The organism is Acuticoccus mangrovi, assembly GCF_016411865.1.
Classification (GTDB): domain Bacteria; phylum Pseudomonadota; class Alphaproteobacteria; order Rhizobiales; family Amorphaceae; genus Acuticoccus; species Acuticoccus mangrovi.
This window is the reverse complement of sequence record NZ_JAEKJA010000003.1, coordinates 511,141-568,811: the sequence shown is the minus strand read 5'-3', so window position 1 is coordinate 568,811 and position 57,671 is coordinate 511,141. Positions and strand designations below refer to the sequence as shown.

Genomic DNA, 57,671 nt, shown 5'->3' with positions numbered 1-57,671 from the left:
GCACTCGTGGTGGATCTCGCGGCCATCGAGCGGCGGGAGGACGATGGGGTCGGCGGGCCCGGAAAGGCTGGAGTTCGCCTTGACGAAGAAGCCCTGCGCACTGGCCGGAAAGGCCGAGATCAGCCCGACCTTCGAGGTCTTCTGCTCCTCGATGTGGGCCGTGTAGTTGGCCGGCATCGCGACGACCTTGTTGGGCCAGTCGATGGGGCAGTCGAGCCGGACGTCGCCGAGGCGAAGCCGCGGGGCACCCTCCGCCAGGCGGGCGATGTCGGCCGGCCGCGCGGCGTGACGGGCGATGAAGCGGACCATGCCGACGGGCGGCCAGCTCGCCGGGTCGATCCCCTCCGCCTCGGTGAGGTCGGCGATCTCGTCACCCTCGACGAGACCGATGCGGCCGCCGTTGAACCTTGCGATCTTCATCAGCGCCGCCTCAACCTTCCGCCTCGCGCCAGAAGCCCAAGGCGCGGACGGCGGGGATGTCGTTCACCTGGAACAGCAGCGCGTCGTCGGTCTGCGAGCGGTTGGCGTGGGCGTGGCGCGACCAGGACGGGATGGCGAAGAAGTCGCCCGGTCCCCAGTCGAACGTCTCGTCGTCGACGACAGTGCGGCCGGTGCCGCGAATGACGTAGTAGACCGAGCTGCCGGTGTGGCGGTGCGGCGCCAGCGAGATCCCGGGCCGCAGACGCTGGAGCACGGTGCCGATGGTGCGCATCGCGGGCGCGCCCGTCTCCGGGTTGAGATATTCGAGCGCCGTGTCGTCATAGGGGTCGGGGCTGAGGCCGGAGGCTTCCATCACCGCCGCCTCGGCGCGCTCGCGCGAATAGACCAGCAGAGGGTTGTCGAACTGGGCGAAGCGGGGCCGCAGGGGACGCATGATGCCGCTGCCGAACTCGCGGTAGGACGCGTCGGAGATCGTGTTGACCGGCCGGCGCGGCAGATCCGAGCCTTCGAAGAACACGGCGTCGATGTTGCGCACCAGCGTGATGTCGAGGACGTCGAGCCACACCATCGGCTCGTCGCCCTTGTGCTCGTGGTCGTGATAGGCCCAGCTCGGCGTGAGCACGAGGTCGCCCTCGTTCATCTCGTACTTCTCGCCGTCGACGGTGGTGTCGGCGCCCTTGCCGCGCATGATGAAGCGCAGCGCCGAGGCGGTGTGGCGGTGCGCCGTCGCGACCTCGCCCGGCAGGATGTACTGGATCGAGGCCCACAGCGAGGGCGTCGTGCCCCAGGGAATGCCCGGGTTGGCGAGGCGCAGCGTCCGCCGCACGCCGCCCGCTTCGAGCTTGATCTGCTCGCCGATCTGGTCGAGGCACGCCTTGATGTCGCCGGCCTTCCAATGCCACGGGCGCATCGTCGGGCGGGGCTCGGGCGTGAACAGCGGCGGATCGTCGGGCTGGTGCACGGCGAAGTTCAGGCTCTTGAGATGGGACGCGAGCGCCCTGCGCGCGTCGGCGTCGGTTGGCATGGTCTCCGCCACGACGTCCTCCTCGAGTTGCGGAATTACAGGTCACGGCGGCGGTGTATTCTTGATGTCGACCGCCACAACCAAGCTGATTGGACGAATATGACTGCGAAGATTGGGTGTCAACGCACGCAATCAGAGCGATACGATATGAGAAATGGGGGCGAAACGTATTGGACCCTTGCGGAATTCAGGCGGCATCCATCAGCGACTTTGGACGGCTCAAATAATGAATGGGTGGAGGAGGCCCGGGCTGGATGTTCACTGACGAACAGGTTGCGTTTCGGGACATGGTCCGGAAGGTGAGCGAGCAGGAGGTCGCGCCGATCGCGGCCAAGATCGACGACGAGGACGAATTCCCGCACGAGCTTGCGGAGCTGTTCGGCGAGCTGGGGCTTCTCCAGCTCTGGGTGCCGGAGGAGTATGGCGGCCCGGGCGGCGATCTCACCACCGTCTGCATCGCCAAGGAGGAGCTCGGCAAGGTCTCGCTGACGGCCTCCGCGCTCTGCGGCAACAACTCGATCGGGCTGATCCTGCCGCTCCTGCACATCGGCACCGAGGAGCAGAAGAGGAAATATCTGCCGCAGTCGGGCGCCGGCAAGGTGATCACCGCCGTGGCGATGACCGAGCCGCAGACCGGGTCGGACGTCCGCTCGATGCGCACCACCGCCAAGCGCCAGGGCAACGACAGCTACGTGATCAACGGACAGAAGACCTGGATCACTTGGGGCGGTCACGCCGACTATGTGCTGGTGTTCGCCAAGACGTCCGAGGACGATGCGTCCGATTCCATCAGCGCCTTCATCGTCGACACCAAGACACCGGGCTTCAAGGTTGGGCGCAAGGAGCGCAAGATGGGCCGTAACGGTGCGCCCAATCACGAGCTCTTCTTCGAGGACATGGTGGTGCCAGCCGACTGCATGCTCGGCGAGGAGGGCAGCGGCTTCAAGTCCTGCATGAAGATCCTGGACCTCAACCGGCCGACCATCGGCGGCTCCTCCCTCGGCCTCGCTCAGGGCGCGCTCGACTGCGCCGTCGCGTTCTGCAAGGAGCGCAAGCAGTTTGGCCGGCCCGTGGCGCATTTCCAGGGCATGCAGTTCAAGCTCGCCGACATGGCGATGAAGACCGAGGCGGCACGGGCGCTGCTCTATTCGATCTGCGCGGAGATCGATTCGGGCGACCACAGCCGGCTCGCGATGATCGCCGCGATGGCGAAGTGCTACGTCACCGACGTCGCGATGGAGGTGACGACCGAGGCCGTCCAGGCGATGGGCAGCGCCGGCTATTCCAAGGACTATCCGGTGGAGCGGATGATGCGCGACGCCAAGCTCAACCAGATCATCGAGGGCACGAACGAGATCCAGCGCATGATCATCGGCCGCCGTCTCGTGGCCTGAGGCCGAGGGGATGGGAACCGAGCTTGCCGGGCGCGTCGCCTTGGTGACGGGCGCCGGCCGTGGGATCGGCCGCGCCATCGCCGCGGCGATGGCGCGCGAAGGGGCGCATGCGATCGCGCTCGACCTCAAGGAGGCGGACCTCGCCGAGACCGTCGCGACCATCCGGGGCGCCGGCGGTCGCGCCGACAGCCGCGTCCTCGACATCACCGACAGCGCCGCCGTCCGGCGGACGGTGGACGCGCTCGCCGCAGCATACGGCGGCATCGACACGGTGGTGAACAATGCGGCGTGGCTGCGCTACCAGCCACTCGCCGACATCGACGAGGCGACGCTCGACAGGATGTTCGCCGTCGCGGTCAAGGGGCCGGTGTTCATGGCGCAGGCGGCGGTGCCGCACATGCTGCGCCGCGGCGGCGGCACCATCGTCAACCTGTCGTCCTCCGCGGCGATCCGGGCGACGCCGGCCTCGGCCTCCTACTGCGCCGTGAAGGCGGCGGTGGCGGGGCTGACGCGTCAGCTCGCGGTCGATCTCGGCCCGCACAACATTCGCGTCAACGCCATCGCTCCGGGCTTCATCGAGACGCCGGCCGCCGTCGCGAAGGTCGGCGCCGAGGGGATCGCGCGGCGCCTCGCGATCACGCCGCTCGGCCGCCTCGGCGCCGCCGAAGACATCGCCGAACTCGCGACATTTCTGGCGAGCGGGCGCAGCGCCTACGTGACCGGCGAAGTCATCCTGGCCGACGGGGGCCGTGCCAACGCCGCCCTGTGACGCGCGTCGCACCAACGAAGGACAACACCGATGGAAACGAACCAAGGCGCGCTGTCGTCGATCCGCGTCGTCGACTTCACGACGATGATGGCCGGGCCCTATTGCACGCGCTACCTCGCCGATATGGGTGCCGAGGTCATCAAGATCGAGGCCGAGGGCGGCGACTATCTGCGTACCCAGGCGCCGCTGCGTGAGGGCAAGAGCACCTATTTCGGCCACCTCAATGCCGGCAAGAAGAGCGTTGTGCTCGATCTCAAGAACCCCGACGACCTCGCCAAGGCGAAGGCGCTGGTCGACACCGCGGACGTCGTCGTCGAGAACTTTCGGCCCGGCGTGATGGCGCGCTTCGGGCTCGGCTACGAGGCGACGGCGGCGACCAACCCCGGCCTCGTCTACTGCGCGATCTCCGGCTTCGGCCAGACCGGCGTCGGGATCGACCGGCCGGCCTACGCGCAGATCATCCAGGCCTCCTCCGGCTACGACCTCGCCAACCTCCACTATCAGCAGGAGCTGACGCGGCCGGCGAACGCCGTCTTCTTCTTCGCCGACGTCCTCAGCGCTGCCTATGCGACGATCGCGATCAACGCCGCGCTCGTCCAGCGCGGGCAAACCGGCAAGGGGCAGATGATCGACCTGTCTCTCTTGGAAGGCATCCTGCACCTCATGCCCTACGAGGTGCAGGAGGCGCAGTTTCCTGCGACCCAATCCCGGCCGATCTACCGGCCGTTCCGCACCACGGACGGCTTCGTCATGATCATCGCCAACACCCAGCGCAATTTCGAGATGCTGGCGCGGGCGATGGATCGGGAGGATCTGATCGCCGACGCCGACTTTGCGACTCCCAAGGCCCGCTACGCCAACTTCAACCGGTTCTGCGAGGTGATCGAGGCGTGGACGTCGCAGCGCACCAGCGCGGCGTGCGAGGAGACGCTGATCGCCGGCCAGGTGCCGTGCGCGCGCTACCGCACGGTGCGCGAGGCGATGGCCGATCCGCAGCTCGCGGCGCGCCACGCGCTCGAGACGGTCGGCGATGCCGCCGGCTCCTTCCTCGTGCCGAACCTGCCGTTCAAGATGACGGGCGCGGCGGTGGAGGTCGGACACCGCGTGCCGGAATTGGGCGCGGACGACATCGACGCCCTCATCGCCACCCGCGGCGCCAAGGTCTCCGTCTGAGCGCGGAGCGCCGAGGTCTTTCGCCGTCAGGGCATGAAGGAGCCGCCGTTGGCGTCGATGACGGCGCCGGTGATGAAGGAGGCGTCGGGCGAGGCGAGGAAGGCGACGGCGGCGGCGATCTCCTCGGGCCTGCCGTAGCGACCGACCGGGATCGTCTTCGCCATGGCGTCCCGCACCGCGCCGAGGTTCGTCGACAGCGAGGTGAGCACCGGGCCCGGGGCGACGCAGTTCACCATCACCCCGTCCGCGGCGCCCTCGATCGCCATCACCCGCGTCAGCCCGATGAGGCCGGCCTTTGACGCCGAATAGTGCGCCGCGGCGATGGGCGACACGGTGCGCCCGCCTCGCGAGGCGACGTTGATCACCCGCGCGTCGCCGGCCCGCCGCAGGAGCGGCAGCAGCTCCCGGAACAGCACGAAGGGCGCGGTGAGGTTCACCGCGATGACGGCGTTCCACATCGCCGTGGTCGTCTCCTCGATGAGGATCTTCGCCCCGTCCTTCTTCGGGTGGACGCCGGCGTTGTTGACGAGAACGTCGAGCCGGCCGTAGCGGGCGCGGAAGGTCGACGCGAAGTCGACGATCGCCGCGTCGTCGGCGAGGTCGACCCGGAAGCTGTCCGCTTGGTCGGCCGCCTCGACGGCGCGGTCGACGACCACCACCGTCAGCCCCTCGTGGCGCAGCCGCTCGACGCAGGCCCTGCCGATGCCGCTCGCTCCGCCCGTCACGATCGCGGTGCGCATGTGGTCCTCCCTCGCTCGAACATCCGTCGCAAGCCTCGGCCGCGTCAGTTCATGAAGACGCCGCCGTTGAAGTCGAACACCACGCCGGTGACGAACGCCGCCTCGGGGCTCACGATGTAGGCGGCGAGGGCGGCTACGTCGGCCGGAGTGCCGGCGCGCCCGACGGGGATCTCCGCCTTCAGCGCGGCGAGCATCTCGGCGCTTCCCTGCTCGCTGAGCGGCGTGACGATGCGGCCGGGGGCGATGCAGTTGACGGTGATGCCGTCGGCGGCATGCTCGTTGGCGATGACGCGCGACATGCCGATCAGCCCCGCCTTCGATGCCGCGTAGTGGGCGCCGGCGGTCGGCACCAGCATGCGGCCCGCGCGCGAGGACATGTTGATGATGCGCCCCCACCACCGCTTGCGCATGAACGGCAGGGCGAGCCGGCAGAGGTAGAAGGGCGCCGTGAGGTTGACCCGCAGGACGTCTTCCCACTGGTCCATCGGCATCGTCTCGGAGACGGCTCTCTTGCCGTCGATCTTGGGTGAGATGCCCGCGTTGTTGACGAGCACGTCGAGGCGGCCGAGGCGATCGCCGATGTCGGCGACGAGCGTGTCGATCGCGGCGAGATCGGCGAGGTCGACGACCGCGCTCTCGGCGCTGCCGCCGTCGTGGGTCATCTCCTCGGCGGCTTCGGCGACGGCCGGGCTTCGGTCGACGGCGACGACGTGCATGCCGTCCCGCGCGAAGCGCTCGGCGATGCCGCGCCCGATCCCGCTCGCCGCACCCGTGACGAGGGCGACCTTGCGCTCCTGGCTCATGCTGTCCTCCCGGCACGGCGCGACGGGCGGCCGGCTCTCGACGTTTCGGTCATTTGATGGCGCCGGCGGCATGGAGGCGGGCGATCTCGCGCTCGCTGACGCCCCAGGCGGCGAGGCCGGAGCGGGTGTCGGCGCCTTCGGGCCGCGCGCCGCCGCGGATCCGCGCCGGCGTGCGCGAGAAGCGCGGCGCGGGGGCGGCGTGGGGCACGCCGTCGATGTCGACGATCGCGTGGCGCGCGGCGATCTGCGGATGGGCCATCGCCTCGTCGAGCGACAGCACCGGCGCATAGCAGGCGTCGCGGCCGGCCATCGCGGCGTCCCACTCCGCACGGGTCCGCGTCTTGAAGACGGCGGCGAACCGCTCGCACATCGCCGGCCACGCGGCGCGGTCGAATTGGTCCGGCAGTGCGGCGGGATCGAGCGCCATCACGTCGAGCAGCTCGGCGTAGAATTTCGCCTCGATGGCGCCGATGGCGACGTGGCGCCCGTCGCGGGTCTCGTAGACGTTGTAGAACGGCGCGCCGCCGTCGACGACGTTCTCCTCGAGTGCCGCCGTCCACCGGCCGTTCGCGTGATAGCCGTAGGTGTTGGCGAGGAGGGAGGTCACGCCGTCGAGGATCGCCGCGTCGACCACCTGGCCACGGCCGGAGCGCTGCGCCTCGATGAGCGCCGCGAGCAGGCCGAGCGCGAGATAGAGCGCGCCGCCGCCATAGTCGGCGACGAGGTTGAGGGGGATCGCCGGCGGGCGCCCCTTGCGGCCGATCAGCCCCAGCGCTCCGCTGATCGCGAGATAGTTGATGTCGTGGCCGACCTCGTGCGCGAGGGGTCCGTCCTGCCCCCAGCCCGTCATGCGGCCGTAGACGAGGCGCGGGTTGATGGCGGCGCAATCGTCGGGGCCGAGGCCGAGCCGTTCCATCACGCCGGGGCGGAAGCCCTCGATCAGGCCGTCCGCCTGGGCGATCAGCGACTTCGCGAGCGCGACGCCGTCGGGATGCTTGAGGTCGACGGCGGCGGACGGGCGGCCGCGCCGAGTGACGTCGAAGCGCGGCTCCTTGGGGACGCCGAGGCCACTCGCCGCGGTACGGTCGAGCCTGAGGACGTCGGCGCCCATGTCGGCAAGGAGCATCGCGCAGAAGGGGCCTGGGCCGATGGCGCCGATCTCGACGATCCGGATACCCTGAAGGGGGCCTGAGCCGCCTTCCATGTCGCGCTCCATGTCGCGCACTCCCCGCACCGGCGCCCTGCTTCGGCGAACGACGGGTTCGCGGTAGGGCGCCCAGTTTCTCTTTTGTTGCCGTGTTCGTACCGGTCGGGATCGGGGGCGGCTAAGACCGATTGCGTATGGTGTGACATCGGACGGCCGATGCGCCCGACGGCAAAGGGCGAGGAGATCCGAACCGGTAGCGGTCCAGACCTCCTCGCCCCGTGAGGCCGCGGGTGCGGCGGTCTCAGTCGAGATCGATCTTGCTGTAGATCTCGTCCCAGAGCGTGGCGTTGAAGCGCTCGGTGTCGTCGCCGATCTCGTCCCGCAGCGCCTGCCACTTCTCGACCGAGGCGATGTGCGAGTCGAGGATGGACTCGAAGTCGTGGAGGCCGCGGCGCTGGGCCTCCGCCATCACGATCTCGCGCTCGTTCTGCCGCACGGTGTCGACGGCCGTGGTGAACGTCGCGTCGGGCTCCACGAAGCTGATGCCGTGGTCCTTGGCGAAGGCGATGGCGGCGCGATCCTCCTCGGCGAAGCCGCGCGCGATGATGTCGGCGAGAAGGGCCGGCAGGTTCTTCACCACCGCCTGCTGCTCGGCGTCGGAGAGGCGGTCCCAGCTCTCCTTGCGCACGGCGAACGCCTCCATGCCGCGGGCCGTGCCGATCGGCTGGTCGACGATCGTCTTGACGCCGTCGCCGAGGCTGTAGGACTGGAGCCAGGAGAGTGGGGCGACGGCGCAGTCGATACGGTTGCGGGTGAGCGCCTCGGCGATCTCCGGCGCGGTGACGATGACGCGCGTCGCGCCGAGCTCCTCGAGGAGGCGTGTCTGGCCGCCGCCGACGACGCGGGCGCGCGTGCCCTTGAGGTCGTCGCTCGAGCCGATCGCCTTGTTGCACTGGAGGTAGTAGGGGGAGGTGGAATAGGGGGCGAGCGAGATCGCCCCGTTCTCCAGCATCTCCTCGCGGCAGGGCGGGCAGTGGAGCAGCACCGTCTCCGCGATCGCGGCGGTGACGACCATCGGATCGTCGCCGGTGAAGAGCACCTGCATCAGGCCGTTGATGTAGGGAAGCTCGCTCGGCGTCCACAACGGGATGAGGAGGGAGGCGTCGGCGGTGCCGTCGCGCAGCGAATCGAGGGCGCCCTTGGCGGAGGCGAGCTGGCCGCCGGGATAGGCCCGGATCGACAGGTCCGACTGCTCCTCGACGCGCTCGATGAAGGGGGTGACGGCGTTCTTGTAGACCGCGTTCACCGCCGGCTGCGAGCTGCCGTAGCGGAGCTCGGCCGCATGCAGGCTGCCGGCGGAGAGGAGCGCCATGGCGAGCCCAAGCTTCAGTGTCGCAACTCTTGCACGTTTCATCCTGTCCTCCTGGTTTTCATTTATGGCGGCGTCTAGTGGCCGCTCAGCGCGGGCAGCGTCAGCGAGATCGCGGGGAAGGCGAGCAGCAGGGTGATGATGATCGCCTCGCACACCAGGAACCACGCGACGCCGCGGAAGATGGTGGTGATGGGGATGGCGTCGTCGATCGAGGCCTTGACCGCGAAGACGTTGAGCCCGACCGGCGGAGTGAGCAGGCCGACCTCGAGGAACTTGACGACCACCACGCCCATCAGCACGCCGTCGAGCCCCATCTGGTGGAAGGTCGGCACGAAGAGCGGAATGGTGATCAGCATGATGCCGATCGGGTCGAGGAACATGCCGGCCGCGAGGTAGACCACCGCCATCAGCACGAAGAGCGGAACGACACCGCCGGGCAGGGCATCGATCAGATCCGAGATGGCGAACGGGATGCCGGCGAGCACGACGAACCGGGTGAGCAGCGCCGCGCCGATCGCGATGAAGAAGATGTTCGCCGTGTTGAGCGCGGCTTCGAGGAACGCCTCGCCGATCATGCGCCAGCGGAACCGGCCGGTCAGGACCGCGGCGATGAGCGCCAGGAACGCGCCGTAGGCGCCCGCCTCCGTGGCCGACACCACGCCCGAATAGATGCCGCCGATGACGCCGATGATGAGGAACGGCAGCGGCCAGATGCCGGCGAGCGCGCGCAGCCTCTCGCCGAGCGGCACCACCTCGTCGGAGCGCGGCGCGAGGCTGGGATTGCGCTTGCAGCGCAGGATGATCATCGCCGCGTAGACGAGCGCCGTCAGGATGCCCGGCACGGTGCCGGCGAGCATCAGGTCGGTGATCGATTCCTCGGCGAAGACGCCGTAGAGCACGAACATCACGCTCGGCGGGATCAGCGCGCCCAGGGTGCCCGCCGACGCCACGACACCCGCCGCGAGCCCCGGATCGTAGCGGTAGCGCAGCATTTCGGGCACCGCGATGCGCGCCATCGCCGTTGCGGTGGCAAGGCTCGACCCGGAGGCGGCGGCAAATCCCGCCGAGGCGAAGTTGGTGGCGACCGCGAGCCCGCCCGGCAGCCGGTTGAGCCAGAGGCGTGCGGCCCGGAAGAGCTGCTCGGTGATGCCGGAGCGATGGATGATCGCCCCCATGAGGAGGAACATCGGGATCGCCGTGAGCGACCAGCTGGCGGAGAATTCGTAGGGGATGCTCTTCACCGCACCGAACGCGGTGCGAAAGCTCGTCAGCGTCCAGATGCCGAAGAACGACACGCCGCCGAGGACGAGGCCGATCGGCAGGCGCAGGGCGAAGAGAACGACGAGGGCGGCAATTCCGACGAGGCCGATCGTGAGTGAGCTCACGCGTCTGCGCTCCGGTCGGCGGGGGCGGCGAAGATGGCGCAGAGGCAGGCGAGCGCCGTCGCCGAGAGGGCGACCGGCAGCGCCCAGCGGCTCGGCCAGATGGTCAGGAGGCCCGTGGTCGTCTCGATATATTCGGAGGTGTCGGTGGCTCGGAGGGCGGTGATCGTCGAGGCGACGCTCAGGAAGATGAACCAGGCGGCGAGCAGCAGGTCGCTGAGGCGCGACAGGGCGCGGTCGGCGGCGGGGGAGAGCCAGGCGTCGATGAGGTTCGCGGCGATCAGCCGTCCGCGCAGCCGCACGCTGAGGAGCGGCAGGAACACGACGCCGATCATGTAGTAGTGCGCCACGATCTCGGTGGTGCCTTCGAGGGAACGCCGCAGCACCAGTCGCGTCCCAGCTTCGGCGACGATGTGCAACATCATCAAAGCGATCGACGCGACGGCAACCGCATTCATCACGTATTCGAGACGACGGATGGCCGCCATCATCGCGATTTTCATGGAGTCCTCCCGGTCACCCGACGCCTGGCTACGTCAGGACACGCGTTCGGCAGGACAATCGGTTGTTGGGTGAACCTGGTCACATACAAATCACGTCTGACGACGACTATCATAGCGTATCTGACATACCGCAGACGGCTGTGCCCTCTTCTGGAAAGGGTGGCGGCGCGCACGGACGTCGCCGGACGACGAGAGGCGGCGCGTGCGCCGCGGCCTCATACGGCGGCGGCCGCTTCGGCGGCGTGGCGGCCGGCGAGGCGGCCGAACACGGCGGCTTTGCCCATCGCCGATCCGCTCATGTAGCCCTTGCCGTGGAAGCCGCCCATCACCTCGCCGGCGGCGAAGAGGCCGTCGATCGGCTTGCCCCACACGTCCGTCACCACGAGCCGCGTGTCGGTGCGCAGCCCGCCATAGGTGGTGAAGAGGCCGGAGGTGCAGGGGTAGCAGTAGAAGGGCGGCTCGGTGAGGGGCGGCGGCGTGCCGTAGCCCATGCCGAGCGTGGTGCGACCGAACGCGTCCGCCTCCCGTCCCTCGCATGCCGCGTTGTAGCGGGCGACGGTGTCGGTCACGGCGTCGACGTCGAGGCCGGCGGCGCTCGCGAGGGCGCCGATGCTGTTCGCTTCGATGAGGAGACCTTGCGCGCGGGCGCCGGCATAGTCGTGCGTGCGCGGCGCCTCGCGCGATTCGCCCATCACCCGGGCGTCGAAGATCTGGAAGGCGACCGCATCGGGCTGGGTGAGGCAGGCGTCGCCGAGCACCTTGTAGGAGGAGGCCTCGGAGATGAAGCGACGGCCGGTCCTGTTCACCGCGATGCCGCCGCGATACATCGCGTGGATCAGCGGGCGCGGCCCGTCATAGGTGCGGTTGGCGCCGGGATAGTCGGGCTTCGCGATGCCGAACGTGGCCTTGATGTAGCCGACGTCGGCAAGGTCGGCACCGAGCGCCCAGCCCATCACCAGGCCGTCGCCGTGCGAGCCGGAGCCGCCGAGGCGCATGGCCGCCGCCTGATCCGGCACGAACGTCTGCACCAGATGGTCGTTGCGTGCGAACCCGCCGGACGCGAGCACCGTGCCGCCGCGCACCGCGATGCGCCGCTCCGCGTCGCCTTGCGCGAGGACGACCGCGGCGACGCGGCCGGCCCCGTCCCGCTCCAGCGCACCCGCGCGCGTCGCGCAGAGATAGCCGGCGCCGACGGCGGCGAGCCGCTCGCGCAGGCACGCGAAGATCTGGCGCGGCACCGCCGGATGGCTGCGCGGCCGCGACATGTTGGAGGAGAGCTGCACCTCCTGGAAGGCGACGCCGATCGAGCGCAGCCAAGCGTAGGTTGCGAGCTGGTGCTCGATGTAGAGGTCGACGATGGCGGGGTCGTTGTGGTGGCCGCCGACGTCGAGAAGGTCGGCGCGCAGCTGCTCGCCGTCGTCCTCGATCCCTTGTTCGGCCTGCTGCGGCGTGCCGGCGAAGGCGAAGGTGGCACCGCTCAGCAGCGAGCTGCCGCCGTAGTCGGCCTCCTTTTCGAGGAGGAGGACGTCGGCCCCCGCCTCGCGGGCGGCGATCGCGGCGGCGTGGCCCGCCATCCCCGCGCCGACGACGAGGACGTCGATCTCGGCGGGGCAGTCGGAAAAGTCGATCGAAGGCATGGCGGCGCCGGCGTCTCAGTTCATGAAGTTGGGCAGGAAGAGGGTGATGCTCGGGAAGGCGATCAGCAGCGCCATGACGATGACCTCGGCGAGCAGGAACCAGGACACGCCCTTGAAGATGTCGATGAGCGAGACGCGGCCGCCCATGATGGATTTCATCACGAAGACGTTGAGGCCGACGGGCGGCGTGAGCATCCCGATCTCGATATATTTGACGAGGATGATGCCGACCCAGATGAGGTTCATGTCGGTGGCGTGGAAGATCGGCAGCAGGATCGGCAGGGTCAGCAGCAGCACGCCGAGCGGGTCGAGGAAGCAGCCGAGCACGAGATAGGCCACCGAGACGATGAGGATGATCGCGATCGGGCTCGTGCCGCCGGCCTCGACGGCGCCGGACAGGAAGGTGGGAATGCCGGTGAATGCCAGGAACCGGGTCAGCAGGGCGGCACCGATGGCGACGAGGAGAAGGGTCGCCGTGCTCTTCGTGGAATCGACGAGGCTGTCGACGAGCCCGCGCAGCGTCAGCCGGCGCTGCAGGAGCGACAGCACGAGCGCGATGACGACGCCCGCGGCGCCCGCCTCGGTCGCCGTGGTGATGCCGCTGTAGATGCCGCCGATGACACCGACGACGAGGATCGGCAGCGGCCAGATCGGCCCGAGGAGCTTGACCTTGTCGAGCAGCGAGCGGTGCTCGTCCGCGACCCGCGGTGCGAGGTCCGGGTTGAGCGTGCAGCGCGTGATGATGAGCCCGGCGTAGACGAAGGCGGTGAGAAGGCCCGGGATCACGCCGGCGATCAGCACCTGACCGACCGGGACCTGGGCGAAGATCGCGTAGAGCACGATGACGATCGACGGCGGGATGACGGCACCGAGGGTGCCGACGGCGGTGGCGACACCGGTCGCGAGGCCGGGGTTGTAGCCGAAGCGCAGCATCTCCGGCACCGCGATGCGCCCGAGCGTCGCCGTGGTGGCGAGGCTGGAGCCGCTCGCGGCGGCAAAGCCCGCGCCGGCGAAGTTGGTGGCGACCGCGAGACCGCCCGGCAGCCACCCGAGCCACACCCGCATCGCCTGGAAGAGACCCGCGGTCATGCCCGAGTGCGCCACGATCGCGCCCATCAGGAGAAACATCGGGATCGCCGAGAGCGTCCAGTGCGCGGCGAAGTCGTAGGGGATCGACTTCAGCGTGCCGAACGCCGCGCCGAAGCCGCGGATCGACCAGATTCCGAAGAAGGACACGGTGGACAGCACGATGCCCACCGGCATGCGAATCGCGAGCAGGACGAAGAGGATCCCGAGCCCGACGAAGCCCGTCGCGAGTGGGCTCACAGGGCCGCTCCGGTCGGGCCGTCGGTCGCGACGTCGGCGTGCGCCCCCGTCCGCCGCAAGGCGTCGCCGGGCGTCACCAACGCCACCGCCCCTTCGACGATCTGGGTGAGCATCACCAGGATGAACGCGACGAGACCGACGACGAGGAGCCAGCGCGACGGCCACAGAAGAAGGTCGAAATGCTGGGTCAGCGCGTAGTCGTTGCGCTGCGTGCGCTCCACCGCGGAGAGGTAGGAGGCGCGGGCGAACACCACCAGGAACACGGTGATGAGGACGTCGGACAGGAGGATCGCGAAGGCGGCGAGGCGGGGCGGCAGCGCCTCCACCACGAAGTCGACCGCGACGTGGTCGCGATGCAGCTGGGCGTAGGCGAGCGGCAGGAAGCTGACCGCCACCATGTAGTAGTAGGTGCCGATCTCGAGGGTGGCGGCGAGCGGGCTGTTGAGGACGTAGCGGGCGAAGACGTCCGCCGTCACGTGTGCGGCGAGGAGCAGCATCGTCACGCAGGACAGCGCCAGCAGAAAGCCGGCCGCCCATTCGCTCAGTCGCCTCATGGCCCGCAGCATCGTCGTCTCCTCCGTCGTTTCCGCGTCTCTTTTTGCCGGACGTCGGTATCGTTGCGCCGCCACGGCGGCGTGTGGTCTCAGCCCGTGGTCGTCTCCACCGAGGGCGCGAGATCGGGGGGCGTCTGCGCCTCCTGCGAGACCTTGACGCCGCGCAGGATGTCGAGCACGTCGCCGGGCGAGGTGGGCAGTCGATCGCCGCACCAGCCGACGTGGCCGTCGGGACGCACGATGGAGAGGTCCGCACCGTATAGCGCGCGCATCTCCGGTTCGTCGAACAGATCGACGACGGTCAGCGGAATATCGAACCGGCGGGCATGGCGCACGAACCCGTCGACGGCGGGCGCGTCCTCGGACAGGCGCAGGAGCACGAAGCCGCGGCCGAAGAGGTCGACCGAGGAGCGGCCGTCCTTCAGCCACACGTGGGGCGCCCGGTGACCGGGCCGGCCGGTCTGGCGATAGTCCGACACGAGGTCGGGCGGCTCAGGGCTGCCGTCGGGGCAGATCACCGGCGAGTGGTAGTAGTTGAAGCCGAGATGGATGCCGATGGAGTACCACTCCGCCTTCATCGTTTCGGTGTACCAGTCGCCGTAGGCCTTGCGCTCCTTTTCGCCTTCCGGGCCGGGCACGAAGGCGATCGGGGGCGGGGCCTTGGAGCGCGTCGACAGCATGCGCTTGAGGTTGCGCCCGGCCTCGGTCACGGCGCGGACGGCGACGGGCTTGCGCTCGATGGTGTAGGACGGCAGCAGGTGCTTGCCGCCCCATCCCTTGACCACCGCTTCGAGCTTCCAGGCGAGATCGACGGCGTCGGCGATCCCGGTGTTCATCCCGAACCCGCCGGTGGGGGAGGTGAGATGGCACGAATCGCCCGCGAGGAAGACGCGGCCCGAACCGTAGCTCTCGGCGACGAGCTCGCGCCGCACCCAGGGCATGATCGATTCGATCTCGAACTCGAACGGCTTACCCATCGCCCGCAGGATGATCTGGCGGATCTCCTCCTCCGGAATGGTCCGCTTCTCCTCGTTGCCGACGATCGACATGCGCCAGCGGTCGGCCCCGTCGATCGCGACGATGGTCAGCCAGGTGCCCTCCGGCCCGATGAAGATGAAGCGGTAGGCCTTCCCCTTGTCGTGCAGGGAGGGGAGGTCGCGGCAGCGGAAGATGACATTGGTGGTGTAGGTCAGCACCGGCCGCCCGTGCATCTCGATGCCGAGCTTGTGGCGGACCGTGCTCGCGGCCCCATCGGTCCCCACCAGATAGTCGGCGGCGATCTTCTTGAACGTGCCGTCCGGCAGGCCGATGTCGGCGATGACGCCGTCCTCGAGCTCCTCGAAGTCGAGGAGCTCGGTCCCATAGCGGATCTCGGCGTGGGGGAAGCGGCCGACGAAGCGCCGCAGGATCGGGTCGAACATGTCCTGCGGGCAGCGCTCGCGCTTCTGCGGGCTCTGTGGCGGGTAGGGTTCCTCTTCCTTGGACACCATCGGCTCGCGGCCGAATTCCACGCCGGCAAACGATTCGATCCACACATTGTCCTGCGGATAGTCGCGCGGATAGGGCGAGTACTCGACGTCCCGCGCGATGCCCCAGCGCCGGCAGAATTCCATGGTCCGCACGCCGACCATGTCCATCTTCGGCTGCTGGATCGCCCCATCCGTACGCTCGATCAGCAGCGAAGGAACGTCGCGCCAGGCAAGATCGCCGGCGAGCGACAGTCCCACGGGTCCGGCTCCGACGATGAGGATAGGGGTCTTCTCAAGGCTCATTTCCGGCCTGCATCCCAGACTATTGTTCCCGCTTGCTGCGCGGCCATGTGCCGCGCTCGCCGTGGGATATCGCACCGTGGCGATCGGGATGTCTAAGACCGAAACGGATGGGTCTGATACGCGTTATCTATGGCGACACGGCCCACTCCGACCACAAAATGGGGCACATCGCCTGCGGTCGGCCCCCCGCGGACGGGGCGCCGGCCGGGCCGTGTTCGCGGCTAGAGGATCGGCGGCGGGGCCGTGATGAATTCGCGCGCGATCTGGAGGAATTTCGGCAGCGTGCGCGACTCCGAATTCTTGTGCCAGGCGAGCTGAAGGAGCGTTGTCGGCGTGGTTTCCTTGAGGGGAAGGTAGCGCAGCTGGCCGGTGTGGATTGTGCTCAGCGAGCGCGGCACCATCGACATCCCCAGCCCCGCGGCGACGAGGCCGAGGAGGGTGTGGGTGTCGGCGACCTCGTGCACGATGTTGAGCGGGATGCCGAGATCGTAGAGCACGCTGAACATCTGTCGGCTGTAGTTGCGGTTCACCGAGGGGATGACGCGGATCAGCGGCTCGGTCACGACGTCGGCGACGCTCACCTCGGTCCGCTCGGCGAGTGGATGCGTCTTCGACACGACGACGACGAACGGCTCCTCCATCATGGTCAACACGTCGAGCTCGGGGTCGACCATGGGACCGCGCAGGATCCCGAGGTCGATGCGGTCCTCCCGCAGCCCCTCGATCTGCTGGCCGATCGTCATCTCCCGCAGATGAAGCCGCACCTGCGGGTGGCGCTTGGCGAAGATCTCGAACAGCGGCGGGATGAGCGTGTAGATCGAGGAGAAGATGGCGCCGATCGTCAGCGGGCCCTCCTCGCCGCGCTCGATCGCTTGGACGAGCTCGGCCGCGATCTGCGTGTTGTTGATGATGCGCCGCGCGTAGACGATGAAGGCCTCGCCTTCGGGCGTCAGCGAGATGCTGCGGCGGCTGCGTTTGAACAGCTGCACCTTGAGCTGCTGCTCCAGCGTCAGGATCTGCTGGCTGAGGGGCGGCTGCGCGATCCCCATCTTCTCGGCGGCCCGGGTGAAGTTCATCTCCTCCGCGACGGCGAGAAAATATCTCAGCTGGCGCAGCTCGATCCGGGGGAGTTTGCTGTAGACCTCGGTGCGTCTGTTGGACGAATCCATCAACGTTTCGTCGCGTGCACCGTCTTCTTTCGACATGCTTCGTCAACTCTTCTCAGCGCGATCCTCGCTCATCCGAAACCGTGCTTGTCCGCCCAAGTTCGCGGCGACAACTGTCCAACGGGAGGCCGGACGTGGGACTCTGGCTGATCGAGGTGGACCGCCTCTGTAGCATATTGTCCGCACTCTGTGTCGCGCTCCGCTGACGGTCGATCGCGGTTCCGCCTTTCGGCATCGCGACCCTCGCACCATTCGTTTGCGCTATCACGTGCATCGCAGACGGTCTTTTGCCGTTCCGTCGGGCATGCCTATCCAAGGCGCATGGCGGCGGGAGACGGGTCCATGCGGGCGATCCACATCGAGACCTATGGCGGCATCGAAGTCATGCGGTTGCGCGAGCGGCCGGTCCCGGAGCCGCGGCCCGGCGAGGTGCTGGTGCGCAACGCCGTCTCCGGCGTCAACTTCATGGACGTGCATACTCGGATCGGAAAATATGCCCGCTCGCGGACCTACCCCGTCCGGCTGCCCGTCACGCTCGGCATGGAGGGGGCGGGCGAGGTCGTGGCGATCGGAGAGGGGGTGGCGGACGTCGCGGTCGGCGACCGGGTCGCCTACTGCCTCGTCTGGGGCAGCTACGCCGACTATACCGCCGTGCCGGTCGATCGCCTCGCCCCGATCCCGGACGGTCTCGATGCCGAGGGTGCGGCGTCGGTCCTGTTTCACGGTCTGACGGCCCACTATCTCGCACGTGACGTCGGCGCGCTCGGCCCGGGCAAGGTCTGCCTCGTCCATGCCGCGGCGGGCGGCGTCGGCCAGCTGCTGGTGCAGATGGCGGTGGGCCTCGGGGCACGGGTGATCGCCACCGCGAGCACGCCGCAGAAGCGCGACATCGCCCTCGCGTGCGGTGCCGGGACCGCGCTGGCCTATCGCGACGGCGAGGACTGGGCGGGTGAGGTGCTGACGCTCACCGGCGGCGACGGTGTCGACGTCGTCTTCGACCCGCTCGGCGCGGCGACACTGCGCGAGGGCCTGCGCTGCCTGCGCCGTTTCGGCCGCATGGTGAATTTCGGCTCGGTCACCGGCCCGGTGGCGGACCTCGACCCCATCGAGCTCGGCGAGGCGGGCTCGCTCTGGCTGACGCGGCCGCGCCTCGCCGACCATCTGCGCAGCGGTGCGGAGTTCCGCTCCCGCGCGGCGGACGTCTTCGGAGCGGCCATGAGCGGCGCGCTTCGCCACACGCCGGGCACGAGCTATCGTCTCGACGACGTCCACCGTGCCCACGAGGCGCTCGAAGCGCGCACGTCCGTCGGCAAGCCGCTGCTGTTGCTCGTCTGACCGGCGACCCGCGTCGCAGCGGGATCCCGAGCCCTCTCCAACGGCGTTGCCGCGGGTCGCGGCGGTCGTGCTCTGCGACCCGTACCCGGCGGGTTGCAGCCATGGCTGCAACCCTGCCCGTCGGCGAGACCGGGGATCGGAGGGGAGAAGTGAAATCGCGCCGAGTGGTGCGGGCGCAGGGAGCGCAGCGACTGAGCCACGGTCGGTGCGATTTCGCTTCGGGGAGCAAGGGGCAGCGCCCCTTGGCCCTCCCCGCTCTGAAGTCAGACGACGGCCGCAGGCCGACCGAACCGTCCTTCGGCAGAACAACGCGAGGAGAGGGACTTGTTCCGGCACAGCGTTGTCGCGTGGGACAGGATAAACAATCGCAAGTAGAAGAATGTGCCAGGAATGCGACAGAAGCACTGTTGCAATTTGGAATAATCTTGCTTGCGACGTCGGCACGGCCCTACGGTGACGACGCAGCGGCAAGGACCTGCGGCGACAAAAATGGGCTCTCACCGGCAGGCGAGAGGAGAACAAGAGTGCGTGGGGATTCGTTCATGCGGGCGTGTGCGTGGTCGCTTGCGGCTGTCGTGCTCACGGGCTCGGCGGTGCCGGTGGCGGCGGACGACTTGTCGTCCTTCCCGGCAGTCATCCTGCCGCCGGACGTCGTCTCTCTCGGCTGCGTCGAGGGTGGGTCAGGGTACGGCTGCACCTTGGATCTGGGGCTCGGCGCGGCGCTCTATGCGACCGTCACCAACGGGCGCGAGGCCGACGACACCGCCCCGTCCGATCTCTCCGCGACGCTTGCGGGAAACGGCACCCTGCCGGGACAATATTACGGCTTCGTGTTCTCGACCTTCGGCGTCACGGGCGCCGACAATTTCGCCGTCGATCCCGAGGGGACGAGCCCGCCGGCCTATGCCGCCGGCGGCTCGGTGACGATCGTCAATGCTGGCGATCTCAGCCTGGAGAGCATGATCGCGAGCGACATCTATTTCGAACCGCCGGCCGGGCAATACGATTCCTCCCCCGGCTATCTCGCCTACGGCGCCGGCGCGATCGTCGGCCTCTCGATCGGCGCGGAAGGCTTTGCCGACCACTCCAAGAACGTCGCGGATCCGAATTTCGACGGCGGTGCCGGCGGAGCGGTGACGATCAGCAATTCCGGCGTCGTCTCGGTCGTCGGCTCGGGCGGCTCCATCGACTTCGGCTCCACCGAGATCCCGGTCGCCCTCAATGCCGTCGGGGCCTATTCGATCGGTGGCGACGGCTGGGGCGAGACGACCTCCGACACGCGCCACGGGGGCGACGGCGGCGCCGGGGGGGCGATCACGGTGACCAACACCGGGTCCATCTCGGCCAATGGCGGCAGCTGGACCGGGTCGACGAACGGGATCTTCGCGCTCTCCCAAGGCGGCGTCGGCAACGTCTCGGAGGCGGAGACCGACATCGCGTCCTTCGGTGGCGACGGGGGCGATGTCACGATCACGAATGCCGGCAGCATCACCGGGACCGGCGCGACCGTGACGGGCATCTACGCGGTCTCGACCGGCGGCAATTCGAACGACCATCTGCGCCCCCTCGGGGGAGACAACGACAAGACCTCCATCGCCGGCGACGGCGGCACGGTCGAGGTGATCCTCGAGGCCGGCAGCGACGTCACCATCACGGCCGACGACACCGCGATCGGCGTGATGGCGATCAGCGCCGGCGGCTACGCCAACACCTGGGACAACGGCAGCGGCGGCGACGTCACGGTCAGGGTGGAGCAGGGCGCGACCCTCACCACCTCGGGCGACACGCTGTCGGTCGGTATCCTGGCGGTGAGCTCCGGCTCGATCGGCGAGGTGGCTCCCGCCGACACCCAGGCCGTGAGCACGGCCTTTCCCGGCCCCCCCGGGGCGGTCACGGTCGAGAATGACGGCACCATCGAGACGACCGGCTCGATGGCGATCGGCATTGCCGCCTCCAGCATCGGCGGTGCGGCGATCGTCACCAACGGCGATGCATCGGCCGCCAGCGTGCTGGGCAACGCCGCCGACGGCGACTACGCCTTCGACGGCGGCGGCGTCGTCCTCGACAACGGCGGCACGGTGACGACGCTGGGCCTCGCGGCGCACGGCCTTCTCGCCCAGTCGGTGGGCGGCGGCGGCGGCCTGTTCAACATCATCGAAAGCGACGCGGCCGCCGTGGCGATCGGCAGTCAGACGAGCTCGAACGTCGATGGGGGCGACGGCGCCGCGGTGACCCTCACCAACTCCGGCTCGGTGACGACCGGCGACGGCGAGGGGACCGGCGACGCCGCCATCGGCATCGTGGCGCAGTCGATCGGCGGCGGTGGCGGCAGCTCGGCCGGTCGCGCGATGTTCCTCGGCGGTCTCGACGCCGACGGGAACGGCGGCGGCGACGGCGGCACGGTCGGCGTGACGACCACCGGAGCCAGCAAGGTCACGACGAAGGACTTCGCCGCCCTCGGCATCCTCGCCCAATCCGTCGGCGGCGGTGGCGGCAACGGCTCGAACGCGTGGGGCGCGGTCGCGGCCGTCGGCGGGGCCGGGGGCAACGGCGGCGACGGCGCGGCGGTCACCGTCATGCTCAAGGATACCGGCGGGGTGGTGACGCAAGGCATCTACGCCGCCGGGGTCCTCGCCCAGTCGCTCGGCGGGGGCGGCGGCAATGGCGGCTACGCCGACTCGTTCGGCTCGCTCGGGTCGACGGCGATCGGTGGTCGCGGCGGCAGCGGCGGCGACGGCGGCACGGTATCTATCGACAACGCCACCACCGTCTCCACCGGGGGCGACCAGGCTTGGGGCATCGTCGCCCAGTCGCTCGGCGGGGGCGGGGGGACCGGCGGGGCGGCGGCCGCCTATTCGGCCGGCGTGATCACCATCGGCCTGGCATTGGGCGGGGCGGGCGGCGACGGGGGCGACGCCGACGCGGTCTCGGTCACCAACACCGGCACGATCCTGACCGGCTATGCCGACGGCTCGACCTACGCCTATACCGGCGCCGGAGCGGCGACCGACGGTGCCGACGCCCACGGCATTCTCGCCCAGTCGATCGGCGGGGGCGGCGGATCGGGCGGATCGGCGTCGGCCCGATCCCTCGGCATCCCCACCACCGAGGTCCCGACCATCACGTTCGACTTCGCGAGCGGCGGAAGCGGCGGCTCCGGCGGCGACGGCGGCGAGATCACCATCGCCAACTCCGGAACCGTGAAGACGGCCGGCGACGGGGCGCACGGCGTGTCGGCCCAGTCGATCGGTGGCGGCGGCGGCAACGGGGGGGACTCCACCGCGGCGTCCTATTCGCTGCAGGGCGGGATCGGCGACATCAACCTCGCCGTCGCGCTCGGCGGGACCGGTGGCGGGGGTGGCTCCGGCGGCGACGTGACCGTGACCAACGGCACGGCCTCCGTGCAGAATGCGAGTGGCGTCTCGACGCCCTGCCTGAGCGATTGCGACGGCACGATCGAAACCTACGGAGACAACGCGATCGGCGTCCTCGCCCAGTCGATCGGCGGCGGTGGCGGCACCGGCGGCACGGGGAATGCATCGACCTCGAGCGCGAGCTTGGGCAATCTTCTGAGCGAGGGCGAGGGAATGTCGGCCTCGATCGCGACCGCGGTCGGCGGCAGCGGGGGCGATGGCAACGTCGGCGGCCGGGTGGTCGTGACCAATCTGGCAGGCAGCCGCATTCGGACCTATGGCGCGTCGTCCTACGGCATCTACGCCCAGTCCGTCGGCGGGGGCGGCGGCGCCGCGGGTAGCAGTGCGACCGGCACCGGGACCGGCACGATCAAGGTCGACGTGAGCGTCGGCGGCGACGGCGGAAGCGGCAACGACGGCGGCGAGGTCGCCGTCACCAACGCCGGCACGATCGTCACCGGCGGCTACACCACCCTGGAGGACGGGACGGTGGTCACGGCCGGTGGCGACGCCGTCGGCATCTTCGCGCAGTCGATCGGCGGGGGCGGCGGATCGGGCGGCGGCACGGATCCCGCGACCACGTTCGGCTTCGACGGCCAGCTGATCACCACCGTCAAGTCGCTCGTCGACAAGGGTCTCGCTCAGTCGAGCTCGCTGTCGATCTCCTATGCGGCGACCGTCGATGTCGGCGGCAAGGGCGGCGCCGGCGGGGCGGGCGGCGACGTCACCGTGGCCAACACCGGCACGATCACCACCTACGGCCAGCGTTCCTACGGCATCGAAGCACAATCGATCGGCGGCGGTGGCGGCAACGGCAGCTCGGCGACGGCGACGACCCCCTCGACCTGGGAAACGATCAACTCCGACTTCGAGGCGTACGGCAGCAAGCTGCTCGCCAAGACGACGGGCCAGTTCTCCATCTCGCTGGCGGCGAGCGTCAGCGTCGGCGGCGTCGCCGGCTCCGGAAGCACCGGCGGGACCGTCACCGTCGAAAACGCCGGCTCGATCACCACCGCGGGCTACGCAGCGCATGCAATCCTCGCCCAGTCGATCGGTGGGGGCGGTGGCGTCGGCGGGGACGGAACATCGAGCACGTCCGCGACCCTGAGCCTCGGTGTCGGCTATTCGGCGTCCGGCGGCGCCGGCAACTCCGGCGGCTCGGTCATCGTCGACGACGCCGGCGAGATCACCGCCGTCGGCGACGACGCCTACGGCATTCTCGCCCAATCGATCGGCGGCGGCGGTGGTGTCGCCGGTGCCGGCTGCACCAACTCCTCGCCCCAATATGCCTCGCTCGGCGTCGAGGCGAGCCAGTGCCTGAGCTCCAGCATTTCTGGGACGTCGGAGTCCGCGTCCGCCCTGACCGACACCCTGGTGATCGGGATCGACTTCAAAGGCAGCGCCGGAGCCAACGGCGACGGCAACACCGTCGAGATCGACAAGAGCGCCGGAGCGATCGTCGCCGGCGGCGCCCGGGCGATGGGCATCGTCGCCCAGTCGATCGGGGGCGGTGGCGGGCTCGCCGTCGGCGAGGCGACGAGCATCAGCTCCGTGACGTTCGAGAGCACGCTGATGTCCGGCGCGGGCGGCGACATCGCCGTCGATCTCGGCGCGGATGCGACGGTGACGACCTATGGCGACGGCGGCTGGGGCATCTTCGCCCAGTCGATCGGCGCCGGCGGCGGCTTCTTCGGCGATTCCTCCTTGGGGCTGAGCTTCCTCAACGTGAACACGCTGTCGCTGGCGACCGGGGTCGCGCCCGTCATGGGGGGCGACATCACGCTCGACCTCGCCGGCGACATCGCCACCTACGGTGCCAATGCGCATGGTGTGGTGGTGCAGACGAGCGGCGCCGGCAACAGCGGCGGAGTCGGCGCCGGCGACACCACGGTGCTCGGCGCCGATCTCGGGTCGACGCAGGGCGTGTCCTACGGCGTCGGCGGCGCGATCAGCCTGACGCAGACCGGCGGGACGATCTCGACGGCGGGTCTCAACGCGATCGGCATCGTCGCGCAGAGCATCGGCACCGTCGAGACGCAGAGCCGCATCGCGCTCACCATCGCCGGCACGGTGGAGGGCGGCACCGGTCCGGACGCGGCCGGGATCGTCGTGTCGGGCGGCCTGATACGGACCGAGGCCAACATCGATGCGCAGACCGGGGCGAACACGATCACCATCACCGAGAGCGGCACGGTGTCGACCGCGGCGGGGGTCGACGGCACCGCCATCCTGGCGCTCGACTCGTGGATCGCGGTGACCAACGAGGGCACCCTCGTCGGCAGCGTCCGCCTTCTCGAAGGCTCGGACATCGTGACCACGTTCGCCGACAATTCCCTCGGCAATACCGGCTTCTTCGCCAGCGGCGCGGTGGTCGACGTGGGTGCCGTGCTCAACGCCGGCACCCTGTCGGTCGGCGGTGACGCGAACGTCGCGACGACAGTCTTCGGTGGTGATTTTGAGCAGGAGAATGCCGGCGTCCTGGCGATCGACATTGACGCGCTCGGGACCCAGACGGCGGACCTCGTCGAAGTCGCGGGCGAGGCCGATCTCGGCGGAACGATCGAGACGCTGTCGCTGAACCTCCTGCCCGGCAGCTACACCGTGCTGACGGCGCGCGACATCGTCGACGAGGGGTTCGGCGTTGCCGACACGCTGCTGTTCGACTGGTCCGCGCAGCTCACGTCCACCGGCCTCGCGATCTCACCCGCGGCCGACTTCACCCCCTCCGGGGCGAGCCTCACGACCAACGAGAGCGCGCTCGCCGGCTATCTGCAGAGCACTTGGGACGCCGGCGGCTCCGACACACTCGCGCCGCTCTACGGCGTGCTGTCCGACATCGGTTCCAGTGCCGACTACGCCGCCGCGCTCGACGACATCGCCGGCGAAACGCTCTCGGTCCACGCGAGCGATCAGGCGCTCGCCACCCGCATCGGGCTCGACGGCGCCTTCTCCTGCCCGGTCTTCGTCGGCGAGGGTACCCTCCTCGGCGAGACCTCCTGCGTCTGGGGCAAGGTCGAGGGCGGCGTGACCCGTCGCGGCTCGTCCGCCGGCTCTCCCGGCTACAGCGAGGATCGGCTGACGTTCCGCGTCGGCGGGCAGGGGGAGGTCTCGTCCGATTGGTTCGTCGGCGGCAGCGCGTCCTATTCGATCGTCGGCGCCGACACCGGCAGCCTCGGTGCCGGAAGCGACGGCGAGCGTGTCGATGCCTCGGTCGCGGTGAAGCGGGTGGCGGGACCCTGGTATCTCGGGCTCGGCGCCAATTTCGGCTACGGCTGGTACGACAATCACCGCCGCGTCGACATCTACGGGTCGGGCCAGCGCGTCACCAGCGATACCGACGTGTTCACCGCCGGCGGGCGCCTCAGGATCCAGTACGAGCTGCCCTTCGCCGACTGGTATTTGCGGCCGCGCGCCGACATCGACCTGCTCTACGCCCACGTTCCCGCCTATCGGGAGAACGGGCCGGCCGGGGCGGCATTGGACGTCCGCGCTCAGGACGAGACGACGGTGGCGTTCGCTCCCTACCTGGAAGCGGGCGGTCGGTTCGGCCTCGGCGAGGCGTGGGTGCTGCGGCCCTACGCCGGCGCCGGACTGGTCGCGATGACCAACGACACGTGGGTGACCAAGGCGAGCCTCGTCGGCGCGCTGTCGAGCGCCGGCACGTTCGAGATCAAGAGCGACGTGCCCAACCTGATCGGCCAATTCGATCTCGGCCTACAGCTCACCCGCGGCAACGGCTTCGAGGCACGCCTCGAATACGGCCTCGAGCTCGGCGACGACTACCAGTCGAGCACCGGCTCCCTCCGCATCGGCTTCGAGTTCTGACAGCCGCAGCCGCCCATTGCGTCGGGAACCGATAGGGTGAGTTCGCGCGAAGCCATCTGCGCGCTCTGGACGAGCGAGCCCATTCGCCTCACCCACTCTGGCAGGGCGGTCCTGGAGCTGAGCGGCTAGGCCGTCCGGCGATCAGGGTCTCGGCTGCTTTGGAATTCTGTGCTGACGATGTCGAGGAGGGGCTGGAGGGCCGGATTCGTCGAGGCGCGGGGGACGCTGAAGTAGATGGTGGAGGGCGGGATCGGGTGGGTCGTGTGGAGCTCGAAGAGGCGCCCCTCGGCGATGTCGTCGCCGATGAGGATCCGCGGTAGGACGCCGAGGCAGACGCCCGCCTTGGCGAGGCTGTAAATCGTCGCCACGCTGTTGCAGCTGCAGAGATTGCGGGGCGACACCCCCTCGCGGCCGAACCATTCGACGATCATCGAGAACATGTTGGACGAGGCGCCGCTGGTGAAGATCCGGTGGGGCGCGAGATCGCGCGGGCCGTAGCAGCGGTCGGTCGCGACGAGACGGGGCGAGGCGACCCAGACCGGCTCGTCAACGCCGACCCGCTCCTGCCGGATCGCGCCGGCGCCTTGCTCCCCGACCACGACGGCGGCGTCGAGGGCGTTGCCGGAGAGCCGCCGCGCGAGCGCGGAGCTGCTGTCGACGCTCACCGCGATGCGCAGCTGCGGATGCTGCCGCTCGATGGCGAGCAGAATGTTTGGCAGGTGGACGAGGGCGAGCGCATCGGGAATGCCGAGCCGCACGGTGCCGACGAGGGTCTCGTGCCGCCTGATGCGGAACCGTAGATCCTGGGAGAGGGCGAGAATGCGCTCGCCATATTCGGCCACCATGTGGCCGTCGTCGGTGAGAACGGCGGTCCGCCCGGAGCGCTCGAAGAGCCGCACGGCAAGTTCTTTCTCCAGCTCCCGCATGCGCAGCGAGACGGCCGGTTGGCTGATCCCGAGCATGTCCGCCGTCGCCCGAAACGAGCCGAGCCGACTGATCCACACCAACGTTTCGAAATGGGTGAGGGAAGGGGCCACTGATTAGCAATCGCTATCGGTTTGTCGACGCTTTCTAATTTGTCCCATGCCCCATCCGTTTGCACAATCCGTCACCAAGTCCAAGGCGTGGATAAAAAGTGGTCAATTGACGTGGGGGGTGCACAAAAGTTGGAGCCGATGAAGATGTTTGACACTTTCGACAGACGGACATTCTTGACGCTGGTCGGCGGGGTGGTCGCCGTGGCCGGCGTCCTCGGGGCGGGGTCCGCCGCTCACGCGCAGGCGCTCGATGCGATCCGTGACGCGGGCCGCATCCGGGTTGGATACTTCCAGGCCGCCCCGGTCAGCTTCTCGGATGCTTCGGGCGAGCTGATGGGCACGAGCTTCGATCTCTTGAAGCGGATCGTGGCGGAGAACGATCTCGGCGAGATCGAGCCGGTGCTTCTGGAATTCGACGGCCTCATCCCCGGTCTCGTCGCCGGCCGGTTCGACGTCGTCGTCGGTTCGCTCGCCATCAAGCCGACGCGTTGCACCGTGATCGATTATTCGAAGCCCGACATGGTCGTGTCGTCGGCCATTGCGGTGAAGAAGGGCAACCCGCTCGGCCTCCACAGCTTCGCCGACATCGCCGCAGACCCGAAGATCCGCCTCGGCGGCGTGGCGCAGACCTACGAGGTGTCGACGGCGAAGAAGGCGGGCGTCGCCGATGCCCAGATCACCGTGTTTCCGAGCGACGATGCGATGATCGCGGGCCTCGCGGCCGGCCGCGTCGACGCCGTCGTGAGCGTCGGGACGCTGCTCGTCTCGACCGTGCAGCGCAACGCGGACGCCGGCGTCGAGGTCGTGCAGGACTTCGAGGTTCCCGTGATCGACGGCAAGCCGGACATCTCGCCAGGCGGCTACGGCTTCCGCAAGGGCGTCTCCGACGAGCTCATCGCCCTCTTCGACAAGACGATCGACGAGGCGCTCACCTCGGGCTGGCAGCTCGAGAATTTCGAGAAATACGGGCTCGGCGCCTCCAGCCTGCCGTCGGTGGAGATGCAGGCGGCCGACTACTGCAAGGGCTGACGGGTCGGGCCCGCCGCGAGCGCGGGCCCCATACGGCGGGCGATCGTCATGAACCAAACCATGTCCGTGCTGGACATCGTCGTCTTCGTCCTTCCCGGACTGGCGGCAACGTTCAGCATCCTCGGATCCGCCGTGATCGTCGGCCTCGCGCTGGCGATCCTCGCGGGGCTGGGGTCTCTGTCGTCGCAGCGCTTGGTGCGCGTCCTGTGCCTCACCTACATCGAGGTCTTCCGGGGCACGTCCTTCCTGGTGCAGCTCTTCTACTTCTACTATGTGCTGCCGCTGCTCGGGGTATCGCTCGCCCCCTTCTGGGTCGGCACGCTGGCGTTGGGGCTCAATGCCGGCTCCTACGGTGCGGAGCTGACGCGCGGCGCCCTGCTCGCCGTCGCATCGAACCAGCGGGACGCGATCATCGCGCTGAACATCCCGCGGGTACGCGCCTTCTATCGCATCATCCTGCCGCAGGCGGCCGCCCGCATGATCCTGCCGATGGGCAATCTCCTCCTCGAGATGATGAAGAGCACGCCGCTGCTGGCGTTGGTGTCGATCGCGGACCTTCTCTATCGCGGCCAGATGTTGATCGCCCTCAATGGTCAGGCGCCGATCGTCTACGGCGTCTTGATGGTGATCTACATCGCCTTCGGCTGGCCGCTGGCGCGCGGCGTGGCGCTGCTCGACGCCTGCGTGACGCGGCGCTGGGGTGGCGCCCATGTTTGACCTCGAGTTCCTGATCGCCCACCTGCCGGTGCTGTTGTCGGCGACGGGGGTCACCATCCTCATCACCGTGCTCGGCATGGCGCTGTCGCTCTGTCTGGGGCTGGTCCTGGCCGTGGTGCAGCTCTACGCGGCGTGGCCGATCGCGCGCCTCGCCTACGTCCTCGCCCAGTGCGTGCGCGTCAGCCCGCTTCTGATCCAGATCTATTTCGTCTTCTACGTCCTGCCCTTCTACGGTCTGACGCTGCCGCCTTTCCTCACGGCGGTGCTCATCATCGGCACGCACTACGGCACCTACGCGAGCGAGATCTACAAGGCCGGCATCCGGTCGATCCCGCGCAGCCAGCACGATGCCGTCGTCGCGCTCAACATCCCGCGCTGGCGTGCCTGGTGGCGCATCCTGCTGCCGCAGGCGGTGATCCCGATGATTCCGGCCTTCGGCAACTGCGCGATCGCGATGCTCAAGGAGAGTCCGCTGCTTTCGGTCATCACCATTCCGGAGCTCGTCGGCGTCGGCCGTCAACTCGCGTTCGAAACCTTCAAGTACACGGAAGTCTTCACCGCGCTCGGCCTGATCTTCCTGGTCCTGAGCTCGCTCTATTCCGTGCTCACCCGGTGGATCGAGCGCGTCACGCGGGTGCCGGCATGACCCCGATCGCCACGATGCGCGACATCAGCAAGACCTACACCGACGTGCCGGTGCTCGACCGCTTCAACCTCGACATCGCGCCGGCCGAGAAGGTGGTGCTGATCGGGCCGAGCGGGTCGGGCAAGACCACGGTCCTGCGCACGCTGATGACGGTGGAGATGCCCGACTGGGGCGACCTCGCCGTCGACGGCGTGACGCTGCACTTCGGCGACCGGCTCGGCAAGGCGCCGAAAACGTCGAACGCCGTGCTGCGCGCCTATCGCAGCAAGCTCGGCATGGTGTTCCAGCAGTTCAACCTGTTTCCGCACATGACGATCGAGCAGAACCTCGTCGAGGCGCCGATCCACGTCGCCGGAATGCGGCGCGGCGAGGCCGTCGACCTCGCGCATCGCCTCCTCGCCCAGGTCGGTCTCTCCGACAAGGTGAAGGCGTTTCCGAACCAGCTCTCCGGCGGCCAGCAGCAGCGAGTGGCGATCGCCCGGGCGCTGGCGATGAACCCCAAGGTGCTGCTCTTCGACGAGGTGACGTCGGCGCTCGACCCGGAGCGGGTCGGCGAAGTGCTCGAGGTGATCCGCGACCTGTCGGCGGAGCGCTCCGTCGCCATGCTGATCGTGACCCACGAGATGGGCTTCGCCCGGCAGATCGCCGACCGCACGATCTTCATGGAGGCCGGGCGGATCGTCGAGGAGGGCCCGCCCGAGCAGATCTTCGGCGAGGCGCAGAACCCGCGCACCCGCGCCTTCCTCGGCAAGATGCTCCATCCCTAGATCCAGAGACGAGAGGACGTTGTGTATATTCGCGAACCCATGCCCGGCATTCCCGGCGATCCGGCCTGGCCGACGGCCGCAGAGTGGCTGCGCGGCGACTACGGCGAGCAGCCGGCCTCCGCGCCCCACATCGGCGTGATCGGCGTGCCGCTCTCCCAGTCCTCCGCCCCACCCGCCGCGCAGCACATGACGCCGGCCCTGTTCCGGCAGCATCTGGAGCGCTTCGCCTGCTTCGGCGCAGGGGTCGGCATCACCGATCCGCGCTCCGTCTATCTCAGCGAGGAGGTGCGGGCGAGCGACCTCGGAACCCTCGAGATCGGCCATCTCCACAACGTGCCGGCGCAAGAGAAGATCAAGACGGAGTTCACCGAGCTTGCGGCGCGCGGGGTGCCGGATCTCCTCTTCTGCATCGGCGGGGATGACGCGGTGATGCGCCCGGTGCTGACGGGGCTGCACGAGGATCCGGGGCGGATCGGGCTGATGATGCTCGATTCCCACCACGACGTGCGGCTCGGCTATCGCAACCAGGGTCCACACAACGGGGCGGCCGTCCGCTTCATGATCGAGGAGGATGGCCTTCTCGGCTCCAACGTGGTGCAGATCGGCATCGCCCCGTTCGGCAACTCGCCCGTCTACCGGCGCTATTGCGACGAGCACGGCTTCACCATCGTGGAAGCGGGGCCGGCGCGGCGGGAGGGCTTTGCGGCGTGCGTCGCCCGCCATCTCGACCAGCTCGCCGAGCGCGTCGACACGATCATCGTCGACATCGACGTCGACGTCCTCGACGCGGGCTACGGGCCGGCCTCGCCCGGCGCGCGCCCCGGTCAGATCGCGCCATGGGAGCTGCACGAGGCGTGCAACGTGATCGGCGCCCATCCGGCCGTGTCGACGCTGATCGTCGTGGAGGTCGACAAGACGATGGACCTCTTCGGCACCGGGCTCGACAACGCCTGCGTGTGCTTCCTGCAGGCGGCCTGCGGCCTCGCGGTCCGTCCACGCTAGCGCGCATCGCGGCGAAGAGAGAGCGGGTCCGCCGCGCGGAAGACGCTCACACACAGGGCTCTAGGGGTGGCTCGATGAACGGACGTCCATCGAGCCGGCGCTAGACGGCATCACCCACGATCAAGGCGGGCCCAGACGCCGGAGCGATGCGCTCCGGCGAACGGTGCGGCTCGTCCGAGCGAGCAAAGTCAGGAGAGTTCGGCGTGTCGGCTACAACTCGGGGCGTGGTCATGGCGCTGGCGTCGTACGCGCTCCTCACGTGCGTCGACGCGCTCGTGAAACTGCTCGGAGCGCATTACCACGTCTTCCAGATCACGCTGTTCAACTGCGGCTTCGCGCTGGTGGCGATCCTCACCATCGCGTGGCTTCGTGGTGACGTCCGGCGGATGAAGCCGCGCCGCTGGCGCCTCCACCTCGTGCGCGGCGGCGTGACGGTGGCGACGACGGTGGTCAACTTCTGGAGCTACGTGCATTTCCCGCTCGTGGACGTCTACGCGATCCTGTTCTCCTCGCCGCTGATTGCGACGCTGCTCGCGGCGGCGGTGCTGAAGGAGCACGTCTCGCCGCGGCGCTGGGCGGCGGTCGCGATCGGCTTCTGCGGCGTTCTCATCGTCCTGGAGCCGTCCGGCGTGGCATTCCGGTGGGCGAGCCTCATCCCGTTGATCGGGGCGTCGGGGATGGCGGTCAACATGATCCTCCTGCGCCGGCTCGGCCTCAACGGCGAGACGGTGGAATCGACGGGGACCGTAGGGAATGTCTGCGCGTTGCTGATCGCGCCCTTCGTCGTGCCGGCCGTCTGGGTCGAGCCGCGCGGGCTCGACTTGATGCTCGTCATGGCGAGCGGTCTTCTCACCGGCTGCTCGTTCCTGCTCCTCGCCTCGGCGTTCCGCGCGGCCCCCGCCGCCAGCATCGCGCCGCTGCAATACGCCCAGCTCTTCTTCGCCACCGTGGCCGGCGTGGTGCTCTTTTCGAGCGTCCCGGCCTGGCACACGGTCCTCGGCGCCGCCGTCATTCTCGGCTCCTGCCTCTGGTCCTTCCGCGAGGGCGCCGCGCCGACGCTCTGACCCGGCATCGATGGGGATGGGCGGTCAGTCGATCTGAGAGTGCGGACCGGAGTCGTGCGGCGTGCCGCTCGGCGACGTGCTCGCATGATGGGTCGAAGACGAGCTAGCGGAACAACAACGGGTAGAGCGAGGCGACGAGCAGGAGCGCCATGGCGATATTGAAAGCCCTGAACCTTTGTCCCACGGCCAGCCAGTGGCGCAGCGTGGTGCCCATGCTGGTCCAGATCGCGTTCGACGCCAGACCGGCGGCGGCGAAAGACGAGGCGACCAGGAGCGTGGAGGCCAGGGAACGCTCGGGCGCATAGAGGGTGATGGCGGAGAGGCCGATTGCCCAGATCTTCGGGTTCACCACCTGAAAGGTCGCGGCTTGGACGAACGTCAGCGGGTGAGCCGCCGTGCTCTTCGCCTTGGTTGGCATGGTGTTCGCGATCTTCCATGCGAGCCACAGGAGGTAGACGGCGGACACGCCGAGCAACACCTGCTCCAGCACCGGAAACATGTCGAAGACGGCCATCAGCCCCAGGCCAACCGACAGGGTGATGCCGAGAACGCCGGTGGCGACGCCGCTGAGGTGAGGCAGCGAACGGCGAAAACCGAAGTTCGCACCGGACGCCATCACCATAATGTTGTTCGGTCCCGGCGTGATGGTGGCGGAGACGACGAACAGCGCGAGGGTGGGCAGGGTATCCATTTTCATCCGATCTCGCCACTTGACAGTCATCCTACTAGAAGGTAGATTAATCTTATGAGCAACCTGACAAGCACCTCTGACGACATTCTTCGTTGCGCGCGCTCGCTCATCATCGAAGGGGGGTATAACGGCTTCAGCTATGCCGACATCTCCAAAGTGGTCGGCATTCGCAAGGCGAGCATTCACCACCACTTTCCCAGCAAGGTCGATCTGGTTCGCACGCTCGTGGTGCGCTACCGCGAAGATGCCGAGACGGCGATCGCCGAGCTCGGGCGTGCCTATCCGCAACCCGCGGATCAGCTCCGCGCCTATACGGGATACTGGGCGGGCTGCATCGCCGACGCGACGCGGACGTTTTGCGTCTGCGCGCTGCTCGCAACCGAACTTCCGGTTCTTCCATCGGAGGTCGTCGCGGAGGTCCGGGCCTATTTTCGGATGTTCTCGGATTGGCTGACCTCTCTCATGGAGCAAGGTGCGGATGAGGGGACGCTCACTCTGGCCGGGACCGCACGATCCGAGGCGGAGGGGTTCATTGCAACGGTGCACGGCGCAATGCTCTCGGCGCGGGCGTACGGAGACCCCTCGGTCTTCACCGTCGTGACCCAACCCTTGATCGAGAGGCTCGTCGCTCGTCGACAATGAGAGGGGTGACAATTTGCCAACCTAGCCTACCATCTAGTCGGTAGCTACGTGGTGAATTTCCTTTCAAGTCGTTGCGGAGATTCGGCGCACCGCATCGGCTCTCACACAAATTTGCGCCAGCAATATACCTACTAGTAGGTATAAAGGAGATGACATGATCACCAAATTCGGACCGGCCTTGCTTGCGGCCATCGTCAGCCTGCCGCTCGCCACAGGCATCGGATCCCCTGCTGCGGCCCAGGATGCCGCGGCGCAACCGGTCAACGTGCGCGGCTCCGTCGTGAACTTCGCGGACGGGACGTTGGACGTCAGGACGCGCGAAGGCGAAACCGTCGACATCACCCTCGCGAACGGGTGGATGGTGTCGGGCGTCGCGGGCGCAGACATCTCGGACATCAAGCCGGGCGACTATGTCGGCATCGCCTCGCTGCCCACGGCGGACGGCGGCGACGGGGCGCTCGAGGTGCTGATCTTCCCCTCGGCGCTGAAGGGCACCGGCGAAGGCAGCTTCGGATGGGATCTGAAGCCGAACAGCACCATGACCAACGCCACCGTCGCCGACGCCGTCACGAGTGTGGACGGCCAAACCGTCACCGTCTCCTACCACGGGAAGGAGAAGACGATCGCCGTTCCGCAAGGAACGCCCGTCGTCACCTTCGCGCCGGCTACCAAGTCCGATCTGAAGCCGGGCGCCGTCGTGTTCATCCCGGCCAGGAAGGCCGCGGACGGGACGATGACGGCGCAGCGCATCGTCGTCGGCACCAACGGCGTTGTCCCGCCGATGTGAGGCGACGCCACCACCGGGCGGGCGTCTCAGCCCGTCCGGCCGGTGGGAGCCTCGACCTCGCTCGTCGCTCCCATCACCACCTGTTCAGCCAACCACAGGACCTTGCCATGTCTCACGAGACGCCACGGCGGCGATCGACCTCGCGCCGGAAAAGCGTGCTGATCCGACGCCACTCCGTCCTGACCCGTCTGACGCATTGGGTGAATGTGCTGTGCCTCTGTGTCCTGCTCTTGAGCGGCCTTCAGATCTTCAACGCCTATCCGCGGCTTCACTGGGGCGAGTACGGCGCAGATGCCGACCCCGCCGTCGTCGAGATCGGAGCCGATGAGGCCAATGGGAAGCCGCGAGGCTACCTGAAGGTCGGCGGCGTTTCCCTCGCCACCACGGGTGCGCTGGGTCTATCGACGGTGGACGGTGTGCGGATGCGCCGGGCGTTCCCCGCCTGGCTCACGCTTCCCTCCTACCAGGATCTCGCCGCCGGTCGTCGCTGGCACTTCTTCTTTGCGTGGGTCTTCGTTTTCAACGGCCTCGTCTATCTCGTCCACGGCCTGTGGAGCGGGCACCTGCGCCGCGATCTGTTGCCGGATCGCCGTCAACTCGGCCCGCGTCACATATGGCGGGAGATCGTCGACCATGCCCGCCTGCGCTTCCCGTCGGGTGAGGAGGCCCGGAACTACAACACGCTCCAGAAGCTCAGCTATATCGTCGTCATCGCGGGGCTGCTGCCGTTGATGGTGCTCACGGGCCTGACCATGTCGCCCGGGATGGATGCGGCGTTTCCGCAGCTTCTCGACATCTTCGGGGGGCGTCAGTCGGCCCGCACCATTCACTTCATCTCCGCATCGCTGATCGTCCTCTTCGTCGTCATCCACGTCGCCATGGTCGTGCTCTCGGGCCCTTGGAACAACATGCGCTCGATGATCACCGGCCGGTACGCCATCCGCCCGAAGGAGCTGTCGCATGAGTAACCCCCTGACCCGCCGGCGCTTCCTGATCGGCGGCGCGCTCGGCGCCGGTGCGCTCGCGGCCGGCGGCTATGCTGCGCTGGGGCGGGGCGCGGACGTCGACGCCGTCTTGCAGTCGGCCGAGTGGGTTACGATGGACGCACAGCGTGCCTTGCTCTGGCGTGGGTCGCTGGCCCGCGAATTCTCGGAGGCCGACATCTCTCCGACGTTCCGCGTCAACGGCACGCAGGCGCCCGATTCCGCAGCCTATGCCGCGCTCCATCGGAGTGGGTTCGCCGACTGGAAACTGAAAATCGGCGGGCTGGTCGACCGGTCGCTCGAGCTCTCGCTGGCCGACCTCAGGGCACTTCCGTCGCGCACCCAGATCACCCGCCACGACTGCGTCGAAGGTTGGAGTGCGATCGGCAAATGGACCGGCGTTCCGCTCGGCCACGTCCTGCAGATGGCGGGACTGAAGCCCAACGCTCGCTTTGCCGTCTTTCACTGTGCCGACGAGCTGGAGAGGACGTTCGACGGCAGTGGCCGCTACTACGAGAGCATCGACCTGATCGACGCGTTCCATCCGCAGACGATCCTCGCCTACGCGATGAACGACGCGGCCTTGACGGTGGGGCACGGCGCCCCGCTTCGGCTGCGGGTGGAGCGGCAGCTCGGCTACAAGCACGCCAAGTACGTCATGCAAATCGATGTGGTCGACGGTTTCGAGAACCTCTGGGGTGGCCGAGGCGGCTTCTGGGAAGACCGCGGATATCAATGGTACGCGGGGATCTGAGCGGGTGTCGCGTGCGCCGTCGCCGGGCCGGGACGACGGTCACCCGCGCGTGGCGGCGGCTCTTCCCTGGGGCGCAAAGCTGTCCCAGAGGCGCATAGTCACGGCCACCACCTCCTCGAGCTGCGCGCGGGGCAGCCTGTCGCGCGCCTCGATCGAGAGGCCGAGGAGAACCGTGTCGAACATCAGACCGAGGGCCGCGGTGTTGCTCTCGGGGTCGAGGTCACCGACGGCGACGGCGCGGTCGACGCAGGCGGAGAAGCTGGCGCGATTGCGGGCGCGGGTTTCCGCGACGCAGGCCGCAAGCGCGGCGTTGTGTTCCGACCAGCCGGACGCTCCGAGGGCTACGAGGCATCCGGTCGGCAGGTCCGGCGCGGTCTGCATGCGAACCGAGGCCCGCAGCGCCCGTTCCACGGCTTCGCGTGGCGGCAGGGTGGTGTCGCTGAGCGGCGCCAGAGCTTGACCGTGGATCGCCTCATAGCGCTCCAGAATCTCACGAAACAGGATCTCTTTGGAGCCGAAGGCGGCATAGAAGCTCGCCGACGACAGCTTGCCCATGGCGGCGGCGAGCTGGCTGACCGTGGTCGCCTCGTACCCCTGCAGCCAAAATAGCCGCATCGCGGCGTCCAACGCGCTCTCTCGGTCGAAACTGCGGGGACGACCCGTTCGTGCCATGCCGGCCTCGTCGATTTGTCGACTTATGGAGTAGGCACTCTGGAAATCGTTGACAAGCGTCGGAGATTTATGGAATGATCACTTCATAAGTCTGGGAGGGACGATGTCCAGCCGGGCGGGACGTTGCCCGAACGGCGGAGCGATCATCGGACGTCCCCAAGCACTGACGCCCCGGCAGCCCGAAGGAAAGCGGACATGGATATCGGCGTAGTCGGCCTGGGAAGTATGGGGCGGCATCTGGCCGCCAATCTCGCGGCGGCGGGCCACGCGGTGCGTGGCTGGAACCGTTCGTGTCTGGAGCCAGGGGCCGTCCCGGGCGTCGCGCTCGTCTCCGATCCAACGGAGGCGATGCAGGCGGATACGATCATCACTATGCTGTCCGACGATGCGGCGGTGCGCGAGATCCTGCAGGCCCACGGGCGACTGAACGCGGCGCGTCCGGGGGCGGTGCAGGTCATGATGGCGACGATCTCTCCGGCTCTGTCGGAGGAATTGGCCAGGGATCATGCAGCGGCGGGGCTCGGCTATGTCGCCGCGCCGGTCTTCGGCACGCCCGACGTGGCGGAAGCGGGGGCGCTGAACATCATGGCCGCGGGGCCATCTGAGGCCGTGGAGCGCGTCCGGCCGGTGCTGGAGGTCCTGGGCAAGCGGGTCTTCCGCATGGGCGAGCATCCGGCGCAGGCAAATATCTCGAAGATCGCGGGCAACATGATGATCACCATGGCGATCGAGGCGCTGGCCGAGGGGATCACTCTGACGGAAGCCTATGGGGTCGCCCCGGCGGATTTCACTGCCCTCTTGACGCAGACCCTCTTCGGCTGCCGGGTTTACCAGAACTACGGCGGCAAGATCGTCGAGGAACGCCATGCTCCGGGGTTCAAGCTGACGCTCGGGCTCAAGGATCTCCGTCTCGCGACCGATGCGGCCCGGGCGCGGGCGCTGAGCACGCCGATGCTGGAGACGGTGCGGGGCCGGATGAGTGAGGCGGTGGAGGCGGGTCTTGGTGCAGAGGACTGGTCGGCTATGGCACGTTTGACGCGCAAAGGCGCGGTAGAGAAAGGGGACCAGTGATATGCCCAAGACCTGGCTGATCACCGGATGTTCGAGCGGCTTCGGCTCACTTCTGGCCGAGGCGGCGGCGAGCCGTGGCGACCGCGTCGTGGCGACTGCACGCGACGTGTCGAAACTCGCGCCACTGGTCGCCGCGCACCCCGAGAGCATCGTCCCGGCCGTCCTCGACGTGACGCGACCCGAAACGGCCCGAGCCGCCCTCGCTCTGGCGAACGAGCGGTTCGGCGGGATCGACATCCTGGTCAACAATGCCGGCTATGGCTTCATCGGCGCGTTGGAGGAGGGGGCCCCGGAGGAATATCGCCCGCTGTTCGAGACCAATGTCTTCGGCCTCATCGAGACGACCCGCGCCGCGTTGCCGACGCTGCGTGCGCGGGGTGGTGTGATCGTCAATTTCTCGTCGACCGCGGGGATCTCGGGTAGCGCCGGATCGGGCTACTACAACGCCACGAAATTCGCCGTCGAAGGGCTGTCCGAGGCGCTGGCACAGGAACTCGCCCCCTTCGGCATCAGGGTCATGCTCGTGGAGCCGGGACCGTTTCGGACCGATTTCCTCGGGAGATCGATCACCGTCGCCTCGCACGAAATGCCCGAGTACGCCGAGACCGCGGGACGTCGCCGGCGGTATAGGGAGACAAATGACGGCCGGCAGGCGGGCGACCCCGCCAAGGCCATCGCAGTGCTGATGCAAGCGCTGGACGCCGAGTCGCCGCCGCTCCGTCTGCCGCTCGGCGCGCGCGCGTTTCAAGCGGCCGATGCGAAGCTTGCCAGCTTGGGCGCCGATGTCGAGGCCTGGCGCTCGGTCGGCATCGCGACCGACTTCGACCCGGCCTAGCCGCGCCCAGCGCCCGTACCCCTCCGAGGCGGCGCGTCCTTGACGGCCCCGGGCGCGAAAACCTCGAGCCACCGGGCCGGCAGGCTCTCCCGGAACGGCGGCAGGCCACTGCCGCCGCGGGTTTCATGGGCGGGGTCGCCCGTTCGGTCCGGTGTCGGTGGCGGCGTCGAGAGGGGAGTGGCGAGGATGGGCCGTGGCTCAGCCCAGCCGCATCGAGAGCTCGATATCCTCGGCGAACGGTATGGACATGTAGCCGCTGTCCGGCGCACGCACGCGCTCCAGATATTCCGGGCAGAAATCGGCATTGTCCGCGACGACGAGCGCGCCGGGTCTGAGGTGGCCTTCGACCAAGCCCAGGATTTCGGGATAGAGCGCCTTGGCCCCGTCAAGCAGCAGGAGGTCGATGCCGTCGGGCAGATCGACGCTCAGCGTCTTGAGGGCATCGCCCTCGCGGATCTCGACCAGATTGACCAGCCCGCCCTCCGTTAGATGCTGACGTGCGCGCGCCACCTTGGAGGGCTCGAACTCGCTGGTGATCAGGTGCCCGCCGCCGTTGTCGCGCAGGGCCGCCGCCAGATGCAGCGTCGAAATGCCGAAGGACGTGCCGTATTCGACGACACTGCGCGCGCTCGTGCTGCGCGCCAGCATGTAGAGAAGCACTCCGGTCTCCCGCGAAACCGGCAGCCAGAGATCCTTCATCAGCTCATAAAGATGAAGATATTCGGTCTTGCTGTGCATCAGCCGCTCCCACTCGTCACGGGAGAGTGCGGTCATGGTCGGGCTTCTCGCGGCGTCGGCCTCCGCGAACAGCCGGTCCAACAGAGGCGCAACAGGTGCAGCGTCGAGAGTGGTCATCGAGAGATCCTATTGAAATAGAGGGTTGTTTTAGTTTCCTCGTAGAAATACGATTGTTTCGTCGCATTTTCTATTCGCGTTCCCGAGAGCCCGATGACCGATCAATCAGCGCCCCAGATTTCCTCACGAAAGCAGCCCAAACAGGCCCGCTCGACCGAGCTCGTCGCAGCGATACTGGAGGCGGCGGCTCAGGTTTTGGCGCAGGAGGGCGCGCGGCGTTTCACGACCGCTCGCGTTGCCGAGAAGGCAGGCGTCAGCGTCGGCTCGCTCTACCAGTATTTTCCGAACAAGGCGGCGATCCTGTTCCGGCTGCAAAGCGACGAATGGCGGCAGACGAGCGCACAGTGTGATGCCATCCTCGGTGACACCACGTCCCCGCCGCTCGACCGGCTGCGAACCCTCGTCCATCGCTTCGTCCGCTCGGAGGTCGAAGAGGCGGCGCTTCGCGTGGCCTTGAACGACGCCGCGCCGCTCTACCGAGACGCTCCCGAGGCGCGGGAAATCGATGCCGAAGGCGATCGCATCGCCGCAAGGTTCATGCGTGAGGTCCTCCCGGATGCTCCCGATGCGACGCGGCAACTCGCCGGCGATCTGGTCCTTACGACGATGACCGCCGTGGCGAAGGAGTTTTCCGAGACACCCAGAGCCGACGCCGAGATCGGCGCTTACGCGGACGCGATGTCCGACATGCTGTGCGCCTATCTGAATGGACTGAAGCATGGCGCCGATCCCGTCGAGAGCGCCTCGGGTGAGTGACGTCTCGTCGGCGAGCGCCCTCGCCGCGCGAGGGGGGAGGGTGCCCGCCTTGACGATCGCGGCCGGCTCGGATAGCCGGTTGAGTGCAGTCGCACGCATCGCGCTGCCGTAGGCGTTACCGTCATCCAACGCATCCTATGTCGAGAGGACCCCAGCAGGGAGATCTCGGCCTAACGGTGCCACGGTATGCCTTCACACCTCTGCCCAGCCGCCGCATGTCGGTCGATACCGCACGGTCCGACGGGCCCGCATCGTCGCGACGATCGCGGCGCTTGCCGGCGGGCGCTCGGTGGGGTCATCCGGTTGCCGTGGCCTTCCCGTGACAAAGGCCTGAGGGAGCCGCACAATTCATGAAGATGACTGGCAATACGATGTTCGTCACCGGCGGGACGAGCGGCATCGGCCGCGCGCTGGCGGAAACGTTCCACGACCGCGGCAATCGCGTCGTCGTTGCGGGGCGTCGGCAAGACCTGCTCGACACCATGACGGCGGAGCGTCCCGGACTGGTCGGGATGAAGGTCGACGTGACCGACCGCACGGCTCTGGCGCACGCCGCGCAGACGGTTCACGCGGCATTTCCCGATCTCAACGTGCTTGTCGCCAACGCCGGCGTCTCGAGGCCGGAGGACATGACCGCGGAGAACTGGGACATCTCCGACGCCGAAGCGGTCGTCGAGACGAACATCCTCGGAGTGCTGCGCACGACAGCCGCCTTCCTGCCGATCCTGAAGCGGCAGCCGCGCGCGACCATCATGGCGACGAGTTCTGCGCTCGCCTTCGTGCCGCGCGCGGACTTCCCGACCTATTGCGCGAGCAAGGCGTTCCTGCACTCCTGGCTGACGTCGCTGCGCCATCAGTTGCGCAACGGCCCGGTCGAGGTGCTGGAGCTTTCGCCCCCCTATGTGCAGACCGCGCTGACCGGCGCGCAGCAGGCGTCCGATCCCCGGGCGATGCCGCTCGCCGACTACGTCGCCGAGGTGATGCGATTGTTGGAGGCGGGGAACCACCCCCGCGGCGAGGTGCTGCTCGAACGAGACTTCCCCAGAAGATGGGCGGAGCGGGACGGCCAATATGAGGCGATCTTCGCGGCGATGAACCCCGCCTGAGCCCTCGGGTGGACGTCGGAGGCGGGCCCTGCCGTGGGCCCGCCTCTCGCGCTCTCCGTCAGGGGGCGACGTTGGTCCGATGGCGCAGGGTCTCCGGCCCCGCCATGTCCCGCCGCGACAACCGCCCTGCGGGGCGGGATCAGGCGGCGAAGCCTCTCGCTCGCAGATGGTCTTGCTTCGCGTTGCGCACGGCCCGTTCGGGCGACATGAAGGTGTGAGCGATCCCCTCGACCATCGTCAGCCCCTGGCGGCGGTTGGGCGCGTTGTGTTCGCCTTCCACGTTGAAAATGAGGTGGCTCTCCACGTCCGTGATGCCACAATACGCGAAAGTGCCGACATCGATCTGCGTCCGCATCGCGTCGGCGTAGCCGTATTTGTCGTATGTCGCCTGGGTTGACCCTCCGATTCCGATCAGCACGGTGGGCACGTTCCCAAGCAGCGACGACAGCGGCGCCTTTCCCCGATCTTCGACGCCCTTGCCGTATTGGTAAGCCCAGCCGGGTGTGAAGACCCGCTCGATCCACCCCTTCATGATGGCGGGCATTCCCCACCAGTAGACCGGAAAGACGAAGGCGAGCTTGTCGGCTCGTTCGATCCGTCGATGCATCTCGGCGATGTCCGCCGGAACGGGTCCGCCCCAGAAATGCGCATGATCGTCGGTGGTGAACCGTGGATCGAAGTGTTCGGCGTGAAGGTCGAGGATATCGACAGAATAAGACGCCGTCCGGAACGGTTCGACAAAGCGCGTCAGGACGGCAGCTGGATACTTGTCGGTATAGGGATGGGCAAAGACAGTCATGAGGTGCATGGGGTCGGCCTCATTGGTTGGCGTGTCCGGTCGTGCGGTTGAGGAGGCGCGCGGCCGCCGATCGGGCTGCGGCGAACGCCGCCGGTCCGCGGTAGCTCGCCATCGATGTCGCGCCCTCGAAGAGGACGAGGATCTGGTCGAGGAGATCGCCGTCGGCCGCCTCTCCGAGGTCGTTCGCGAGCACGCGCGCGATCCGTTCGTGGAGCTCCCGGCGATAGTTCGAGACCTGAGCGGCCACGGCCGGTTCCCTGCCGCCCATTTCGCCCTGAGCCCGCAGAAAGAAGCATCCGCGTGCCCCCTCCGTTCGCGCCCACGTTTCGAGTGCCGCGAAAAGAGCATCGACACTGTCGACGTCGAGCTGGTCGAAGAACCGCTGCCGACGCGCGTCGAGCACCGCACAGATGAGCTCGGTCTTTCCGCCGAGATGCTTGTAGAGCGTCCTGCTGGAAACCTGCGCGGCTTGCGTGAGTCGGTCCATCCCGGTCGCCGCGAATCCATTCTCGTCGAAGACGGGCTCAGCCCGCGAGATAATGTGAGTCTTGATGTCCACACCCACCGATGTAAAACGAGCGTTTTACATCGTCAAGTGAGGTCGGGTCGCGCATGGGTGGACAGGAGGCAGCCCGCTGCCACGAGCCAACTTTCGCGACTTAAGTGAGCGAGTGGTGCCAGCGCGTGAGATGAATTTTGTGCCGCTTCCTCGTGCACTCGTTTCTGAGTTACTTCCATCGTCTACTGAAAAGCGATGGGCTCCGAAGCTTTGGCTCCGGCTGGTTGCTTGCCTTGACGGCCGCGCCGCCACTATCAATGCATCTATTGCGACGCTCCTTCAGTTTATGACGTGTGAGTGGGTCCTTTGCCGCCGATCCGCTCGCTCAAGGCTTGAGGCGCTCTGCCGAGATTGGCTGACATCCACACCCAGTCGGTATGTGGTCGCGGGGGTGCGTCTTGGGCCCAGCAGCCTTTACAGCAAGGCGATCACGTATTTGCCTTGGAGCGAAAGACATGCCACGGTTCCCAGTGGCGAATTTTTTGTATCAATCATAACTACTCTAAAAAGTAGATCTGCGATTTCGAGGCGTTTTAGCATGGTTCGCATCGAGCCTAGTGCATCAATCGTCAGCACAGTGCATGGGTGGTTGGCTAACGCACTGACTATCGACGTTATTTGACGGTCCTTCAGTGATGTTGAAGGTTGGCCTCCTCGTCGAACAACTGCTGCACGGTCTAGTGCTCATCTTCACTCGTCCGGGGATTGGTGGTGCGCTGGCGGTTGGTGTCTTACTCTTCGCTGCGATCGTCTGTGTTTACACCCTTGACTGGTACATCTCGGCTCGCCTCGAAATCTGGCGTGCACGACGGGTCGTCGAGCATGCGTTTGGATCAGACGTTCACGCGCGCCGCCGAGCATTTGCTAGTGAATTTGATGAGATCAACAGCGCACTTGCCCGCCTAGGGCGGATTGGACCGGCATGGGCCGAGTTTGAAGAAACGCTCATTAAGCCGGATGCCAGCAACACCGACGCGCTCGGCTCCAGCAACATTCGCAATGTGCGCCGCCCCCAAGATTTCATCTCACTTCGCGCGACCGGAATGGGGGGCGAATTCGTACGCTCTTTTCCGGGCGTCATTGTCGGCTTGGGGCTCGTTCTCACCTTCGTTGGGCTCATTGCGGCTCTGACCGTCGCGGCCGGCAACCTCGACGAAGCAATGACACCGACGGGTATGCGGGACGTCCTTGGGACGCTTCTCGGCACTGCGGGCGCGAAATTCTACGCTTCGGCGACCGCGTTGGCGTGCTCCATCGTGCTCGGCCTCCTCCAACGACGTCTCTTCGCAAGTCTTGTCGGCCAGATGCAAAGCCTGAACCACGCGCTCGAAGATCGCCTTCAGTACGATGAGACGGCACTCTCACGGGTCGAGCAGCTCCGCGTCATCAAGGAGCAGAACGACCAGATGCGCGACCTTGCCGCCGATATTGCCCTGCAAATCGGCAATCAAGTCGCGGAGAAGGTTTCGCCGCTCAATGCCACCCTCGGAGCTACGATGGAGGCGGTTGCGGCCAAACTCGATCGCATTGCCGATCAGACGGGGACGAGCATCGCATCGACCCTTGGTGATCGCTTCGAGACCGCGCTCGCCGACACGCTGTCACAGCTCGATGGCACGCTGAAGACGGTGCGCTTCGAGCTCACGGCCTTGCCGAATCAGCTTAGTTCCGCCGTCGGCGCGATGGACACTGCGACGAGCGCACTTGCCGGACGATTTGGCCAGGTGGCCGACAAAGGTGCGGAGGAGGCCAGCGCGCAGATCGAGGCGAGTTTGGCGCCGATCCTGAATGCGCTCGGCGACGCCGCTCGAACAATTGAAGCTGCCGGCGGCGCCGTGACACGCGGGGCCGATCAGGCACTCGAAACCATGACGGACCGCTTTGGCGCAGCAGGCATCGGTTTTGAGGAGGCGGCGACGAAGGCGGGCGCCGGTCTGGCGCGTGAAAGCGAGGCTGCGGCAGTCCGCCTATCTGCAGCCGTTGCGCCAGTCGAGGCCGCAGGGGAGGCGATCGGCCGCGCGGCGACTGCGATAGCGGCGCAGACGCAAACGATGGTCGACGCGGCAGAGCGCTTCAGCGAGAGCCTGAGTGAAAGTAGGTCGGCGCATCGTTCCATTGCCGGCCTCGTTATCGACGCGACGCGGGCCGCCGAGACGGCTACGGAGCGCCAGGAGACGATCGCCGCCCGGTCTCTCACCCTAGCGGATCAGCTCGATCGCTCCGGCAGTGTCGTGAGCGCGGCCATCGAGACTCTGAAGACCACCGCGGAGCAACTCGCCGGCCGTTCCGAAAGCGTCGCGGCCGACACGAGCAAGACGGCGGACCGGATCGCCGAGACACTCAAAGCCGCGCAAGAGGCGCTGTCTCAGCACGTGGCCCGCTACGACAATCTTGACGACCGGTTTGCGGCCGCCTTCACGGCGTTCCAAGAGGTCATTGCGGCGCAACAACGCGATCTTGCTCACCACGTGCAGGAAATCGACCGCGCCTTCGCAAGCGCGGTCGGCGAGCTGCAGGAGCTCGTCGACGACCTCTCAGGTCTTAACCGCGCATCCCAATCGCCGCCGCAAGGCGCTCGCGTATGATCGACGGTGACGCCCTGCACGAGGAGGATGAAGGCTACTTCGCATCCATGACCGACATCATGGTCGGCCTTCTGTTCGTCTTCATCATCGTCATCATGTTTTTCGCCTTGCAGATCACGGACGCGGACCCGGACGTGGTGTCGCGTCAGGATTATGAGGAGATGGTTGCCGAGCGCGACGACGCACAAGCGGAGGTCGGACGGCTCGAAGTCGAGAACGCGAAGCAGCGCGAAACGATTGCCGAGCTTGAGCAAACGGCGGACGACCTGCGAGCGGAGATCGAGCGCCTCAAGGCGGAGCTCTTGATGACCCGCGCCGACCGCGTCAGCCTTTATCTCGCAGCTGCCGACGCGCGGCGGACCGAGATCCTGCGGAGCATCCAAAGCGCGATGCGCGCCGTCGGCATCGATGTCGAGATCGTCGAAGAGCAGGGGGTTGTGCGTTTGCCGAACGATCTGCTGTTCGCCTCCGGTAGCTATACGATCGGGGGCGGCCGAGCCGCCTCGGCGGTTGCCGAACTGGCGGCAGCGCTCGCACGTGTGCTGCCCTGTTTCACCCGCGGGCCCGCATCTCAGCCGAAAGCATCCTGCAATCCGGATGCGGCCTTTGTGGAGGCGGTCTTCGTGGAAGGACACACCGACCGAGTGCCCGTCGCTGGTGCGCTTGCTTCGACCGTCGTCGACAACCTCGGACTGTCGGCGCGGCGCGCGGAAACGACATACCGCCGCCTGCTCGCTGTCGAGCCGATGCTAGCGGATTTTCTCTCGGTTGATGATGAGCCGGTGCTCAACGTTGCGGCCTATGGCGAGACACGGCCGATTCGGGGGAACACCGACCTGTCGCGTGATCGTCGCATCGATCTCCGGATCCTGATGCACACACCGCGGAGCGACACGCTTGAGCGGGTGGAAAGCCTCGTCGCGGCGCGCCAATGAGCCGCCTTCAAGACGCCCTCGATGTTTTTCGCCCCCCGGTTTTCACACCTCTTGCGCCATCGCACATGGTTGCCCGCGTCGCCTCCATCGCGCCGCGTCCTCGGCGGCTCGGTGCCGACAAGAATCGCATGGACGAGCTCGTTTCCGCGCTCGCGCACAACACTGTGCCGGCCTTGTCCCGCTCGGCGCTTCGGTTTGGCCTTTGGCAGCCCACAGTCGCGGACAACGCGGCCCCGGACGGGTTTCGCCAACTCGTCCGGGAGGCATTGAGGCGCGATGACCCGCCGTCAGCCCGCGCTCTCTGGGCCGCATACCTGCGCACCTTCACCGCCGATTCTTTCCCGACCCAGGAGCTCGCAGGCGCCGTCGATGCCCTCCTGCCGCGCTTGTCACCAAGGATCGCCGGCCCCATCCACGCGTATGACCTCCACCGGCCGCAACTTGCACTGATGCGCGTCTCGGATGCGCTCGCTGATCCATCCGGTGCCGGACTCGGTCCACTCCGCGCGATGCGCCCATCCGTGTTGCGCTCGCGTCTTGGCGCCTGCGCGGCGGCCGGCACTATCGAAGCGCTCGCCGGGAGGACCGACTTGATCGAGCACGTCCTCGGCCAGATGCGCGACGGGGACGGACGCTTCACCGCGCCGCTCACGGAGTATCTTTACCCGGCGCTGGTGAGGCCCTACTTCGACCGGCCACCAAACGAAGGCGCAAAGCAACGCGTGATCGAATGGATCCGTAGCGCCTACGGTGACCCTCGCCTGCCAACGACGAGTCGCCCGATGTTGGCCGAAGCCCATCTTTCCGATCGCTGCGTCAACACAGTGCGCCGCTGGCTCGCCATCGAGACGCTTCACCTCTTCATCGAAGTGATCAACAAGACGGCCATTCCGCAATGGGAGCACCGCCGTGACTTTTGGCTCCCCTACTTCGAAGCGAACTTCGTAACCGACGTGCATGTCGTTTTTGGAAGCAAAGCACGAGAGTTCGCGGACTCGATTCGCCAGCGGACGAACCAACATATGCGATGGGCCGATCTGAGTGGGGCAGACACGGATCAGTCCGTGCTTTTGATGCACATCGGAAGCTTGATCGTCGCGGAGTGGTCACACGACGGCACGCTGAGGTTTTGGCCGCAGGGCGACCACGCCGCACCGGATCTGAAGCAGCAGAAGTTTTCGGGCGCAGAGCTGCGTGACGGATCGATGATGGTCCGTAACGAGTACGGCCGCGCAGTTGATGGGATCCGTCATGACTCCTACCCGCTGTGGTGCGAACGAGCCCGGCGCGTCATCGCCGAGCACACGGGTCTGATGCCATGACGGCGTGCCTTGTCTCGAAGGCCGTCGACGGGGGCTTTGTCATCGCCGCCGAGGAGACGGCCCGCGGCCTGCTCCGCCGTGCGACGCGCCGACTGGCCACCTCGGAATGGGCGGCACATGGGCTTCCGGCGACGTCCGCCGGCCGGATCGCCCTGCGTGCCCTTCTCGCCGACGATCTCGCGGAAATGCGCGACAACGACGTCTTGATCCACGACCGAGGCGCTGCCCGTCTCGATGTGGGTGAGGCCGATGCGCTCGGACTGCCGCAAACCCTTCCCTTCACGCTCGAGATTGCAACGCGTGACAACATCGCCTCCGACCGCTTCCGGGCGGTGGCCCGCTTCGTCGATCCGTCCGGCGGGATCGTCAGGATCGAGCGGCGTGGGGCAAGCGCCCGGGTCGGGGCTCGTCTGTTCCGCGTGCCGGAGAGTGTCGGGCGCGTCATCGACGCAGCAGAGGCGATCAACCACGCGCATGACGCAGACCAGCGGCTTGCGGCGATCGCAGCCCTGAAGGCGCTGTTGCCGGATGAGGCCAACATCAAGCCCGACACCTTCCTCAAGCGCATCCGCCTGCACCACGCGCACACGATGTTGCTCGACGTGCGGACCGTGGACGGCGAGGTGGAGTTCGACCCTGTGCTGCTGTCGGAGTGGAAGGAGGGCGGCGAGCCCTCACCCCTCCTCGGAGACGCCGAACAGGAGCGCTTCCGATCGACCTTCCGCGGTCGTGGTGTCATGCCGGCCTTCGTATTGGGCAACGGAGAGTACGTGTTCGTGGATCCGGCGCTGCGCCGTGCGCTCGGCGTCGTGCATGAGAAGCAGCGAGCGCCCAACGCGGAACGGGTCGACTTCGTCCAGCGCCCCGAGCGCGTCCTTGCCGACGCCGGAGCGCTGCCGGAGCCGGATGGGGAGGACACGGAGCCACCGCGCTTCGTCGAGACGGCAACCTACTCCGAGCGGGTCCGCGAGATCGGCCCGTGGGTGCCTCCGGAGCTCCCGTTCATCAAGAGCGTACCGAACAATTGGTTGCCCGAGCGGTTCGCCATCCTCCTCGGCGACAAGCTGGTGACCCTCGAAGCGCAAGGCGTTCCGCCAGCCCTCGCCGCCGTGCAGAAGGCGCGGGCGGACGGGGCATCGACGGCGCAGGTCGGTGATGTAGAAGTGCCTGCCACCGCTGACGTCGAGCGCACGCTGGCGGGCCTCGATGCGGTGTCACGGCCTCCTGATCGGGACGAGCCGACGTCGTCTGAAAAGAAAGGGCAGTCGGACACCGCCGGTGACACGGATCACATCCGTTCCGGGCCGCATGCGCCGGTCATCCTCACCAACTACACCGAGATCGATCACCTGCGCGAGGCACGTGCCCGCGAGATGAACGACGCGACGCCGTCGTTGCGCTCCGAACTGCGTCCGCACCAGGTCGAGGCCCTCGCATGGCTTTGCGAATGCTACACGGCTGGTCGTCCCGGTGCGCTGCTCGCCGATGACATGGGTCTCGGCAAGACGATCGAGGTTCTGGCGTTCCTGTCTTGGTGGCGTGCGGCGTCGACCGCGCCCCGTCCGATCCTGATCGTGGCGCCGACCAGCCTTCTCGACAACTGGACGCGCGAGCACGCGACCCACCTCGCCACTCCGCTCGGCCCGCAGCTCACGGCGTATGGTCCCGGGATCAAGCTGTTGCGCACGCGAACCGGCAAGGAGGAAGCGACCGGCACGGGGCACCTCAATATCGAGGCGATCGCTTCGGCCGGTTTCGTCCTCACCACCTATGAAACGCTGCGGGATTTCGCGATCTCGTTCGCGGCAATTCCCTTCGGCATCGCCGTCTACGACGAGACGCAGAAGGCGAAGAACCCGAAATCGCGCCTGACGAACGCGGTGAAGGCGATCAATGCGGATTTCTCCATCGCGATGACCGGCACGCCGGTCGAGAATCACATGGCGGACCTTTGGTCGATCTGTGACCTCATCCAGCCCGGCGTCCTCGGCACGTTGCGTGACTTCGTCGACCGGTACGACCCGTCTTTGGAGGACCTCACCCCATTCTGTGAGTTGCGCACCGCGCTGCTGGAGCGTGACGATGAGGGCCTGCCACCGCTCGTCCTGCGTCGGCTGAAAACTGATGTCGTCGATCTGCCACCCCTGATCCCGCATCCGGTGGAGCGCGAAATGGCCGGCCGTCAGGCTGAGGCCTACCAACATGTGGTCGCCCGCGCCCGGGCTGAAGGTGGTCGCGAGCAGTTGCGGGTGCTCCACGATATGCGCTCGATCTCGCTTCATCCCGTCGACCGTAGCAACGAACCGGACCTGTCGGATGAGGCGTACATATCTCTGTCCGCGCGACTCGCCGAGACCGTATCGATCCTCGACGACGTGCAGCGCGAGGGCGCCAAGGCCCTCGTCTTTCTGGACGCGAGACGGATGCAGGACGTCCTGTCCGATCTCCTCGCGCAGCGCTACCGCATTCCCGCGCCCGACATCATCTCCGGCGAAACGCCGGCACGGCGCCGGCAGGAGATCGTCGACCGTTTCAGCGCCGCCGAGGGCTTCTGCGTGCTGATCCTATCACCGCGGGCGGCCGGGGTCGGGCTCAACATCACAGCGGCGACCCATGTCATCCATCTCGACCGCTGGTGGAACCCGGCCGTCGAGGATCAGTGCACTGCGCGGGCGTATCGGATCGGTCAGACCCGTCCGGTCACCGTTCACCTGCCGATGGCCCTTCACCCCGGCTTTGGCGCTGCCTCATATGACCGCGTGCTACATGGCATCCTGACGCGTAAGCGAAAGATGTCCCAAACCTTGTTCATGCCGGCGGAAATCTCCGCGTCGGAGTTCGGCGACATAGCTGGGTCCGCAACCGACGATGATGGATTCTCGGAGGGCGCATCCTGATTTGATACCGGCTCCTGCGCTCTCGCCCTGATCGACGCTAGGGGGGGCAGTCTCGTTTGAGCAGTGGGTCGCCAACGCATGCAGGACCTCAGGTATGCACGCGGAGCGAACGGGGCGAACCGGTGACGGTGGCGCCGATGTGGTCGTTCGCGACAGCGCGGGGCGGGTCACCCATCTCATCCAGTACAAGCACACCCAGAACACCTCTCGCGATCTCGGCGTCAACAGCGGTATCCTCTCCGATGAAGCGAGAGTTCGGCGCAATTGGGCGGCCGACGACGCGATCTTCGTCGGCGTTACTAACGCGCGCGGCTTCGCGGCCGAGGTCCGCCGCACTCTGGAAGACCGCAACGTGATACTGATCACGCGTAGCTCACTAGCGCGTATCGGCGAGATTCTGCGTGGCTAACTGTGTGCGGCGGAGGGGGAGCGTGGCCTGGGAGTAGCTCCATCCCGTAGAGCCCGTCGAGGTCAAAGTCATGCGGCGCGAAGGCGAGATTGATCGGCGAGGGCTTCAGCTTGGCGAAGCACGGGCTTGGTCGCCTCATCTTGGAGGTTAGGCGGAAATCCGTGTTTGCTCAGAATGCGACGGATCGCGACACGCATTGCCATGCGCATGTTCTCCTTAGGCCACCAGTCGATCGCTGCCCTCTCACGGATCGTTCGAACGAGTTCTGCCGCAATAACCAGTAGCTGCTCGTTCCCCCACTCGCGAAGAAGGGTTTGAACGAAGCACTCGGCCTTGCCATTGGTCTTTGTCGAGCCGGGCCTTTAAGGTTGTCGGCGATCTCGGCCTTCGCAACGCGCGCCTCGTAATAGATCGGCACCGTCGCGCCGTCGGCAACCGCTTAGGCGATGTCGTAGGCGTCGATCTTGTCGCCGAAAATGGCGCACGCGTTGGTGTTGACGAGCTCGACCAGCGTTCCCGCGAAGCCGACAACGGCTGCGTTCGGCAGCACCCGGCGGAGGGGATGGGTGAAGCCGTATCGCATGACGCCGGCCCCATCCATCTTCGCCGCGAAGCCGTACTGAGGGCGGTGAGCTTCGTCGACGAAGACGATCACATCAGAGCGTTCGGTGAGGATGGAAAACTCGGTCTCGCCCTTCTCAGGCTTGAACTTTTGAGGCGTCGTGAAGACTAGCCCGCCGATCTTGCGGGCGAGAAGCGACTTGAGATGCGCGACGTCCTCGGCCTGCTCCGGCGTTTCTCCAAAGAGGGCGGCGCAGCGGGCGACGGTCGCGAAGAGCTCGTCGTCGAGGTCGTTGCGATCGGTCAGGAGAACGATTTTGTTGCGTTCTCGGCGATCGGATCAGGGAAGACCGAGTCAGCCACCTTGGCGACCGTATCGCGCCGGGCACTCGGCGACAGGTGCGGGCTGAGGTGCTCGACGGCGGCTTTGAGGCGCGGGCGCAGGATCGTCTCGCGCCAGCTTCCGCGCGGCGCGTTGGCGCTTTCGGGGGCGAAGGCCGAGCCGTGGGCATGCGGCACGCCGAGTTCATCGAGGAGTGCGAGGGCGAAACCCTCGAGCTCGGCTTCCGGTTCATGCGCCATCAGAGCGTCTCCCCGGCTGCGCGAACGACATGACGCACTTCGTGGAGCGGGCCGCGGAAGGCGTGGTCGAGTTTCTGGATGTTGGTGACCAGCCAGGCCGTGATCTCGTCCCAGTTGGCGCGGTTGTAGCCGTCGAAGGGCTTTGCGTACTTGATGCGACAGGACTTGGCGTCGTCGAGCCTCTGCCAAACGAGCGGGGCGCCAAAGTCAGCCTCTATCGCTTCACGCTGGGCCATCAGCGCATCAAAGATGGCCTTGTTCTCCGAGCCGTTCGGGCGGGACATGTAGACCTCTACCCGCGCTTCGGCCTTGCCGAAGATGAGATTGAATGTGCAATTCGAGATGCCGGTGCTGCCGGTCAGCCATTGATCCCGGCCTGGGTTTACATTCTGATAGATCGTTACGCCCGCTTCGCGCATCGCGGTGAGTGTCTTCTCCCAGAATTCTCGTCGCAGATCTTGTCTAGAATTCTTGGCGCCTTCTGCCGTCTTTTCCTCTGCCTCTTTCGAGGCGATTCCGATCATGTATTCCTCGGCATCGGGTACAGGGATGAACTGCTGGAGATCAAGGAAGAGGTTATCGCCCATGGCGTAGGGCGTGGCGCGAAAACACTGGGTGGCGATGCCGTGGTGGAGAAGCCATAGCGCGGTTGCGGTGACCTCCTTGCGGAAGTTCGCCGCGATCATGACGACGCGCTGCGAGTTGCCGGGATTGAGGACGAGCTCTTCGAGATCGTCCGCCTCGAGGAACTCGCAGATGAGCGTGGCGGCGTTGCCGGGCTCGGGCTGTCGGTCGAGATAGGCCTGGTAGATGTCGACGATTTGGGCGCGCGTCAGGCTGGAGACGTAGGCGGCGTATTTGATCGCCTGCCAGACGACGTTGCGGCCGGTATCGTCGAGCTTGTTCTCGATGACGACGAGGCGGCCCTCCTTGTCTAGGGCGAGGAGGTCGAGCCGTTCGCGGGTGTCGTCGAAACCGTCGAACTCCTTCTGGATGATGAGGAGCTCCTCGCCGAGTGCATCCGGCATGTTGGCAAGCCACTCCTGGAGATGATCGCGCTCACGCAAGCCAAGGTCTGCAAAGCGTTTCTGTTCGAGGCGGTGGATGCGGTTGCTGGCGCGATCGATGCGAAACATGGTTCAGACGATCTCCGCGACGCGCTGTTCGGCTTCGTGCACCCGCATCTCGCCGGACATCAGTTTGGGGAGGAGGGTGTCGCGGAGAGCGGCGAGGGTGCGGGACTGCTCCTCATTCGACCGAAGTGTGGCGTTGAGGCCACTCAGTGGAGCGCCCAGATCCGTAGCCGTATCGTCTGGAGGGCAAGTGAACATCAATTTGTCCAAAGTCGCGCTTGGAAGTCGGCCGACCTCATGTCCGGAAGATTCGACTGCGTTGTGAAGTTCCCCTGCTGCATCAAGATGCCCGGAAAATATCAGTGCACCAAGGTCGGTGATCATTGGAACGAGCGCCTTCACATTTTGATTGAAAGTAACATCGCGCTGGGCTTGCGTAATTCGCATACCGTCGTGCGGGCTCGTCCTGTGCACCATGATGAGAGTGGAACCTGCGGGTACGATTTTCGTCCCTCGACCAATTACGTGCTCAGTCACTTGACCTTCCGAGTCGTAGACGTGTGGGCCAATCATAACCTTGGGGCTATTCCACGGGACCTGGCCACCCCCAAGATCGGCCGCCTGTTTCGACGGCCTGCCACCTGAGCGCACATTGGCCACTTCAGGAAGGGACGAGGGCGTTCACCCATCCGGGAGGCTGTCGTTGCCGAAGCGGGCGGGGAAAAGGACAGCAGTGGCTTCGTCCACGTGGGCCGAGGCCTCGCTTGCCCTCGATCGGCATGTTCGTGAAGAGGTCGATGAGACCCGACACGATGCCCCGGTCGAGGCTCTCGCGCCCGGACACTGTTGGCAGCGCATCCTTCAGCGATGGGTTCGCGGTCTCGATCGCCCGCATCGCATTGTCGATCTCGACGCCGATCTCCGGCGACTTGGCGATCGCCGCGAGGTGGGACCAGCGCGCTGGCTCCGGCACCCACAAGACGTTCTCGGCGCGGTACCCCTCTGGGTCCTCCGGGTCGGCGAACTCCTCGGCCTCCAGCTTCTGCCGCTGCAGCTCGAATACGGCCGAGACGTACCGCAGAAATAGCATTGCCAGCGCGACGTGCTTGAATTCTCCCACATCCATCGCGCCGCGCATCTGGTCTGCGGCCTGAAACAACGTTCGTTCGATCGACACCCGAATTCTCCGTTCTGCTATGACGCCTTGTCTGCTCCTCGCCAGATACCGGGTCGGCTCCATTTCACGCCGTTATAATGTCGCTCGGCAACTCGGCGAAGAAGCCGGTGCGCACGACGTCGATCTTCCATTGTATTTCGGCCATTCGCACATGTCGCCCCAGCGTCACGACGAGTTTCACGCCGAGGCCGTGTTGCTTGGGGTTGCTCAGCCGCGGGATCAGTTCTGCGCATAGACCCTGGGTATTGAGTACCAGATTGCTCTCGCCTCGGCGAATACATGTTGCCGACTATGGTGAGTGCCCAGTGGGCTGTGCGAGCCGCACACGGACCGATTTTGGAGTGGCATCGATGTACTGGCAGGGAACTCAGAAGCTGAGTATGCGCCACCTCGGAATTTTTGCGCCGCGGAATCATCGCCGGCGGCGGAACCGAGGGTGCACTGCGGTTCACGACAACCTATCAACCTGCTGGCTGAAGCCGCGCAGGGAGCACCGTTCCCGGAGCATTTGGCGACAGTGATCCCGGCGCCTCCCGGCGCAGGCGTCGTCCGGCCTTGAATCCGCTCTCGTTCCCGTTGTTCGGTCATTGTTGCGCACGGTTCCACGCAAAGGAACCGAGCGACGAACTCGAAGACGATGATTGCCTCGTCTGAGACCCAATGACCCCAAGGTCTCATTGCGCTCGTCCCCCTCCTCGCATGGGTGGTGGCACGGGCAGCTCGTGCAACGTCTCGCATTGCTCCCACCGTTGGAGTGAGCAATGACCATGCTCCCGTTTCCGACAATTTTATCCATTGTAGTATTAAAGAAATATCGACATGATTTCGTGTAAACTCGAACTTTATAAAGTAATCTCAATCGCGAGATACTGCAAGGTGAGATCCGAAGAAAGCTTCGAAAACTGTCCGGAAGCGCAAGTTGGTGGACGAAGTCTGGTGGGGGTGAGGCGCGTCGATCCGGCGAGCATGCCGGACGTTCGAATTCGGCACGTCGATGTACCACGACCAGACTGGGGGGCGGCTCAGCTGGCACCGGACGGTGACGGTCTGACGATCGAGCTGGCGGGCCTTCTGACCTTCGATCCGGCCCGAAAACGACAAAGCCGAGCGCAGGGCTCGGCTTGTTCGCAATCAATGGTTGCGGGGGCAGGATTTGAACCTGCGACCTTCAGGTTATGAGCCTGACGAGCTACCGGGCTGCTCCACCCCGCGCCAGCGCCGCCGTGGCGACAGGGGTCATGTAGCAACGGTGCCGCCGAAGATAAAGGGGGGTGCCGACATTCAATCGTCACAAATTCGCATGGCTGTGGATGGGCCAGAGGGATGCCCGTGGCACGCAGTGTGATGGAGATCACGTCGAAACCGTGATCTCCATCACGCTTTGGCGCAATCCGCCCCGAAACCCCGGCGAGCCGCATTGTCCACCGTCGGGGGGCATCCACGTTAGAGGCCGCAGGCGCATCGGCGCCGGCGCTCTCATCAGGAGGCCCACAAATGTCGACCCCTCTCGACACCAATGTTCGCTATCTGACCGACAGCGGGCTCGAGACCACGCTCGTGTTTCACGACGGCCGCGATCTGCCCGCCTTCGCCGCCTTCGTGCTGCTCGACGACGTGCGGGGGCGGGCCCGGCTCGACGCCTACTATCGCGAGCACGCCGACGTCGCGAAACGTCACGGCATGGGCTTCATCTTCGAGGCGCCCACCTGGCGCTCCAACCCCGACTGGGGGCGCGAGGTCGGCTACAACGCCGCCGCCCTCGACCGGATCAACTGCGAGGCGATCGATTTCCTGCGCAGGATCGAACTCGACTATCGGGCGACGCCGACGCTGGTCTCCGGCCAGATCGGGCCGCGCGGCGACGGCTACAAGGCCGGCGAGATGATGATGGCCGGCGAGGCCGCCACCTACCATGTGCGCCAGATCGCGGCCTTCTCGAAGGCCGACATGGTGACGGCCCTCACGATGACCTATGTCGACGAGGCCGTCGGCATCGCGCTCGCCGCGGAGAACGCGCAGATGCCGGTGGTGATCTCCTTCACCACCGAGACCGACGGGCGACTGCCGTCCGGCCAGCCGCTCGGCGAGGCGATCGAGGAGTGCGACGCCCGCACGGACGGCTACGTCGCCTACTACATGGTGAACTGCGCCCATCCGGAACATTTCGCCCAGGCGCTCGACGGGTCGTTCGCGGCGCGTATCCGCGGCCTGCGCGCCAACGCCTCGTGCCTGTCGCACGCCGAGCTCGACGCGGCCGAGACGCTCGACATCGGCGATCCGCCGGCGCTCGGCGCGCACTATCGTGCGCTGACGCAGGCGCTGCCGGAACTCACCGTGTTCGGCGGCTGCTGCGGGACCGACATCCGGCACATCCACCACATCGTGTCGGAACTGTCGCCGGTCGCTTGCTGAGACCGGCGGCGGGGGCCCGCCGTCCGGGCGTCAGGGGCGAGGAAGGCCCGCCGCGTCGAGCGCCTTCCCCTGGCGCGCCGCGACGCCTTCGGGCGGAAAGGCGGCGAGTTCGCCCTGGAAGATCTGAAAGAAGTTGAGCTCCGCCTGGAGATGGAGAAGGACCGCGCCGAGACCCACCGCGGCGCGGTCCATGAACACGAACTCGCGCGGCACCGTCACCGGGCCGCGCTCCTTCAGCGCCTGGTGCACCTTGAACGCCTCGCGCCGCCCGTATTCTCCGGGCTTGGTGCCGTCGGCGAGGCTGCGCACGCGGTCGTCGAGGATCGGGCCATAGATGAAGCGGGCCCAGATGTTGAGGATCTCGATCAGCTCCTTGGAGAGGCCCTTGAAGCCCCAGGTCTCGTAGGCGTGGACGACGCGCGCCTCCTCGCCGTGGAGGAGGCCTTCGTAGAGATCCACAACGCCCTCGACGAAGGAGGGCGGGAAGATGCGGATGCAGCCATAGTCGAGGAGGTTGATGCCGGCGGGCACCCCGTCCTCCTCGAACACGGTGTAGTTGCCGAGATGCGGATCGCCGTGGATCACGCCGATGTCGGCGAAGGGGTGCCAGTAGGCGCGAAAGAGGGCGTGCGCGATGGCGTTGCGCTCGGCGAGCGGCGCCTCTTTGAATTCCAGAAGCCGCCGGCCGTCGAGCCAGCCGAGGGTGAGGAGGCGGCGCGTGGAGAGGTCGTCGTGCACCTCGGGGACGCGGATCATCGGATCGTCGGCGAAGGTGAGGGCGTAGAGGCGGGCGGCGCGGGCCTCGCGGCGATAGTCGAGCTCCTCGCGCAGCCGGTCGGCGATCTCGACGCGGATCTCGGAGGTGTCGATACCCGGCCGCATCCGCTTGTGCAGGCTGAAGATCAGGCCGAGCTGCTTGAGGTCCGCCTCGATCGCCGAATCCATGTCGGGATATTGGAGCTTGCAGGCGACCTCCTCGCCGCCATGGGTGAGGGCGCGATGCACCTGGCCGAGGGAAGCGGCCGCGGCGGGCTCCTTGTCGAAGCGGGCGAAGCGCTTCAGCCAGTCGGGCCCGAGCTCGGCGGCCATGCGGCGCTTGACGAACGGATAGCCCATCGGCGGGGCGTTGGACTGGAGCGTCGCGAGCTCGGCGGCATATTCGGGCGGCAG

General features: G+C 67.1%; 49 protein-coding genes, 1 tRNA gene and 2 pseudogenes (2 of these 52 only partly in view). 25 read left to right on the top strand and 27 right to left on the bottom strand.

The window, feature by feature from the left end; all coding sequences use genetic code 11:
* On the bottom strand, positions 1-420 hold the 5' end (the start) of the coding sequence (locus tag JCR33_RS06580) for a fumarylacetoacetate hydrolase family protein (protein WP_198881212.1). The gene continues 468 nt to the left of window position 1, outside the view; only the first 420 of its 888 coding nucleotides appear in the window; the start codon lies at positions 418-420; its stop codon lies beyond the left edge, outside the window.
* A 10-nt stretch (positions 421-430) separates the two neighbouring features.
* A complete protein-coding gene (locus JCR33_RS06575; RefSeq protein ID WP_211110095.1) occupies positions 431-1,477 on the bottom strand; it encodes a cupin domain-containing protein in 1,047 nt (348 codons plus the stop codon).
* Between the two features lie 242 nt (positions 1,478-1,719).
* On the opposite strand from JCR33_RS06575, the gene JCR33_RS06570 reads away from it, so the two are divergent.
* Genes JCR33_RS06570 through JCR33_RS06560 form a run of 3 tightly spaced genes read left to right on the top strand, consistent with a single transcriptional unit; the run spans position 1,720 to position 4,801 of the window.
* A complete protein-coding gene (locus JCR33_RS06570) occupies positions 1,720-2,859 on the top strand; it encodes an acyl-CoA dehydrogenase family protein (protein ID WP_198881211.1) in 1,140 nt (379 codons plus the stop codon).
* A gap of 10 nt (positions 2,860-2,869) precedes the next feature.
* The gene (locus JCR33_RS06565) at positions 2,870-3,628 is read left to right on the top strand and encodes an SDR family NAD(P)-dependent oxidoreductase (RefSeq protein ID WP_198881210.1); all 759 of its coding nucleotides are present in this window, start codon (positions 2,870-2,872) and stop codon (positions 3,626-3,628) included.
* Positions 3,629-3,658: 30 nt separating this feature from the next.
* On the top strand, positions 3,659-4,801 hold the full coding sequence (locus JCR33_RS06560; RefSeq protein ID WP_198881209.1) for a CaiB/BaiF CoA transferase family protein: 1,143 nt from the start codon (positions 3,659-3,661) through the stop codon (positions 4,799-4,801).
* Between the two features lie 26 nt (positions 4,802-4,827).
* Here the strand turns inward: JCR33_RS06560 and JCR33_RS06555 are convergent, their stop codons facing one another.
* The 11 genes from JCR33_RS06555 to JCR33_RS06505 all read right to left on the bottom strand — a co-directional run bounded on the left by JCR33_RS06555 (position 4,828) and on the right by JCR33_RS06505 (position 17,206).
* A complete protein-coding gene (locus JCR33_RS06555) occupies positions 4,828-5,541 on the bottom strand; it encodes an SDR family NAD(P)-dependent oxidoreductase (protein ID WP_198881208.1) in 714 nt (237 codons plus the stop codon).
* Between the two features lie 44 nt (positions 5,542-5,585).
* Positions 5,586-6,344, bottom strand: coding sequence for an SDR family oxidoreductase (locus tag JCR33_RS06550; RefSeq protein WP_198881207.1), 759 nt, complete (start codon positions 6,342-6,344; stop codon positions 5,586-5,588).
* A gap of 49 nt (positions 6,345-6,393) precedes the next feature.
* Entirely contained in the window at positions 6,394-7,548 is a 1,155-nt protein-coding gene (locus JCR33_RS06545) for a CaiB/BaiF CoA transferase family protein (protein ID WP_198881259.1), read from the bottom strand.
* A 244-nt stretch (positions 7,549-7,792) separates the two neighbouring features.
* Positions 7,793-8,905: a C4-dicarboxylate TRAP transporter substrate-binding protein gene (locus tag JCR33_RS06540; protein WP_198881206.1), complete on the bottom strand. Its 1,113-nt coding sequence runs from the start codon at positions 8,903-8,905 to the stop codon at positions 7,793-7,795.
* Between the two features lie 32 nt (positions 8,906-8,937).
* Complete coding sequence (locus JCR33_RS06535; RefSeq protein WP_198881205.1) at positions 8,938-10,248, bottom strand: TRAP transporter large permease; 1,311 nt, start codon at positions 10,246-10,248, stop codon at positions 8,938-8,940.
* Positions 10,245-10,748 carry a TRAP transporter small permease gene (locus tag JCR33_RS06530; RefSeq protein WP_198881204.1) on the bottom strand — a complete coding sequence of 168 codons (504 nt, stop codon included), beginning with the start codon at positions 10,746-10,748 and terminating at the stop codon, positions 10,245-10,247. Before JCR33_RS06530 ends, JCR33_RS06535 begins: the two co-directional genes overlap by 4 nt.
* Before the next feature lie 215 nt (positions 10,749-10,963).
* A complete protein-coding gene (locus JCR33_RS06525) occupies positions 10,964-12,385 on the bottom strand; it encodes an FAD-dependent oxidoreductase (RefSeq protein WP_198881203.1) in 1,422 nt (473 codons plus the stop codon).
* A gap of 15 nt (positions 12,386-12,400) precedes the next feature.
* Positions 12,401-13,711, bottom strand: a complete 1,311-nt coding sequence (locus JCR33_RS06520; RefSeq protein ID WP_198881202.1) for a TRAP transporter large permease — start codon at positions 13,709-13,711, stop codon at positions 12,401-12,403.
* Positions 13,708-14,277, bottom strand: a complete 570-nt coding sequence (locus JCR33_RS06515) for a TRAP transporter small permease (RefSeq protein ID WP_198881201.1) — start codon at positions 14,275-14,277, stop codon at positions 13,708-13,710. The genes JCR33_RS06520 and JCR33_RS06515 overlap by 4 nt, the downstream gene beginning before the upstream one ends.
* 77 nt (positions 14,278-14,354) lie before the next feature.
* On the bottom strand, positions 14,355-16,037 hold the full coding sequence (locus JCR33_RS06510) for an FAD-dependent oxidoreductase (RefSeq protein WP_198881200.1): 1,683 nt from the start codon (positions 16,035-16,037) through the stop codon (positions 14,355-14,357).
* A 221-nt stretch (positions 16,038-16,258) separates the two neighbouring features.
* Entirely contained in the window at positions 16,259-17,206 is a 948-nt protein-coding gene (locus JCR33_RS06505; RefSeq protein WP_211110094.1) for a LysR family transcriptional regulator, read from the bottom strand.
* 339 nt (positions 17,207-17,545) lie between these two features.
* On the opposite strand from JCR33_RS06505, the gene JCR33_RS06500 reads away from it, so the two are divergent.
* Together JCR33_RS06500 and JCR33_RS06495 are read left to right on the top strand one after the other, a co-directional pair.
* Entirely contained in the window at positions 17,546-18,538 is a 993-nt protein-coding gene (locus JCR33_RS06500; RefSeq protein ID WP_198881198.1) for a quinone oxidoreductase family protein, read from the top strand.
* A 524-nt stretch (positions 18,539-19,062) separates the two neighbouring features.
* The gene (locus JCR33_RS06495; RefSeq protein WP_198881197.1) at positions 19,063-25,776 is read left to right on the top strand and encodes an autotransporter outer membrane beta-barrel domain-containing protein; all 6,714 of its coding nucleotides are present in this window, start codon (positions 19,063-19,065) and stop codon (positions 25,774-25,776) included.
* A 125-nt stretch (positions 25,777-25,901) separates the two neighbouring features.
* On the opposite strand, the gene JCR33_RS06490 is transcribed toward JCR33_RS06495, so the two are convergent.
* Complete coding sequence (locus JCR33_RS06490) at positions 25,902-26,813, bottom strand: LysR family transcriptional regulator (protein WP_198881196.1); 912 nt, start codon at positions 26,811-26,813, stop codon at positions 25,902-25,904.
* Between the two features lie 144 nt (positions 26,814-26,957).
* Here JCR33_RS06490 and JCR33_RS06485 point away from each other — a divergent pair, with 144 nt between their 5' ends.
* From JCR33_RS06485 to JCR33_RS06460, 6 genes are all read left to right on the top strand, one after another.
* Positions 26,958-27,842: a transporter substrate-binding domain-containing protein gene (locus tag JCR33_RS06485; RefSeq protein ID WP_198881195.1), complete on the top strand. Its 885-nt coding sequence runs from the start codon at positions 26,958-26,960 to the stop codon at positions 27,840-27,842.
* A 60-nt stretch (positions 27,843-27,902) separates the two neighbouring features.
* A complete protein-coding gene (locus JCR33_RS06480) occupies positions 27,903-28,559 on the top strand; it encodes an amino acid ABC transporter permease (protein WP_211110093.1) in 657 nt (218 codons plus the stop codon).
* Entirely contained in the window at positions 28,552-29,205 is a 654-nt protein-coding gene (locus JCR33_RS06475) for an amino acid ABC transporter permease (protein WP_198881193.1), read from the top strand. Before JCR33_RS06480 ends, JCR33_RS06475 begins: the two co-directional genes overlap by 8 nt.
* Positions 29,202-29,972 carry an amino acid ABC transporter ATP-binding protein gene (locus JCR33_RS06470; RefSeq protein WP_198881192.1) on the top strand — a complete coding sequence of 257 codons (771 nt, stop codon included), beginning with the start codon at positions 29,202-29,204 and terminating at the stop codon, positions 29,970-29,972. Before JCR33_RS06475 ends, JCR33_RS06470 begins: the two co-directional genes overlap by 4 nt.
* 21 nt (positions 29,973-29,993) lie before the next feature.
* On the top strand, positions 29,994-30,974 hold the full coding sequence (locus tag JCR33_RS06465) for an arginase family protein (protein ID WP_198881191.1): 981 nt from the start codon (positions 29,994-29,996) through the stop codon (positions 30,972-30,974).
* Positions 30,975-31,204: 230 nt separating this feature from the next.
* Entirely contained in the window at positions 31,205-32,038 is an 834-nt protein-coding gene (locus JCR33_RS06460; protein ID WP_211110092.1) for a DMT family transporter, read from the top strand.
* A 103-nt stretch (positions 32,039-32,141) separates the two neighbouring features.
* Here the strand turns inward: JCR33_RS06460 and JCR33_RS06455 are convergent, their stop codons facing one another.
* Positions 32,142-32,729 carry a LysE family translocator gene (locus JCR33_RS06455; protein WP_232372312.1) on the bottom strand — a complete coding sequence of 196 codons (588 nt, stop codon included), beginning with the start codon at positions 32,727-32,729 and terminating at the stop codon, positions 32,142-32,144.
* 54 nt (positions 32,730-32,783) lie between these two features.
* Between JCR33_RS06455 and JCR33_RS06450 the strand changes: the two genes are divergently transcribed.
* The 4 genes from JCR33_RS06450 to JCR33_RS06435 all read left to right on the top strand — a co-directional run bounded on the left by JCR33_RS06450 (position 32,784) and on the right by JCR33_RS06435 (position 35,895).
* Positions 32,784-33,371, top strand: coding sequence for a TetR/AcrR family transcriptional regulator (locus tag JCR33_RS06450; RefSeq protein ID WP_198881188.1), 588 nt, complete (start codon positions 32,784-32,786; stop codon positions 33,369-33,371).
* A gap of 154 nt (positions 33,372-33,525) precedes the next feature.
* Positions 33,526-34,158 carry a DUF5666 domain-containing protein gene (locus JCR33_RS06445; protein ID WP_198881187.1) on the top strand — a complete coding sequence of 211 codons (633 nt, stop codon included), beginning with the start codon at positions 33,526-33,528 and terminating at the stop codon, positions 34,156-34,158.
* Positions 34,159-34,265: 107 nt separating this feature from the next.
* The gene (locus JCR33_RS06440; RefSeq protein WP_198881186.1) at positions 34,266-35,126 is read left to right on the top strand and encodes a cytochrome b/b6 domain-containing protein; all 861 of its coding nucleotides are present in this window, start codon (positions 34,266-34,268) and stop codon (positions 35,124-35,126) included.
* Positions 35,119-35,895 carry a molybdopterin-binding protein gene (locus JCR33_RS06435; protein ID WP_198881185.1) on the top strand — a complete coding sequence of 259 codons (777 nt, stop codon included), beginning with the start codon at positions 35,119-35,121 and terminating at the stop codon, positions 35,893-35,895. The genes JCR33_RS06440 and JCR33_RS06435 overlap by 8 nt, the downstream gene beginning before the upstream one ends.
* 39 nt (positions 35,896-35,934) lie before the next feature.
* Here JCR33_RS06435 and JCR33_RS06430 read toward each other — a convergent pair whose 3' ends face one another.
* Positions 35,935-36,510 carry a TetR/AcrR family transcriptional regulator gene (locus tag JCR33_RS06430; RefSeq protein ID WP_198881184.1) on the bottom strand — a complete coding sequence of 192 codons (576 nt, stop codon included), beginning with the start codon at positions 36,508-36,510 and terminating at the stop codon, positions 35,935-35,937.
* A gap of 180 nt (positions 36,511-36,690) precedes the next feature.
* On the opposite strand from JCR33_RS06430, the gene JCR33_RS06425 reads away from it, so the two are divergent.
* Positions 36,691-37,638, top strand: a complete 948-nt coding sequence (locus JCR33_RS06425; RefSeq protein ID WP_332461129.1) for an NAD(P)-dependent oxidoreductase — start codon at positions 36,691-36,693, stop codon at positions 37,636-37,638.
* A gap of 1 nt (position 37,639) precedes the next feature.
* Positions 37,640-38,473: an oxidoreductase gene (locus JCR33_RS06420; RefSeq protein WP_198881182.1), complete on the top strand. Its 834-nt coding sequence runs from the start codon at positions 37,640-37,642 to the stop codon at positions 38,471-38,473.
* 198 nt (positions 38,474-38,671) lie between these two features.
* Here the strand turns inward: JCR33_RS06420 and JCR33_RS06415 are convergent, their stop codons facing one another.
* Positions 38,672-39,328, bottom strand: a complete 657-nt coding sequence (locus tag JCR33_RS06415; protein WP_198881181.1) for an O-methyltransferase — start codon at positions 39,326-39,328, stop codon at positions 38,672-38,674.
* Between the two features lie 93 nt (positions 39,329-39,421).
* On the opposite strand from JCR33_RS06415, the gene JCR33_RS06410 reads away from it, so the two are divergent.
* Entirely contained in the window at positions 39,422-40,084 is a 663-nt protein-coding gene (locus JCR33_RS06410; protein WP_198881180.1) for a TetR family transcriptional regulator, read from the top strand.
* Between the two features lie 350 nt (positions 40,085-40,434).
* Positions 40,435-41,190 (top strand): SDR family oxidoreductase, encoded by a 756-nt coding sequence (locus JCR33_RS06405; protein WP_198881179.1) that lies wholly within the window; start codon positions 40,435-40,437, stop codon positions 41,188-41,190.
* A 139-nt stretch (positions 41,191-41,329) separates the two neighbouring features.
* Here the strand turns inward: JCR33_RS06405 and JCR33_RS06400 are convergent, their stop codons facing one another.
* Both JCR33_RS06400 and JCR33_RS06395 read right to left on the bottom strand, forming a co-directional pair.
* Positions 41,330-41,998: an NAD(P)H-dependent oxidoreductase gene (locus JCR33_RS06400; protein WP_198881178.1), complete on the bottom strand. Its 669-nt coding sequence runs from the start codon at positions 41,996-41,998 to the stop codon at positions 41,330-41,332.
* Positions 41,999-42,008: 10 nt separating this feature from the next.
* Positions 42,009-42,548, bottom strand: coding sequence for a TetR/AcrR family transcriptional regulator (locus tag JCR33_RS06395; RefSeq protein WP_198881177.1), 540 nt, complete (start codon positions 42,546-42,548; stop codon positions 42,009-42,011).
* A 635-nt stretch (positions 42,549-43,183) separates the two neighbouring features.
* Between JCR33_RS06395 and JCR33_RS06390 the strand changes: the two genes are divergently transcribed.
* From JCR33_RS06390 to JCR33_RS06370, 5 genes and pseudogenes are all read left to right on the top strand, one after another.
* The gene (locus JCR33_RS06390; protein ID WP_198881176.1) at positions 43,184-45,133 is read left to right on the top strand and encodes a hypothetical protein; all 1,950 of its coding nucleotides are present in this window, start codon (positions 43,184-43,186) and stop codon (positions 45,131-45,133) included.
* Complete coding sequence (locus tag JCR33_RS06385; protein ID WP_198881175.1) at positions 45,130-46,068, top strand: hypothetical protein; 939 nt, start codon at positions 45,130-45,132, stop codon at positions 46,066-46,068. Before JCR33_RS06390 ends, JCR33_RS06385 begins: the two co-directional genes overlap by 4 nt.
* 128 nt (positions 46,069-46,196) lie before the next feature.
* On the top strand, positions 46,197-47,390 hold the full coding sequence (locus tag JCR33_RS06380; protein WP_198881174.1) for an EH signature domain-containing protein: 1,194 nt from the start codon (positions 46,197-46,199) through the stop codon (positions 47,388-47,390).
* The gene (locus JCR33_RS06375; RefSeq protein ID WP_198881173.1) at positions 47,387-50,287 is read left to right on the top strand and encodes a DEAD/DEAH box helicase; all 2,901 of its coding nucleotides are present in this window, start codon (positions 47,387-47,389) and stop codon (positions 50,285-50,287) included. The genes JCR33_RS06380 and JCR33_RS06375 overlap by 4 nt, the downstream gene beginning before the upstream one ends.
* Positions 50,288-50,351: 64 nt before the next feature.
* Positions 50,352-50,696 (top strand): annotated as a pseudogene (locus JCR33_RS06370) (restriction endonuclease); the annotation flags it as partial.
* 68 nt (positions 50,697-50,764) lie between these two features.
* Here the strand turns inward: JCR33_RS06370 and JCR33_RS25615 are convergent.
* From JCR33_RS25615 to JCR33_RS06335, 7 genes and pseudogenes are all read right to left on the bottom strand, one after another.
* Positions 50,765-50,989 (bottom strand): annotated as a pseudogene (locus JCR33_RS25615) (type I restriction enzyme endonuclease domain-containing protein); the annotation flags it as partial.
* Between the two features lie 146 nt (positions 50,990-51,135).
* Positions 51,136-51,564 (bottom strand): hypothetical protein, encoded by a 429-nt coding sequence (locus JCR33_RS06360; protein WP_211110122.1) that lies wholly within the window; start codon positions 51,562-51,564, stop codon positions 51,136-51,138.
* Positions 51,561-51,839: a hypothetical protein gene (locus JCR33_RS06355; RefSeq protein WP_198881172.1), complete on the bottom strand. Its 279-nt coding sequence runs from the start codon at positions 51,837-51,839 to the stop codon at positions 51,561-51,563. Before JCR33_RS06355 ends, JCR33_RS06360 begins: the two co-directional genes overlap by 4 nt.
* The gene (locus tag JCR33_RS06350) at positions 51,839-52,975 is read right to left on the bottom strand and encodes a DUF4268 domain-containing protein (protein ID WP_198881171.1); all 1,137 of its coding nucleotides are present in this window, start codon (positions 52,973-52,975) and stop codon (positions 51,839-51,841) included. Before JCR33_RS06350 ends, JCR33_RS06355 begins: the two co-directional genes overlap by 1 nt.
* Positions 52,976-52,978: 3 nt before the next feature.
* Positions 52,979-53,449 (bottom strand): restriction endonuclease subunit S domain-containing protein, encoded by a 471-nt coding sequence (locus JCR33_RS06345; RefSeq protein WP_198881170.1) that lies wholly within the window; start codon positions 53,447-53,449, stop codon positions 52,979-52,981.
* 124 nt (positions 53,450-53,573) lie between these two features.
* A complete protein-coding gene (locus JCR33_RS06340) occupies positions 53,574-54,089 on the bottom strand; it encodes a type I restriction-modification system subunit M N-terminal domain-containing protein (RefSeq protein WP_211110091.1) in 516 nt (171 codons plus the stop codon).
* Between the two features lie 1,135 nt (positions 54,090-55,224).
* A tRNA-Met gene (locus JCR33_RS06335) sits at positions 55,225-55,301 on the bottom strand.
* A gap of 282 nt (positions 55,302-55,583) precedes the next feature.
* Between JCR33_RS06335 and JCR33_RS06330 the strand changes: the two genes are divergently transcribed.
* Entirely contained in the window at positions 55,584-56,501 is a 918-nt protein-coding gene (locus JCR33_RS06330; protein WP_198881169.1) for a homocysteine S-methyltransferase family protein, read from the top strand.
* 30 nt (positions 56,502-56,531) lie between these two features.
* Here JCR33_RS06330 and JCR33_RS06325 read toward each other — a convergent pair whose 3' ends face one another.
* A protein-coding gene (locus JCR33_RS06325; RefSeq protein WP_198881168.1) for an ABC1 kinase family protein crosses the window boundary here: on the bottom strand, positions 56,532-57,671 show its 3' portion. The gene runs 216 nt beyond the window's last position; the window shows 1,140 of its 1,356 coding nt (coding positions 217-1,356); the start codon falls outside the window, past its right edge; it ends in the stop codon at positions 56,532-56,534.

Bases quoted from the DNA above. Each gene is read 5' to 3' on its own strand.
- JCR33_RS06570 (WP_198881211.1), top strand. From the start codon at position 1,720: ATGTTCACTGACGAACAGGTTGCGTTTCGGGACATGGTCCGGAAGGTG.
- JCR33_RS06565 (WP_198881210.1), top strand. From the start codon at position 2,870: ATGGGAACCGAGCTTGCCGGGCGCGTCGCCTTGGTGACGGGCGCCGGC.
- JCR33_RS06560 (WP_198881209.1), top strand. From the start codon at position 3,659: ATGGAAACGAACCAAGGCGCGCTGTCGTCGATCCGCGTCGTCGACTTC.
- JCR33_RS06555 (WP_198881208.1), bottom strand. From the start codon at position 5,541: ATGCGCACCGCGATCGTGACGGGCGGAGCGAGCGGCATCGGCAGGGCC.
- JCR33_RS06550 (WP_198881207.1), bottom strand. From the start codon at position 6,344: ATGAGCCAGGAGCGCAAGGTCGCCCTCGTCACGGGTGCGGCGAGCGGG.
- JCR33_RS06545 (WP_198881259.1), bottom strand. From the start codon at position 7,548: ATGGAAGGCGGCTCAGGCCCCCTTCAGGGTATCCGGATCGTCGAGATC.
- JCR33_RS06540 (WP_198881206.1), bottom strand. From the start codon at position 8,905: ATGAAACGTGCAAGAGTTGCGACACTGAAGCTTGGGCTCGCCATGGCG.
- JCR33_RS06530 (WP_198881204.1), bottom strand. From the start codon at position 10,748: ATGAAAATCGCGATGATGGCGGCCATCCGTCGTCTCGAATACGTGATG.
- JCR33_RS06525 (WP_198881203.1), bottom strand. From the start codon at position 12,385: ATGCCTTCGATCGACTTTTCCGACTGCCCCGCCGAGATCGACGTCCTC.
- JCR33_RS06515 (WP_198881201.1), bottom strand. From the start codon at position 14,277: ATGCTGCGGGCCATGAGGCGACTGAGCGAATGGGCGGCCGGCTTTCTG.
- JCR33_RS06510 (WP_198881200.1), bottom strand. From the start codon at position 16,037: ATGAGCCTTGAGAAGACCCCTATCCTCATCGTCGGAGCCGGACCCGTG.
- JCR33_RS06505 (WP_211110094.1), bottom strand. From the start codon at position 17,206: ATGGATTCGTCCAACAGACGCACCGAGGTCTACAGCAAACTCCCCCGG.
- JCR33_RS06500 (WP_198881198.1), top strand. From the start codon at position 17,546: ATGCGGGCGATCCACATCGAGACCTATGGCGGCATCGAAGTCATGCGG.
- JCR33_RS06485 (WP_198881195.1), top strand. From the start codon at position 26,958: ATGTTTGACACTTTCGACAGACGGACATTCTTGACGCTGGTCGGCGGG.
- JCR33_RS06480 (WP_211110093.1), top strand. From the start codon at position 27,903: ATGTCCGTGCTGGACATCGTCGTCTTCGTCCTTCCCGGACTGGCGGCA.
- JCR33_RS06475 (WP_198881193.1), top strand. From the start codon at position 28,552: ATGTTTGACCTCGAGTTCCTGATCGCCCACCTGCCGGTGCTGTTGTCG.
- JCR33_RS06470 (WP_198881192.1), top strand. From the start codon at position 29,202: ATGACCCCGATCGCCACGATGCGCGACATCAGCAAGACCTACACCGAC.
- JCR33_RS06460 (WP_211110092.1), top strand. From the start codon at position 31,205: ATGGCGCTGGCGTCGTACGCGCTCCTCACGTGCGTCGACGCGCTCGTG.
- JCR33_RS06455 (WP_232372312.1), bottom strand. From the start codon at position 32,729: ATGGATACCCTGCCCACCCTCGCGCTGTTCGTCGTCTCCGCCACCATC.
- JCR33_RS06450 (WP_198881188.1), top strand. From the start codon at position 32,784: ATGAGCAACCTGACAAGCACCTCTGACGACATTCTTCGTTGCGCGCGC.
- JCR33_RS06445 (WP_198881187.1), top strand. From the start codon at position 33,526: ATGATCACCAAATTCGGACCGGCCTTGCTTGCGGCCATCGTCAGCCTG.
- JCR33_RS06440 (WP_198881186.1), top strand. From the start codon at position 34,266: ATGTCTCACGAGACGCCACGGCGGCGATCGACCTCGCGCCGGAAAAGC.
- JCR33_RS06435 (WP_198881185.1), top strand. From the start codon at position 35,119: ATGAGTAACCCCCTGACCCGCCGGCGCTTCCTGATCGGCGGCGCGCTC.
- JCR33_RS06430 (WP_198881184.1), bottom strand. From the start codon at position 36,510: ATGCGGCTATTTTGGCTGCAGGGGTACGAGGCGACCACGGTCAGCCAG.
- JCR33_RS06420 (WP_198881182.1), top strand. From the start codon at position 37,640: ATGCCCAAGACCTGGCTGATCACCGGATGTTCGAGCGGCTTCGGCTCA.
- JCR33_RS06415 (WP_198881181.1), bottom strand. From the start codon at position 39,328: ATGACCACTCTCGACGCTGCACCTGTTGCGCCTCTGTTGGACCGGCTG.
- JCR33_RS06410 (WP_198881180.1), top strand. From the start codon at position 39,422: ATGACCGATCAATCAGCGCCCCAGATTTCCTCACGAAAGCAGCCCAAA.
- JCR33_RS06405 (WP_198881179.1), top strand. From the start codon at position 40,435: ATGAAGATGACTGGCAATACGATGTTCGTCACCGGCGGGACGAGCGGC.
- JCR33_RS06400 (WP_198881178.1), bottom strand. From the start codon at position 41,998: ATGCACCTCATGACTGTCTTTGCCCATCCCTATACCGACAAGTATCCA.
- JCR33_RS06390 (WP_198881176.1), top strand. From the start codon at position 43,184: ATGTTGAAGGTTGGCCTCCTCGTCGAACAACTGCTGCACGGTCTAGTG.
- JCR33_RS06385 (WP_198881175.1), top strand. From the start codon at position 45,130: ATGATCGACGGTGACGCCCTGCACGAGGAGGATGAAGGCTACTTCGCA.
- JCR33_RS06380 (WP_198881174.1), top strand. From the start codon at position 46,197: ATGGACGAGCTCGTTTCCGCGCTCGCGCACAACACTGTGCCGGCCTTG.
- JCR33_RS06375 (WP_198881173.1), top strand. From the start codon at position 47,387: ATGACGGCGTGCCTTGTCTCGAAGGCCGTCGACGGGGGCTTTGTCATC.
- JCR33_RS06355 (WP_198881172.1), bottom strand. From the start codon at position 51,839: ATGGCGCATGAACCGGAAGCCGAGCTCGAGGGTTTCGCCCTCGCACTC.
- JCR33_RS06350 (WP_198881171.1), bottom strand. From the start codon at position 52,975: ATGTTTCGCATCGATCGCGCCAGCAACCGCATCCACCGCCTCGAACAG.
- JCR33_RS06330 (WP_198881169.1), top strand. From the start codon at position 55,584: ATGTCGACCCCTCTCGACACCAATGTTCGCTATCTGACCGACAGCGGG.